The organism is Ottowia sp. oral taxon 894, assembly GCF_001262075.1.
Taxonomy (GTDB): Bacteria; Pseudomonadota; Gammaproteobacteria; order Burkholderiales; family Burkholderiaceae_C; genus Ottowia; species Ottowia massiliensis.
The window spans coordinates 2,731,212-2,787,603 of sequence record NZ_CP012073.1 but is presented as its reverse complement, the minus strand read 5'-3'; the positions used below and the strand labels follow the sequence as shown (position 1 = coordinate 2,787,603).

The 56,392-nt window shown below is 59.9% G+C and carries 56 protein-coding genes (2 of these 56 only partly in view); 24 read left to right on the top strand and 32 right to left on the bottom strand.

Features of this window, described 5'->3' with window-relative positions:
* The 4 genes from ADJ79_RS12240 to ADJ79_RS12225 form a co-directional block, all read left to right on the top strand.
* Positions 1–113 carry the 3' portion of a class I SAM-dependent DNA methyltransferase gene (locus ADJ79_RS12240; protein WP_050716208.1) on the top strand. It extends 1,732 nt beyond the left edge of the window, so 113 of the gene's 1,845 nt are visible here — the last part of the coding sequence; the start codon falls outside the window, past its left edge; its stop codon occupies positions 111–113.
* Positions 110–1,258 carry a restriction endonuclease subunit S gene (locus tag ADJ79_RS12235; RefSeq protein ID WP_050716207.1) on the top strand — a complete coding sequence of 383 codons (1,149 nt, stop codon included), beginning with the start codon at positions 110–112 and terminating at the stop codon, positions 1,256–1,258. Before ADJ79_RS12240 ends, ADJ79_RS12235 begins: the two co-directional genes overlap by 4 nt.
* The gene (dsr1, locus tag ADJ79_RS12230; RefSeq protein WP_050716206.1) at positions 1,259–5,092 is read left to right on the top strand and encodes an anti-phage defense-associated sirtuin Dsr1; all 3,834 of its coding nucleotides are present in this window, start codon (positions 1,259–1,261) and stop codon (positions 5,090–5,092) included.
* A 528-nt stretch (positions 5,093–5,620) separates the two neighbouring features.
* On the top strand, positions 5,621–5,989 hold the full coding sequence (locus tag ADJ79_RS12225) for an SCO family protein (RefSeq protein ID WP_050716205.1): 369 nt from the start codon (positions 5,621–5,623) through the stop codon (positions 5,987–5,989).
* 139 nt (positions 5,990–6,128) lie between these two features.
* Here the strand turns inward: ADJ79_RS12225 and ADJ79_RS12220 are convergent, their stop codons facing one another.
* From ADJ79_RS12220 to ADJ79_RS12205, 4 genes are all read right to left on the bottom strand, one after another.
* Entirely contained in the window at positions 6,129–7,898 is a 1,770-nt protein-coding gene (locus tag ADJ79_RS12220) for a TolC family protein (protein ID WP_050716204.1), read from the bottom strand.
* Positions 7,888–9,255 carry an HlyD family type I secretion periplasmic adaptor subunit gene (locus ADJ79_RS12215; RefSeq protein ID WP_050716203.1) on the bottom strand — a complete coding sequence of 456 codons (1,368 nt, stop codon included), beginning with the start codon at positions 9,253–9,255 and terminating at the stop codon, positions 7,888–7,890. Before ADJ79_RS12215 ends, ADJ79_RS12220 begins: the two co-directional genes overlap by 11 nt.
* Entirely contained in the window at positions 9,252–11,465 is a 2,214-nt protein-coding gene (locus tag ADJ79_RS12210; protein WP_082203305.1) for a type I secretion system permease/ATPase, read from the bottom strand. Before ADJ79_RS12210 ends, ADJ79_RS12215 begins: the two co-directional genes overlap by 4 nt.
* Before the next feature lie 246 nt (positions 11,466–11,711).
* The gene (locus ADJ79_RS12205) at positions 11,712–16,247 is read right to left on the bottom strand and encodes a calcium-binding protein (protein WP_172674075.1); all 4,536 of its coding nucleotides are present in this window, start codon (positions 16,245–16,247) and stop codon (positions 11,712–11,714) included.
* Positions 16,248–16,403: 156 nt separating this feature from the next.
* Between ADJ79_RS12205 and ADJ79_RS15060 the strand changes: the two genes are divergently transcribed.
* The gene (locus tag ADJ79_RS15060; RefSeq protein WP_172673989.1) at positions 16,404–16,703 is read left to right on the top strand and encodes a hypothetical protein; all 300 of its coding nucleotides are present in this window, start codon (positions 16,404–16,406) and stop codon (positions 16,701–16,703) included.
* Between the two features lie 153 nt (positions 16,704–16,856).
* Here the strand turns inward: ADJ79_RS15060 and ADJ79_RS14770 are convergent, their stop codons facing one another.
* From ADJ79_RS14770 to ADJ79_RS14745, 6 genes are all read right to left on the bottom strand, one after another.
* Complete coding sequence (locus ADJ79_RS14770) at positions 16,857–17,516, bottom strand: hypothetical protein (protein ID WP_156304226.1); 660 nt, start codon at positions 17,514–17,516, stop codon at positions 16,857–16,859.
* 240 nt (positions 17,517–17,756) lie between these two features.
* Positions 17,757–18,368, bottom strand: coding sequence for a hypothetical protein (locus ADJ79_RS14765; RefSeq protein WP_156304225.1), 612 nt, complete (start codon positions 18,366–18,368; stop codon positions 17,757–17,759).
* Entirely contained in the window at positions 18,365–18,874 is a 510-nt protein-coding gene (locus tag ADJ79_RS14760; protein ID WP_156304224.1) for a hypothetical protein, read from the bottom strand. The genes ADJ79_RS14765 and ADJ79_RS14760 overlap by 4 nt, the downstream gene beginning before the upstream one ends.
* A gap of 210 nt (positions 18,875–19,084) precedes the next feature.
* Entirely contained in the window at positions 19,085–19,816 is a 732-nt protein-coding gene (locus tag ADJ79_RS12200) for a calcium-binding protein (protein ID WP_256381532.1), read from the bottom strand.
* 15 nt (positions 19,817–19,831) lie between these two features.
* A complete protein-coding gene (locus ADJ79_RS14750; RefSeq protein WP_156304223.1) occupies positions 19,832–20,074 on the bottom strand; it encodes a hypothetical protein in 243 nt (80 codons plus the stop codon).
* Between the two features lie 728 nt (positions 20,075–20,802).
* Positions 20,803–21,312, bottom strand: a complete 510-nt coding sequence (locus ADJ79_RS14745; protein WP_156304222.1) for a hypothetical protein — start codon at positions 21,310–21,312, stop codon at positions 20,803–20,805.
* 40 nt (positions 21,313–21,352) lie between these two features.
* Here ADJ79_RS14745 and ADJ79_RS14740 point away from each other — a divergent pair, with 40 nt between their 5' ends.
* A complete protein-coding gene (locus ADJ79_RS14740) occupies positions 21,353–21,664 on the top strand; it encodes a hypothetical protein (protein WP_156303908.1) in 312 nt (103 codons plus the stop codon).
* Here the strand turns inward: ADJ79_RS14740 and ADJ79_RS12195 are convergent.
* The 5 genes from ADJ79_RS12195 to ADJ79_RS14725 all read right to left on the bottom strand — a co-directional run bounded on the left by ADJ79_RS12195 (position 21,600) and on the right by ADJ79_RS14725 (position 26,485).
* Complete coding sequence (locus ADJ79_RS12195) at positions 21,600–24,041, bottom strand: calcium-binding protein (protein ID WP_156304221.1); 2,442 nt, start codon at positions 24,039–24,041, stop codon at positions 21,600–21,602. The two genes, ADJ79_RS14740 and ADJ79_RS12195, sit on opposite strands and share 65 nt — an antisense overlap.
* A 13-nt stretch (positions 24,042–24,054) precedes the next feature.
* A complete protein-coding gene (locus ADJ79_RS14735) occupies positions 24,055–24,687 on the bottom strand; it encodes a hypothetical protein (RefSeq protein WP_156304220.1) in 633 nt (210 codons plus the stop codon).
* A 95-nt stretch (positions 24,688–24,782) separates the two neighbouring features.
* Positions 24,783–25,337: a hypothetical protein gene (locus ADJ79_RS12185; protein ID WP_050716198.1), complete on the bottom strand. Its 555-nt coding sequence runs from the start codon at positions 25,335–25,337 to the stop codon at positions 24,783–24,785.
* A gap of 261 nt (positions 25,338–25,598) precedes the next feature.
* On the bottom strand, positions 25,599–25,976 hold the full coding sequence (locus ADJ79_RS14730) for a hypothetical protein (protein WP_156304219.1): 378 nt from the start codon (positions 25,974–25,976) through the stop codon (positions 25,599–25,601).
* The gene (locus tag ADJ79_RS14725; protein WP_156304218.1) at positions 25,973–26,485 is read right to left on the bottom strand and encodes a hypothetical protein; all 513 of its coding nucleotides are present in this window, start codon (positions 26,483–26,485) and stop codon (positions 25,973–25,975) included. The genes ADJ79_RS14730 and ADJ79_RS14725 overlap by 4 nt, the downstream gene beginning before the upstream one ends.
* Before the next feature lie 260 nt (positions 26,486–26,745).
* Between ADJ79_RS14725 and ADJ79_RS14720 the strand changes: the two genes are divergently transcribed.
* Positions 26,746–26,886, top strand: coding sequence for a hypothetical protein (locus ADJ79_RS14720; protein WP_156304217.1), 141 nt, complete (start codon positions 26,746–26,748; stop codon positions 26,884–26,886).
* Positions 26,887–27,531: 645 nt separating this feature from the next.
* Here the strand turns inward: ADJ79_RS14720 and ADJ79_RS15625 are convergent.
* The 5 genes from ADJ79_RS15625 to ADJ79_RS14695 all read right to left on the bottom strand — a co-directional run bounded on the left by ADJ79_RS15625 (position 27,532) and on the right by ADJ79_RS14695 (position 30,418).
* The gene (locus ADJ79_RS15625; protein ID WP_305809691.1) at positions 27,532–27,849 is read right to left on the bottom strand and encodes a hypothetical protein; all 318 of its coding nucleotides are present in this window, start codon (positions 27,847–27,849) and stop codon (positions 27,532–27,534) included.
* Between the two features lie 15 nt (positions 27,850–27,864).
* Positions 27,865–28,128 carry a hypothetical protein gene (locus tag ADJ79_RS14710; protein ID WP_156304216.1) on the bottom strand — a complete coding sequence of 88 codons (264 nt, stop codon included), beginning with the start codon at positions 28,126–28,128 and terminating at the stop codon, positions 27,865–27,867.
* The gene (locus ADJ79_RS14705; protein ID WP_156304215.1) at positions 28,103–28,654 is read right to left on the bottom strand and encodes a hypothetical protein; all 552 of its coding nucleotides are present in this window, start codon (positions 28,652–28,654) and stop codon (positions 28,103–28,105) included. The genes ADJ79_RS14710 and ADJ79_RS14705 overlap by 26 nt, the downstream gene beginning before the upstream one ends.
* Positions 28,655–29,495: 841 nt before the next feature.
* The gene (locus tag ADJ79_RS14700) at positions 29,496–30,002 is read right to left on the bottom strand and encodes a hypothetical protein (RefSeq protein WP_156304214.1); all 507 of its coding nucleotides are present in this window, start codon (positions 30,000–30,002) and stop codon (positions 29,496–29,498) included.
* Between the two features lie 173 nt (positions 30,003–30,175).
* The gene (locus ADJ79_RS14695) at positions 30,176–30,418 is read right to left on the bottom strand and encodes a hypothetical protein (RefSeq protein ID WP_156304213.1); all 243 of its coding nucleotides are present in this window, start codon (positions 30,416–30,418) and stop codon (positions 30,176–30,178) included.
* A gap of 361 nt (positions 30,419–30,779) precedes the next feature.
* On the opposite strand from ADJ79_RS14695, the gene ADJ79_RS12170 reads away from it, so the two are divergent.
* The 5 genes from ADJ79_RS12170 to ADJ79_RS12150 all read left to right on the top strand — a co-directional run bounded on the left by ADJ79_RS12170 (position 30,780) and on the right by ADJ79_RS12150 (position 35,357).
* Positions 30,780–31,874 (top strand): methionine ABC transporter ATP-binding protein, encoded by a 1,095-nt coding sequence (locus tag ADJ79_RS12170; protein ID WP_050716613.1) that lies wholly within the window; start codon positions 30,780–30,782, stop codon positions 31,872–31,874.
* Positions 31,867–32,532, top strand: a complete 666-nt coding sequence (locus ADJ79_RS12165; protein WP_050716195.1) for a methionine ABC transporter permease — start codon at positions 31,867–31,869, stop codon at positions 32,530–32,532. Before ADJ79_RS12170 ends, ADJ79_RS12165 begins: the two co-directional genes overlap by 8 nt.
* Positions 32,533–32,572: 40 nt before the next feature.
* Complete coding sequence (locus ADJ79_RS12160; RefSeq protein WP_050716194.1) at positions 32,573–33,382, top strand: MetQ/NlpA family ABC transporter substrate-binding protein; 810 nt, start codon at positions 32,573–32,575, stop codon at positions 33,380–33,382.
* 165 nt (positions 33,383–33,547) lie between these two features.
* A complete protein-coding gene (locus ADJ79_RS12155; protein WP_050716193.1) occupies positions 33,548–34,354 on the top strand; it encodes a MetQ/NlpA family ABC transporter substrate-binding protein in 807 nt (268 codons plus the stop codon).
* Between the two features lie 190 nt (positions 34,355–34,544).
* A complete protein-coding gene (locus ADJ79_RS12150) occupies positions 34,545–35,357 on the top strand; it encodes a MetQ/NlpA family ABC transporter substrate-binding protein (protein ID WP_050716192.1) in 813 nt (270 codons plus the stop codon).
* A gap of 8 nt (positions 35,358–35,365) precedes the next feature.
* Here the strand turns inward: ADJ79_RS12150 and ADJ79_RS14690 are convergent, their stop codons facing one another.
* The 5 genes from ADJ79_RS14690 to mltG form a co-directional block, all read right to left on the bottom strand.
* Positions 35,366–35,623 carry a hypothetical protein gene (locus ADJ79_RS14690; RefSeq protein ID WP_156304211.1) on the bottom strand — a complete coding sequence of 86 codons (258 nt, stop codon included), beginning with the start codon at positions 35,621–35,623 and terminating at the stop codon, positions 35,366–35,368.
* Positions 35,624–35,796: 173 nt separating this feature from the next.
* Positions 35,797–36,165, bottom strand: coding sequence for a PilZ domain-containing protein (locus tag ADJ79_RS12145; RefSeq protein ID WP_050716191.1), 369 nt, complete (start codon positions 36,163–36,165; stop codon positions 35,797–35,799).
* A gap of 17 nt (positions 36,166–36,182) precedes the next feature.
* Positions 36,183–37,259 (bottom strand): DNA polymerase, encoded by a 1,077-nt coding sequence (locus tag ADJ79_RS12140; protein WP_050716190.1) that lies wholly within the window; start codon positions 37,257–37,259, stop codon positions 36,183–36,185.
* A gap of 140 nt (positions 37,260–37,399) precedes the next feature.
* Positions 37,400–38,122: a dTMP kinase gene (gene tmk, locus ADJ79_RS12135; RefSeq protein ID WP_050716189.1), complete on the bottom strand. Its 723-nt coding sequence runs from the start codon at positions 38,120–38,122 to the stop codon at positions 37,400–37,402.
* On the bottom strand, positions 38,119–39,249 hold the full coding sequence (gene mltG, locus ADJ79_RS12130; RefSeq protein WP_156304210.1) for an endolytic transglycosylase MltG: 1,131 nt from the start codon (positions 39,247–39,249) through the stop codon (positions 38,119–38,121). Before mltG ends, tmk begins: the two co-directional genes overlap by 4 nt.
* 48 nt (positions 39,250–39,297) lie before the next feature.
* On the opposite strand from mltG, the gene ADJ79_RS12125 reads away from it, so the two are divergent.
* On the top strand, positions 39,298–40,311 hold the full coding sequence (locus ADJ79_RS12125; protein ID WP_082203303.1) for a folate-binding protein YgfZ: 1,014 nt from the start codon (positions 39,298–39,300) through the stop codon (positions 40,309–40,311).
* A 210-nt stretch (positions 40,312–40,521) separates the two neighbouring features.
* Here ADJ79_RS12125 and ADJ79_RS12120 read toward each other — a convergent pair whose 3' ends face one another.
* The 6 genes from ADJ79_RS12120 to rpsP form a co-directional block, all read right to left on the bottom strand.
* Positions 40,522–41,034, bottom strand: a complete 513-nt coding sequence (locus ADJ79_RS12120; protein WP_172674074.1) for a thermonuclease family protein — start codon at positions 41,032–41,034, stop codon at positions 40,522–40,524.
* Positions 41,035–41,672: 638 nt separating this feature from the next.
* Positions 41,673–43,157, bottom strand: coding sequence for a S41 family peptidase (locus tag ADJ79_RS12115; protein ID WP_156304208.1), 1,485 nt, complete (start codon positions 43,155–43,157; stop codon positions 41,673–41,675).
* 92 nt (positions 43,158–43,249) lie between these two features.
* The gene (locus ADJ79_RS14685; RefSeq protein WP_156304207.1) at positions 43,250–43,420 is read right to left on the bottom strand and encodes a hypothetical protein; all 171 of its coding nucleotides are present in this window, start codon (positions 43,418–43,420) and stop codon (positions 43,250–43,252) included.
* A 233-nt stretch (positions 43,421–43,653) separates the two neighbouring features.
* Positions 43,654–44,484 carry an IPTL-CTERM sorting domain-containing protein gene (locus tag ADJ79_RS12105; protein WP_050716186.1) on the bottom strand — a complete coding sequence of 277 codons (831 nt, stop codon included), beginning with the start codon at positions 44,482–44,484 and terminating at the stop codon, positions 43,654–43,656.
* 256 nt (positions 44,485–44,740) lie between these two features.
* Positions 44,741–45,316, bottom strand: coding sequence for a ribosome maturation factor RimM (rimM, locus tag ADJ79_RS12100; protein WP_172674073.1), 576 nt, complete (start codon positions 45,314–45,316; stop codon positions 44,741–44,743).
* Between the two features lie 17 nt (positions 45,317–45,333).
* Complete coding sequence (gene rpsP / locus ADJ79_RS12095; protein WP_050716185.1) at positions 45,334–45,591, bottom strand: 30S ribosomal protein S16; 258 nt, start codon at positions 45,589–45,591, stop codon at positions 45,334–45,336.
* Positions 45,592–45,854: 263 nt separating this feature from the next.
* Here rpsP and ADJ79_RS12090 point away from each other — a divergent pair, with 263 nt between their 5' ends.
* The 4 genes from ADJ79_RS12090 (at position 45,855) to ADJ79_RS12075 (ending at position 48,506) form a co-directional block, all read left to right on the top strand.
* Positions 45,855–46,268 (top strand): gamma-butyrobetaine hydroxylase-like domain-containing protein, encoded by a 414-nt coding sequence (locus ADJ79_RS12090; protein WP_050716184.1) that lies wholly within the window; start codon positions 45,855–45,857, stop codon positions 46,266–46,268.
* Between the two features lie 31 nt (positions 46,269–46,299).
* Positions 46,300–47,034: a bifunctional demethylmenaquinone methyltransferase/2-methoxy-6-polyprenyl-1,4-benzoquinol methylase UbiE gene (gene ubiE, locus ADJ79_RS12085; protein ID WP_050716183.1), complete on the top strand. Its 735-nt coding sequence runs from the start codon at positions 46,300–46,302 to the stop codon at positions 47,032–47,034.
* Between the two features lie 122 nt (positions 47,035–47,156).
* Positions 47,157–47,843: a DNA repair protein RadC gene (gene radC / locus ADJ79_RS12080; protein ID WP_050716182.1), complete on the top strand. Its 687-nt coding sequence runs from the start codon at positions 47,157–47,159 to the stop codon at positions 47,841–47,843.
* Positions 47,844–47,852: 9 nt separating this feature from the next.
* Entirely contained in the window at positions 47,853–48,506 is a 654-nt protein-coding gene (locus ADJ79_RS12075) for a Smr/MutS family protein (protein ID WP_050716181.1), read from the top strand.
* 438 nt (positions 48,507–48,944) lie between these two features.
* Here the strand turns inward: ADJ79_RS12075 and ADJ79_RS12070 are convergent, their stop codons facing one another.
* A complete protein-coding gene (locus ADJ79_RS12070; protein ID WP_050716180.1) occupies positions 48,945–49,718 on the bottom strand; it encodes a DNA alkylation repair protein in 774 nt (257 codons plus the stop codon).
* A 1,183-nt stretch (positions 49,719–50,901) separates the two neighbouring features.
* Between ADJ79_RS12070 and ADJ79_RS12065 the strand changes: the two genes are divergently transcribed.
* From ADJ79_RS12065 to ADJ79_RS14675, 7 genes are all read left to right on the top strand, one after another.
* Positions 50,902–51,588: a hypothetical protein gene (locus tag ADJ79_RS12065; protein ID WP_050716179.1), complete on the top strand. Its 687-nt coding sequence runs from the start codon at positions 50,902–50,904 to the stop codon at positions 51,586–51,588.
* A 22-nt stretch (positions 51,589–51,610) separates the two neighbouring features.
* Entirely contained in the window at positions 51,611–52,150 is a 540-nt protein-coding gene (locus ADJ79_RS12060) for an ATP/GTP-binding protein (protein WP_050716178.1), read from the top strand.
* A 5-nt stretch (positions 52,151–52,155) separates the two neighbouring features.
* Positions 52,156–52,398 (top strand): hypothetical protein, encoded by a 243-nt coding sequence (locus tag ADJ79_RS12055; protein WP_050716177.1) that lies wholly within the window; start codon positions 52,156–52,158, stop codon positions 52,396–52,398.
* Positions 52,356–52,550 carry a hypothetical protein gene (locus tag ADJ79_RS14680; protein WP_156304206.1) on the top strand — a complete coding sequence of 65 codons (195 nt, stop codon included), beginning with the start codon at positions 52,356–52,358 and terminating at the stop codon, positions 52,548–52,550. The genes ADJ79_RS12055 and ADJ79_RS14680 overlap by 43 nt, the downstream gene beginning before the upstream one ends.
* 97 nt (positions 52,551–52,647) lie before the next feature.
* A complete protein-coding gene (locus ADJ79_RS12050) occupies positions 52,648–53,007 on the top strand; it encodes a hypothetical protein (protein ID WP_050716176.1) in 360 nt (119 codons plus the stop codon).
* A 549-nt stretch (positions 53,008–53,556) separates the two neighbouring features.
* Positions 53,557–55,521 (top strand): ABC-F family ATP-binding cassette domain-containing protein, encoded by a 1,965-nt coding sequence (locus ADJ79_RS12045; RefSeq protein ID WP_050716175.1) that lies wholly within the window; start codon positions 53,557–53,559, stop codon positions 55,519–55,521.
* Positions 55,522–55,563: 42 nt separating this feature from the next.
* Positions 55,564–56,392 carry the 5' portion of a hypothetical protein gene (locus ADJ79_RS14675; RefSeq protein WP_156304205.1) on the top strand. It continues 257 nt past the right edge of the window, so only the first 829 of its 1,086 coding nucleotides appear in the window; it begins with the start codon at positions 55,564–55,566; its stop codon lies beyond the right edge, outside the window.

Below are 56,392 nucleotides of genomic sequence, written 5' to 3'. Positions count from 1 at the left end.
TGGAACATGCCGATCCGAAAGACCTGATCGCCGCGATGCGCAGCCACGAGGTCGAGGTGATGCGGCTGCTGGGTGAGATCGAGGCCCTGGTCAGCGTTGAGGGCGACGAATGAAGGCGTGGCCCAAAGTTCCCCTGGGCGAGTTGCTGCGGCGCTCCGACGAGACTGCGGTACTCGACCCGGAGTCTGAGTACCACGAGGTGACGATCAAGCTTTGGGGCAAAGGAGTCGTCAGTCGGGGCAAGGTTTGTGGCAACGACGTCGTTTCGGTGCGCCGTGTCGTTCGCGCCAACCAACTGATCCTGTCCAAGATCGATGCGCGCAATGGCGCGATTGGCTTGGTGCCTCCGGAACTTGACGGTGCCATCGTCAGCAACGACTTTCCCTCATTCGATTTTCGTGCCCCAGACGAGTGCAGCGTGGCATTCATAGGCTGGTTGGTGCGCTCGTCTCCCTTCGTTGAACTGTGCAAGGCTGCCAGTGAAGGCACCACCAACCGCGTGCGCATCAAGGAAGAACGGTTCCTCGATCAGCAAATCGCGCTTCCACCGTTGGCCGAACAGCAAGCCATCGTTGCCCGCCTCGACGCGCTAGCCGAAAAAACCCGGCAGGTTGAGGCGCATCTGGATGCCGTCGAGCGCGACGCCGAACATCTGCTGGCGCTGCGGTTCCGCGATGCCGTCGCCGACGCACCGCTGCGGCCGATGGCGGAGGTGGCACCACTGGTGCGACGTGAACAGTCCATCGACCTGGAAGGCAGCTATCCGGAACTCGGCATCCGCTCGTTCGGCAAGGGCACCTTCCACAAGCCGCCGCTTTCTGGCAGTGAGGTAGGTACCAAGCGCCTGTACCGCATAGAACCGGGCGATCTGTTGTTCTCCAACGTATTCGCCTGGGAAGGTGCCATCGCCATCGCAAAGCCAGAAGACGCGGGCCGCTTCGGCTCCCACCGCTTCATCACCTGCCACGCTAATACCGAACTGACGACAGCTGAATTTTTGCGCTATTACTTCTTGACCGACGAGGGGCTGCTCAAGATTGGCGACGCATCGCCCGGAGGTGCTGGCCGCAACCGCACGCTTGGGCTCGATAAGTTGATGGCCATCGAAGTGCCCATGCCCTCGCTGGCGGTACAGCAAACCTTCGACCGCCTGCAAGCCGAAATCGCCGCCCTCAAGGCCAAGCACACCGCCATCCGCGAAGCCAATGCCGCACTGTTGCCCGCGACGCTGGAGCGGGTGTTTGCCGGGAGCCAGTGAGTGCAGTTCGTTACCGACGGCCCCGACATCCCCGATGCGCTCTTGCAGGCGCACGAGGAAGGCCGCGTGGTGTTTTTCTGTGGGGCAGGCATTTCCTACCCTGCCGGTTTGCCGGGTTTCAAGGGGCTGGTGGAACAGATTTACAAGCTGAATGGCACATCACTCAACGATATTGAGCGTGACGCCTTCGAGCGCGGACAGTTCGATGCCACGCTCGATCTGCTAGAGCGGCGCCTGCCAGGGCAGCGACTGGCTGTCCGAAGCAAACTGGCGCAAGCGCTGAAACCAAAGCTCCGTCGCAAGGGTGCCACCGATACGCAGGCGGCGTTGCTTAGGCTGGCGCGCAACCGCGAGGGCGCGCTACGGCTGGTCACCACCAACTTCGACCGCATCTTTCATGTGGCAGCCAAACGCACGAGCCAAGCGTTCCAAGCCCACGCTGCCCCGATGCTGCCGATTCCGAAAAACAGCCGCTGGAATGGGCTGGTCTATCTGCACGGCTTGCTGCCGGAAAAGGCCGACGACACCGCCCTGAATCGGCTGGTGGTCACCAGTGGTGATTTCGGCTTGGCGTATCTGACCGAGCGCTGGGCGGCCCGCTTTGTGAGCGAGTTGTTCCGCAACTACGTGGTCTGTTTTGTGGGCTACAGCATCAACGACCCGGTGCTGCGCTACATGATGGATGCGCTGGCAGCAGATCGGATGCTGGGAGAAGTCACGCCGCAAGCCTGGGCACTGGGTGATTGTGAACCGGGGCAGGAGCACCGAAAAACCATCGAATGGGAAGCGAAGGGTGTCACGCCCATTCTCTACAACGTGCCGATTGGCAGCTATGACCATTCCGCGCTGCACCAGACCCTGCACGCTTGGGCAGAGACCTACCGTGACGGTGTGCAGGGCAAAGAAGCCATCGTTGTTAAGCACGCCCTGACGCGCCCACAGGAGAGCACGCAGCAGGACGATTTCGTCGGGCGAATGCTTTGGGCTCTGTCTGATAAATCAGGCTTACCGGCAAAACGCTTCGCCGACTTCAATCCCGTTCCGTCACTGGACTGGCTGCTGGAAGCTTTCTCGGACGAACGTTTTCTGTACAGCGATCTGGCTCGATTCGGAGTGCCGCCTCACATAGAAGTCGACACCAAACTTCGATTCAGCCTGATTCGCCGGCCTGCGCCCTATGACCGGGCCCCATCGATGCTGCTCGCCTCCGGCGGCATCACTGGCAGTCAGTGGGATGACGTGATGTTCCATTTGGCCCGATGGCTGGTGCGCCACCTGGATGACCCCAGACTGGTCATCTGGATTGCAGAACGCGGTGGGCAGCTGTACGACCGTTGGCCGTGGCTGATCGAACACGAGCTGGATCGATTTGCTTCACTGGAGCGCGAGGGAAAAACATCCGAGCTCGATGAAATCCGCTTGCATGCACCCAAGGCCATTCCTGGCCCACTGATGCGCACCTTGTGGCGTCTACTGCTCAGTGGCCGTGTGAAATCGCCATGGCGTGATCCCGACTTATATCGCTGGCAAGGTCGTCTCAAGCGCGAAGGACTGACTGCCACATTGCGTCTGGAATTGCGGGAGTTGCTTGCCGTGAAGGTTGTCTTGAAGAAGCCGTTTCGCTGGGGCGACGACGATTCGAGCAGCACCGACGAACCCACGCGGATCAAGCAATTGGTGGACTGGGAACTCGCGCTGGCCGCTGATCATGTGCATTCCGCTCTGCGCGACCTTGCCGACGAGCCATGGAAATCTGCTTTTCCGTACCTGTTGGAAGATTTCCAGCAGTTGTTGCGTGATGCACTGGATCTATTGCGGGAGTTGGGCGAAGCCGACGAACGTAGCGACCGCTCGCACTGGGATCTGCCATCCATTACGCCCCACTGGCAGAACCGGGGTTTCCGCGACTGGGTTAGCCTGATCGAGTTGTTGCGCGATGCATGGCTGGCGATTCGTGCCAACGACAGTGCGCGTGCGGCACGCATCGCACAGAACTGGTTCGAGTTGCCTTACCCCACCTTCAAACGTCTGGCCTTCTTTGCCGCGAGCCACGATGATTGCATCCAGCCCGAGCAGTGGGTGGATTGGTTGCTGGCCGACGACGCGTGGTGGTTGTGGTCTACAGATACGGGGCGGGAGGTGTTCAGGCTGTTGGTCCTGCAGGGTCAACATTTGGCAGGAGTCACACAGCAAAGCCTGGAGTGGGCCATTTTGGCAGGCCCTCCGCGCGAGATGTACCGGGACGACTTGGCAGCAGAACGTTGGCAAGACTTGGTGGCCCGCTCCGTCTGGCTGCATCTGGCCAAACTCAACACATCGGGCCTCGTTTTGGGTGCGTCTGCGGCGGCACGCTTGGCGGAAATATCTACTGCCTACCCGCAATGGCAGTTGGCAACCAACGAGCGTGACGAGTTCTCACACTGGATGAGCGGCACCGGTGATCCGGATTACGAGGACAGCCGGGATGTCGACATTGCTCCCCGCAAACGGCAGGAGCTGGTGCAATGGCTCATCAAGCCGATGCCCGAGCGGCGGCCTTTCTACGAAGATACGTGGCGTGACGTTTGCCGCACGCGCTTCTTTCACAGCCTGTCCGCGTTATGTGATCTCGCACAAGATGGTGTGTGGCCCGCTGGACGATGGCGCGAGGCTCTGCAGGCCTGGGCTGAAGAAGGCATGGTATCGCGCTCTTGGCGATACGCTGCGCCGCTGGTGCAGACTATGCCCGAGGCCGTACTTCAGGAGATTGATCACGCCGTGACTTGGTGGATGGAGGCGGCCTCCAAGGCTATCAACCGTCACGAGGATATCCTGCTGAGTTTGTGTCACCGTGTGCTGGCCTTGCCGCTAGAAGCAGGCTCAGGTTCTCGGATCATCCGCAATGGCGTCGAAACCTACGACCCTGTCGGCTCTGCAATCAATCACCCCATCGGACACGCCACACAGGCACTGATCAACTTGTGGTTCAAGCAGAACCCGAACGACAACGATCTGCTTCCTGCTAAATTGAAGCAGGTTTTCACGACATTGTGCGACGTGCAGGTAGATCGATTCCGCCACGCTCGGGTGCTGATGGGTTCTCGACTGATCGCATTTTTCCGTGTGGATCGCCCTTGGACCGAACAGCACCTGCTGCCGTTGTTCGGCTGGAGCAATCGCGTTGAAGCCAAGGCCGTGTGGGAAGGCTTTCTCTGGTCGCCGCGCTTGTACCAGCCATTGCTGACAGCGTTCAGGTCACAGTTTCTGGACAGTGCAAAGCACTATGCCGATCTTGGCGAGCACCGCCAGCAATTCGCGACCTTCCTCACCTACGCAGCATTGGGCCCCACCGAGGGATACTCCGTAGAGGAATTTCGATCTGCAATTGGCGCGCTTCCACAAGAAGGGTTGGAGGAATCGGCACAGGCGCTCTCCCAGGCACTGGAAGGCGCTGCTGATCAGCGCGAGGACTATTGGAAAAACCGCGCCCAACCGTTCTGGCAACAGATCTGGCCAAAATCCCGCGACTTGGCGACCCGACGAATCGCCGAGTCTTTGACTCGTATGGTGATTGCCGCCCGAGGTGAATTCCCGACTGCTTTGGCTGCAGTGCAGGACTGGCTGCAACCGATCGAACACCCGCACTATGTCGTACATCTGCTGCACGAATCAGGTTTGTGTAGCCAATATCCAGCGGATGCACTGGGCCTGCTGAATGCCGTGATTGTCGATCAGCAGTGGGGGCCTCGGGAGTTGGGGCAATGCCTGGATCAAATCGTTCAGGCCGCGCCAAACCTTGCGCAAGATGCTCGGTACTTGCGACTACGCGAGTATTCCCGAAGACGCGGCATGTGATGTTGTTTGCAGCTCCCCGCAGCAACCCGCACCAGTGCTCACAAGCTCGGGAGGCCAGTCGGCACCTAGTCAACCATCCGCCACCAATACCCAAAAATCCCCAATCTTCTCGGTTGGGATTTTTTTGCCCGCTTCCCCAGTGTTGGCGCGGTTTCCGGGCCTGGCCTCGCAAACGTTCTCGAGGCCATTTCCTTTGTTGGCGAGGGTTTAAAAGTCTGGCTGGAACACGCAGGTGATCAAGCGCAGTGAACGGCATAGTTTTAAGACGCTGCCCAAGTGCTGGATTGTGGAGAGTACCTCTGCCTGGCTGAGTCAATCGAGAAGATAGAGCAAGGACTACGAGGTCACTGTCGCTTGAAGATCGCTTGCGTTCGGCGCACGGTCAGGCTTCTGAGCTGATTGAGAACAAGCTCTCAAAGCGGCGGCGTGCGCGGGCCAATACGGCGGTGCTGACATATACACGGCGTCCGCCCGCAACAGGGCCTCGGTGGCGGTCATCACGTCATCAATCAACAGCACACAGCGGCCTTGCAGGGCGGGCAGGCGCGCCAGAAACTGGGCGCCGAAGCCGGCCGGCTGCAAGGCATCTTCATCACGCTGGACCCCGCGCGCGACACGCCCGAAGTGCTCAAAGCCTACGTGACCAGCTTTGACGAAAGCTTCATCGCCCTGACCCCGCGCAGCCCCCAGGAGCTGGCCGCGCTGGCGCGCGAGTTCAAGATTTTTTACCGCCAGACGCCCGGCCCCATTGAAAACAGCTACACGCTCGATCACACCGCCGCCAGCTACATGTATGACCCGCAAGGCCGCCTGCGCCTGTATCAAACCTGCGGCATCGGCGCTGACGCCATGGCGGCCAACGCGCGCGCATTGCTGCACGCGAAAAACGCAGATTGAGAATCTGCTCAAAGACGCAGAAACAGCCCGGATTCCAGTTCGCCCCAGAACCTGCTCATGATCTGCCTGCGAGGGGCGAAAGTGCGAAATTGAAATGAGCTGCAAGGCACAAACGACAGAAGGATCTTGAACCGGCTCTTCAGTGAATGGCCGCCTCTTGCAGCCACAGGCTCAGGCGGGCGCGGTTCCATTCGGTCAGGGTCTGGGACAGCTCGAGCTGGGCTTGCTGGAGCTGGGTCAGGCTCTGGTTGAGCTGGGTGATGTCGGCGGCGCCTGCGGCGTACTGGCGGTGCGTGGACTGGGCGGCTTGCATGGACAGCCGCCACAGCCGCCTGGCCAGGCGCAGGTTTTGCCAGGCGGCGCGGGTCTGGGTATGCAGTTGCGCCAGGGTTTGCAGGGTTTGCTCCTGGGCTGCCTGGTATTCGATGTATTTCTGCTCGGCCTGCGCTTGGGCGGCGCGGACTTTGTAAGTGCTGGCAAAGCCGTCGAACAGGGGCACGGTCAGGCTCAGGCCCAGCACGTTTTCATGCGTGCGGCTGGCGGTGATGGCGTTGTTGGGGCGGCCATTGCGGTAGTGGGCCAGGTTCAGATCCAGCGTGGGCAGCCCTTCGGATTGCGCGGCGCGCAAAGCTTCTTGTGCGGCTTGCCACTGCGCCCGCGCGGCAAGAATGGCGGGGTGGCGCTGGCGGGCCTGTTCCAGCCAGTCCGGCAGGGGCGGCAGGGCCGGGGAAGATGCATGGTCCAAGTCAGCCGGCTGGTCCGGGTCATGCGCGGCGGGCGCGCCTGCTTCGGGCGCTGCGGTTTGGTCATCAGCATCGGCGTCAGCGGAAAGGCCGATGTCGTCTGCGCTGTCTGCGCCGCCTTCTTCGCTGCCAGCCGGAAAAACGTCTTGCAGCCGCAAAGGCTGCGCGGCAGGCAGGCCAGTGAGGTAGGCCAGGCGGGCGGCGGCTTCGGCGTATTCGCCTTGGGCGCGGCTCAGTTCAAGCTGAATGCGCGCTTGCGCGGCCTGCGCTTGCACGGTGTCATGGGCGCTGCCTGCGCCGCCTTCCTGGCGGCGGCGCGCGGCTTGCACGGTGCGGCTGGCCAGCGGAGCCAGGCTTTGCTGGGTGTGCAGGCGCGTTTGGGCGGCCTGGGCGCGGCCCCAGGTTTGCAGCAGTTCAGTCAGCGTTTGGTGAACGGTGGCGTCTTGCGTGTAGAGGGCCGCTTGCAGTTGGGCCTGCGCGGCGGCTGTGCGGGCACTGCGCGCGCCCCAGTCCCACAAGCGCCAGGCGATAACGGCGTTTTTGGAAGTGGCCCAGGTGGTGTGGCTGGGAACGTCGGAGGGGCCATAGCTGACGCGGCTGCGCTGGCGGGCCAGCCCCGCGCTCACCTGGGGCCAGCGTCCGCTTTGCGCCTGCCCCACTTGCGCGGCCTGCTGGGCAATGGCGGGCCAGGTGGCGCGCACTTGCGGGTTGTGACACAGGGCCAGATGCATGGCGGCAGGCAGGGTGAGCAGCGGCGGCTGGCCCGCCGGCGCGTCTGGCTGCCCGCTCAGCAGGGTTTGCAGCGCCCACTGGCTGTGCTGCGGGCTGGCGGCCGCGCGGGCCGGTGCGGCGGCGGAGCCGGGGCCGCCGCCTGGCGGGCCGCAGTCCAGCCCGCTTGTGGGGGGCGCGGGCGGCAGCGCCATCAGATCGGGCGGGGGCAGCGCATCCAGCGGTTTGTTCAATGGCTGCTCCAGCCGCGCCGGGCGGGTGCGCGCCGGGTCTTGCCAGGGCGTGAGACGGTCACGCCAGCCAGAGGCGTCAGCGGCCTGCGGCCATTCAGGCCCGGTCTGCGCGGCGGCAGGCGGCGGCGCCAGCGCGGCCAGCAGCACGACAAGCGATGCGCCATGCAACGCGCCAGGCAGCCAGCGCAAACGTTCAGCGCTCATTCAGAGCCTCGTGGGTGTGGCGCAGCAGCGGGCTGAGCACGTATTCGATGATGCGGCGCTCGCCCGTTCTGATTTCCACGCTGACCGACATGCCGGGCGTGATGGGCGTGGGCTGGCCATTGACGTTCAGCTCGGCGCGCTCCAGCTGCACTTTCACGCTGTAGATCAGGCCGCGCTTTTCGTCGGCGATGGCGTCTTGCGAAACGTGGGAGACACTGCCGGGCAGCGTGCCGTATTTGGTGTACTCAAAGGCATCCACCTTCACGGCGGCGCTTTGCCCGGCGTGCACGAAGCCTTTGTCCTTGTTTTCCATGAAGGCCTCCACCTCCACCGGCCCGCCGCTGGGCACGATGTGCAAGATGGGCTGTGCCGCCTGCGCCACGCCGCCCAGCGTGTGTATGGCCAGCTGCTGCACGGTGCCATCAATGGGCGCCTTGAGCGTGTGCAGGCGGCTGGCGCTGGCGGCGCGCAAGGCGTCTTGCGCGGCAGCAGCAGCGGTGCGGCGGGCCTGGGCAATTTCGTCCAGCGCCTGGCGCGTGACCTCGGCGGCCAGGCCTGCCTGCTGGTTGCGCGCCTCTTGCAGCTGCGCCTGCAATTGCAGGCGGGCCTGCTCCTTGTCCTGCCAGGCATCGCGCGAGACATCGCCCGTGGCGGCCAGTGCCTTGTAGCTGGCGGCCTGCCGCTCGGCCAGCGGCAGCGCCTGGCCGTAGTGGGCGATGTCATCCGCCAGCTTTTTGCGCCGCGCGGCGTAGTCCTGCCACTGGCCCAGCACATGGGCGCTGGCGGCTTGCCAGCGGCTGGCGTCCAGCGTGGCGCCGCTGTCGCGGTTGAGCTGCGCCAGCGGCGGCAAGGCAGGCGGGCGGCCGTGGCGCAGGGCTTGCAGCAGCGCCTGGTTGCGCGCGAGGGTGAGGACGGATTCGTTGCGCTCGCCCAGGGCGCGGTCGCGCTCGGCGTCCAGCGCGCTGGTGTCCAGCTGCAGCAGCACATCGCCCGCGCGCACGCGCTGGCCTTCACGCACGTTCAGGGCGATCACGCTGCCAGTTTCCACAGCGGCGATCACCTTGCTGCGCTCGCTGGGAATGACCTTGCCCTGGGCGGTGACGACGATGTCCATGCGCCCGATCAGCGCCCAGGCAAAGGCCGTCAGCACCAGCAGCATGAGCAGCCAGGCGATCAGGCGCGCCGTGCCCGAAGGCGGCGTTTCCTGCACGGCCAGCGCGGCGGGCAAAAATTGCGCTTCGTCTTCGCGCAGCATGCGGCCTTGCAGCTGATCGCGGCGCTGCCAGTGCCAGGCAAAGGCGCGGGCGTAGCGGCCCCAAAGCTCGCGCCAGGCCTGCCAGCGGTGGCGCAAGCTCATGCGCGCCCTCCCTGCTGCAAGCGGTACAGGTGGCTGTAGATGCCTTGCGGATTGGCCAGCAGCGCGGCGTGGCGGCCTTCTTCGGCAATCTGGCCGCGCTCCAGCACGATGATGCGGTCGGCATCGCGCACGGCCGAGAGGCGGTGGGCAATGATGAGCACCGTGCGCCCCTGGCAGATGCGCCGCATGTTGTCCTGAATGATCTTTTCCGACTCGTAATCCAGCGCGCTGGTGGCCTCGTCAAAAATGAGAATGCGCGGGTCGCCCAGCAGTGCGCGGGCAATGGCGATGCGCTGGCGCTGCCCGCCCGACAGGCCCGCGCCGTGCTCGCCCACCAGCGTGTCGTAACCCTCGGGCAACTCGCAAATGAAATCGTGCGCGCCGGCCAGCCGGGCTGCTTGCATGATGGCCTCGATAGGCGTGGCCGGATTGACCAGCGCAATGTTGTCGCGCACCGAGCGGCCAAACAGCACGTTTTCCTGCAACACCACGCCAATCTGGCGGCGCAGGCTGGCGGTATCGACGATGGCAATGTCCTGCCCGTCAATCAGCACGCGCCCCCGGTCGGGCACATAAAGGCGCTGCACCAGCCGGGTGAGCGTGCTCTTGCCGGAGCCGGAGCGCCCCACGATGCCAATCACCTCCCCCGGCGCAATGCGCAGTTGCAGGCTGCGGATGACATCCGGCGCGTCAGGCCGGTAGCGGAAAGACACCTGATCGAACTCGATCGCGCCCGCCAGCCGGGGCAGGCGCGTCTTGCCGCCTTCAATTTCGGTGCGCGCGTTCAGAATGTCGCCCAGACGGCTCATGGAAATGCTCACCTGCTGAAAGTCGTTCCACAACTGCGCCATGCGCAAAATGGGGCCTGACACCTGCCCGGCCAGCATGTTGAAGGCAATCAGCTCCCCCACCGTCAGCCGGTTCTCAATCACCAGCGACGCACCCAGCCACATGATGCCCAGCGTCACCAGCTTGCTCACCAGCATCACCGCATTGCCCGCCACCGTGGATACATTCGTGGCCGACAGCCCCGCCGCCACATAACCGGCCAGCTGCCTATCCCACTTCTGCTGCCAGCGCGGCTCCACGGCCATGGCCTTGACGGTATCAATGCCGCTGATCGTCTCCACCAGAAAAGACTGGTTTTCCGCGCCCCGGTTGAACTTCTCGTTCAGCCGCGCCCGCAGCACCGGCGTAAACAGCAGCGACAGCAGCACATACACCGGAATGGAAGCGGCCACGATCAGCGTCAGCTCCTGGCTATAGAAAAGCATCACCGCCACGAACACCACCGAAAACACCAAATCCAGCGCCAGCGTCATCGCATTGCCGGTGAGAAAACTGCGAATGCTCTCCAGCTCCCGGATGCGCGCCACCGAATCGCCCACGCGCCGCGCCTGAAAGTAGCCCAGCGGCAGCGCCATCAGGTGCCTGAACAGCCGCGCGCCCAGCTCCACATCAATCTTGCTGCTCGTGTGCGCAAAAACATAGGTGCGTATGCCCGTGAGCAGCGCCTCGAACACCGTGGCCGCCAGCAGCCCGGCGGCAATCACATTCAGCGTCTGCATGGCGTGATTGACCAGCACCTTGTCCATCACCACCTGAAAAAACATGGGCGTGACCAGCCCAATGAGTTGCAGCACGAAAGACACCAGCAGCACCTCTCCCAGCAGCCGCCGGTACTTGATGACTGCGGGAATGAACCATGTGAAATCAAAGCGCGCCAGCTCACCCGCATAACTGGCCCGGCTCGTCAGAAACACCAGCTCCCCGCTCCACAGCCCCATGAACGCGGCATGCCCCAGCGCCTGCGGCGCCTCGCCCGGGCGCTGGATGAGAAAGCGCCACTGCTGCGGCTCCTGCTGCGATTCCTGCCGCCCGCCCGCATCCACCTTCGCCAGGATGAAAAAGCGCCCCTCCTTGTCGATCGCGATGCAAGGCAGCGGCGCCTTGTGCAAGCGCTGCGGCGGCTGGCGCACCGCCTTGGCGGCAAAGCCCAGGCTCTTGGCCGCATGCAGCAGCATGGTGACATCGAACGCCGCGCCGCCATATTCATGCCGCAACCTGGCCTCATCGGCAGGCAGCCCATGAAACTGCGCCATGACCAGCAGCGCCAGCAAGCCCGAATCAGGCGGCGGCGCGCAAGCATCCGCCGAAGAAGCCGGAGGGGCTGAAGGGGCCTGAGGGGCCGTGCAGGCTGTGGGTTGCATGGCGCGTTTCAGATTGCCTGCCCGGCGCGTACCGGCCCGGCGCGGCGCACAGGCGTGCCAGCGCCCTCTGCACGCGGCACGGCATGGCGTGCAAGAAGCCTCATTTCAGCTATCGGATCAATAGCATAATGTCCCCGTGGAATGGGCGCTGATGGCATTTTGACAGGGGTCAATTTCGCTCCTGTTTTTGGGTCAATGGGCAGGCCGCAGGCAGGGCTTGCCCGCCGCTTCGGCCTGCCCCCCGCTTCACGCGCTGGCTGCCAGCAGGGGCCGGAAACCGCCGGGCTGCGCTTCAAGGCTGGCCGGGCCGGTTTGCGCGCTGGCTGCCGCCGGCGGCGCAAAGCTGGCCAGCGCGCCTGCCAGGCGCTGGGCTTGGGCTGTGGCGCTGAAGTCTTCCGCCATGAGCATGCGCCGCGCCCATGCGGACGGCACGTAGGCCGCTGGCTGCGGCGCGCCCTCGGCCTGCTGCCCGCCTTCTTGCCCAAACTCGCTCATGGCCTGCGCCAGCGCGTCGGCTTCAACCCACGGCCCTTTGTGGTTGTGGATGAGTTCATCTTCAACCCACGGCCCTTTGTGGTTGTGGATGAGTTCACCTTCAGCCCACGGCCCTTTGTGGTTGTGGATGAGTTCATCTTCAGCCCACGGCCCTTTGTGGTTATGGATGAATTCATCTTCAGCCCACGGCCCTTTGTGGTTGTGAATAAACGCGCCTTCGACAAAGCCCGTGGCGGGCGCGGCGGAACGCATGAGGCTGGGCGCGGCGGCCAAGGGCGTGTCTTGGGCCTGCTGCCCGAATTCGCTCATGGCCTGCACCAAGGCGTCGGCTTCGGCCCACGGTCCTTTGTGGTTGTGGATGAGTTCACCTTCAACCCACGGCCCTTTGTGGTTGTGAATAAGCGCGCCTTCCTGGCCGAACGGGCTGCTGGCCTGCTGCGGGGTTTGGCCTGGTTCGATGATGCCGGGGCGGATGGCGGGCGCGGCGCTGGCGCTGCGGATGAGGACGTCTGGCGCCGCCGCCCGTCTCGCCGCTGTCAGGCTGCCGTTTTTGCGGTTTTGCCGTTCGCTTTGTTCCAGCCGTTGCACCAGTTGCGCGGCGCTGAGGGTGACACCGTCGGCAAAGCGCACTTGTTCGATGGCGTGGCCGCCTGCGGCCAGCTGGCCGCGCAGGGTGAGGGTTTGGCCTTCAAAGCCGAGGATGAGGTCCTGGCCCTGGCGGGTGAGCTTCCAGTTGGCTGTGGAGGCGATGTGCTGCAGGCGCACGGTGTCGATGTCCTGGGCTGTGGCAGCGCTGCTGTCTTCTTCGATGGTGTCGCTGCCTTGGGCGCGGCCCCAGATGTAGGTGTCGCTGCCTGCGCCGCCAATGAGATGGTCGTCGCCCTGGTGGCCGGCAAGGAAGTCGTTGCCTGTGCCGCCCCAGAGGCGGTCGTCGCCCAGGCCACCGTGGATTTCGTCGTTGCCTTCTCCCCCGTAGAGCCAGTCGTCGCCGCCTTCGCCGTAGAGGTGGTCGTCTCCGGCTTCGCCGCTGAGGGTGTCTTGGCCCTGGCCGCCGTAGAGCCAGTCGCCGCCTTGGCCGCCGAAGATGCGGTCGTTGCCGCCTTCGCCGTAGAGGTGGTCTTCATCCGCGCCGCCATGAAGCTGGTCGTCGCCTTCCGCTCCGTAGAGCCAGTCTGCGCCTTGGCCGCCGCTGGCGATGTCGTCACCCGCGCTGCCGTGTAGACGGTCTGCGCCTGCGCCGCCAGCCAGGGTGGGCGTTGCGGGTTCAGGCTGCGGCACGGGATTGCCTTGGGCGTCAAGCACAAGGCCAGGCGTTGGCGTCGGCGTTGGCGTCGGAGTTGGTGTCGGTGTCGGTGTCGGAGTTGGCGTCGGAGTCGGAGTTGGCGTCGGCGTTGGTGTCGGATCGGGATTGGGTACAGGTTGCGGATCAGGATTCGGCTTCGGATCAGGATTCGGCTTCGGATCGGGGTTCGGCTTCGGATCAGGGTTCGGCTTCGGATCAGGGTTCGGCTTCGGATCAGGGTTCGGTTTCGGATCGGGGTTCGGTTTCGGATCGGGCTGCGCCGGTGTGTATTCAGGCAGTTGCAGTCCCAAGAACGCACTGCTGCCCCGGAAGAAGTCGCGCACGTGTACGTGGCCCGCGCTGCCTTGTCCTCCCGCGCTTGCACGTATGACCAGGTCCGCCCCTTGCCGCGTGAGGCGGGCTTTGCCGTCGCTGCTTTGCCATTGGTCTTTGCCTGTGGCCTTTACGCTTTCTCGCGTGAGGGCCGTGCCGTCAAACAGGAGGCTGCCTTGGCCGTCTTTGTCGGCAATGACGGTGCTGCCGCCTTGTTGCAGCATGCCGCTGTAGAGGTGGTAGGTGTCCTGGCCGCTTTGGTCGGTGATGGTGTCATTGCCTGCGCTGAGGTGGTAGGTGTCGTTTCCGCTTTCGTCGGTGAGGCGGTCGTCTCCCGCTCCGCCTGCAAAGGTGTCGTCTCCCGCTCCGCCGTCCAGCCAGCTGCCGTCGCTGCCTGCGGCCAGCCGGTCGTCTCCTGCTCCGCCGTGCAGTTCGTCATGGCCGCTGCCGCCAATGAGGGTGTCATCGCCGTCTTCTCCGTAGAGCTGGTCTTGCTGGCCGTCGTCGTCGCTGGCGTCCAGGCTGTCGTGGCCTGCGCCGCCATAGAGCCTGTCATGGCCCGCGCCGGCATAAAGCTGGTCGTCTCCGCTGGCCGCGTGGGCAGGCATGTCTTGCGCGTCGTCTCCGTAGAGGGTGTCGTCGCCTTCGCCTCCGTAGAGGATGTCGTTGCCCGCCTGTCCGGCGATCCAGTCGTGGCCTGCGCCGCCGTCCAGGATGTCGTCGGCTCCGCCTTCGGCTACGCGCTGCTGCTGCATGAAGCTGATGCCCGCGCCCAGGGTGAAGCGGTAACCCGTTCCGTGCGGCTCGGCTTGCCAGTCCCATTCATGGATGCGGCCATTGGGGATCACAACGGGGTTCATGGCGTAGGCGCCGTCTGTGCGGGCCTGCTGAAACTCTTGCGTGGCCGCATTCCAGCTGTAGCTGCGCGTGCCTGCGCCTGCGTAGGACTGCGCTATGACGCGGCTTGCCACGCTGTATTGCGCATCTCCCAGGATGAGGTCATCGCCTGCGCCGCCTTTGATGTCATCGCTGCCCGCGCCGCCAAAGAGCACATCTTTTGCGCTGCTGCCGTAAATGTGGTCGCTGCCCGCTTCGCCGCTGATCCAGTCGCCTCTTTGGTGGCTTTGGCCGTTGTGCCGCTGCCATTGATCATCGTCACTGGCGCCCCATAGCCAGTCGTCGCCTGCGCCGCCGTAGATCATGTCGGTGTTTGGGCCGCCGTAGACGGTGTCGTCATCAACCATCCCCGGCCGCGTGAAGGCCTGGCCCGCGCGGATGTACTCGCGCCCTTCTCCTCCAATTACCACGTCGCTGCCGCTGCCAGCCATGACGTAGTTGCCATTGCCGTCTCCTGTGCTGATGTGGTCGGCATGGTTGGAGCCGATAAAAGAATTGGACTGGCTGTTGCCTGCAAGGGAGACGCCTTTGTCGGCCTGGCCTGCGTTGATGTGGATGTAGCCGCTGGTTCCCGATTGGTCGAGACCCAAGCCGGATTGGGTTCCGCCCGGGCCGGGCTGGGGGTCAGGCGCTTTGTCCGTCATGCTCAAGCCCAGCTGGCCATTGGTCCAGTTGCGGATGCGCGCAATGATGTGGCCCGATTTTTTGTTTTTCACCAGCAGGTAAGTGTTCGCTCCGCTGCCTGTGAGGCTGTAGAGGATGCCTTGCTCTTCATTGACCCAGACTTTGTCTGCCTTGCGCTGGCCGCCTTGCAGCGTGTGGCCATCAAATTCCAGGTGGCCGTCCCCGTCGCTGTCGTAGATGGTGTTTCTGCATACTTCCGACGCGCGCATCACGTAGGTGTCATGGCCCGCGCCGCCTGCCAGTTCATTGACGCCGCTGCCGCCTTCCAGCCGGTCCGCGCCTTCTCCCCCTATGAGGATGTCACCCTTGGCGCCGCCTACAAAGTGGTCGTCTCCCGCATTGCCCACGAACAGGCTCTTTTTGTCCGGCTCGGCTGCTTGCACGCTGGCGCCTTGCCCGCCTTGCACCACGTGCCAGACTTGCGCGGCCATGTTCATGCTGAATAGCACGTTGCGCCCCAGCAGCGGCTCCAGCCACTGGCTGACGTAGTGCTGCGCCTTGTCTTGCGCCCCAGGCAGCCCGGCGCCAACCGCCGTAACGTAGTGCAGCACCTGGTTTTCTACCGTGAAAAACTCCTGGCCCGCGTAGCTGCTGCCTTGCCAGTAATACCACTCCATGGCTTGCGCCCATAGCGCCTTTTGCGCTTCTTGCGACAGACCGTCTGTAATTTTGTACAGATCATTGGTGAAGTGGCTCAGCTGGCTGTCTGCGCTGCCGATGCCTTTTTGCAGTGTGTCAGCCACCAGCCCCGTTACGAAGTCGCGCGTGGAGTAGTTGGGGTCGCTGGCGTAAAAGGCCGTGTCCAGCAGCATGGGGGTGAAGTCGGGACGGTCTTTCATGTATTGCCGCAGCCGGTCTTCATACAGCAAGGCCGCGTGCAGGTTCATGCTGTGCAGCGATAGGCTCTCTGACAGCGGCCTGTCTCCTATGCTGATTTCGCGGTCTTCGCCCATGACGGTGGGCGTGACTGCACGCAGATATTGAAGAAACTCGCCGCTTACGTGATGGTTGATGACTTTTTTCTCGCGCTCTCCATATTCTGAAGGAATAATCAGATCGCGCAAATTTTTGATTTCTTTCAATACTGCCATGCTTTGCACAATGGCAGCATGGGCCGTCAGTGTAGCCGCTGTTAGGGTTATTGTGGCGGGATTATTGACTGCAGCTTCAAATGGCGCTTCCGCAAAAGTTGTTGCAGGGCGATTGAACCAAACAGCCATGTTCGAGGCCAGCCCGCCACCCAAGCTGTGACCTGTGAAGCTGATTTTCTGGGGATCCTTGCCGTTTTCTGCGGCCCAATTGACCACGGCCAAAAAATATTGCGCAGCCAGCATTTGCTGGATGTGATACGGCCCCAGTTTTCTGACAAGCGCCATGCCTACGTCTGTGACGAGATCGGCTATCGTGTTGTAAATGCGGTCATCCAGCAAGAAATCGGTGCCCTTGTAGGCAATGACTATTTCTCCCGTGGCTTCGTTCAGATAAGCTCCGGCCGTGAAACTCACCGGATTCCATTCGTTCAGGTTGTCACCGGGCGCAAAACCTAGATCAGATAGATTTTTCCAACCCGGAGGAACAGGAAGTTTGTTGCTAGCATTATCATCTGAACCTCCACCTCCACGTTGATTATTATAAACATGCGCAGAAAAAGCTGCGTATTCATTAGTTGTCGCCATGACGTCTCCTTTCACTATTAAAAATCAATCCGAATGTGTCGTACCATTATCAAGACCAGCATAAAAATTCGCTAGCGCCTGATAGTCTTCCAACTTGATAGTTTTTCCAAATTTCCAACGATCTCCAGTTATTGGGCACCATTGCATATCTTTTTGTTGTATAGTCAGTAATGACAATTGAGTGTATATGCATGGATAAACATTTTCTTCCTCTCTTGCCCGCTCTGGAATGGATAAAAATGGTATTCTCACAAAATCAGCACCATTCCAAACAAATCCAACCATAAAATTCTTTGGATATCTATAATATTGATTCTTTGTTATGCCAGCAGGTTTCCCAAAAACATAAACTTTTCCATCTACGACATCTACTCTTTGCGGTCGCAGGCGAGAATACCAAACCCGCTTGCCGCCAAGTTCCGGCAGATTAATGGTAACCCAACTTTGCAGCGTTCCATAATGTGAGTGATAGCTCCGCTTCTGGTGTATCGTGATAATCCTTCCATCAGACAATCTCACTTCCTCGTACCAGCTCGGATACCGCTCACGGTAAAGCGCCCAGCCGCTCCAGGCCAGCACGCTGGCAGCCGCCGCCAGCAAGGCCATTCCCATCATTGATTTCAGTTTCACGCTACCCATCCAAATCAAAAAAATACCGGAACCGCTTTCCGCAAGGAGATTCATGCGCCGCGCGTCGCTGGCTATAGGCGCCTTTCAAGAACTATTTCTCCCCGTGGTTTCATTCAAACAAACTCCAGCCGCGAAACTCACAGCGCCAGCAGACCGCCAAGGTTGCTTCACGTGTCATGGTCATTTCTGATCTCCTACATGGGCTGGCCTTTGCCCAGCCGACTATCGATTTATTCAAAAAAAGCTCGGCACCGCCTTGCAAGAAACCGGCGCTATTGAAGGTGGAGATGTGTTCTATGGAGAGGCTGCCTCCAAAATGCGCGCAAAGGCCGAGGCCAGATGCCCACCCAGGCTGTGGCCATTGATGGAAATTGAATTGGCGCCTGTCAGTCTGCCCGTCCCTTGCGCGGGCGAACCGGTTGTGACCCATGACCAGGGCAAAGGAATTGGCACGCCAATCGGAGTCGGAACATTGACATTGGCATTGACAAGCTGTGTGACCGTCTCCGTGGCTGGCGTGGTTTCGCGCAGCCACCAGTTGATCATGTCAATGATCTGGCTACGGGCCGATGAACTCAAGGCCAAGTCGATGTCCGCGCCTACTATATCCTTGCCGTTCAGTTCTGTTCCCCTCGTGGAAAGAAAGACTTTGCCTTCATAGGGCGTGCCTTGGCGGCCTTTCCAGACAATAGCGTCAAAACCGGATTCGTGATATTCTGAAGCGTACCTATTGTCGATTACCTCAAAATTATCAGCAATGAATCTTGCCAATTGGGGCGTCATGCGCGTTGGGAGCGCCCCTTTTGCATCTCCCCATTGATCTCGACTTATAGCACCTATTGGCAAATCTATATAGGAAGCATCTGCGAGTAACGCATTAATATAGGCTAATTGAATGTAACTCATTGCGAGTCTCCTTTCTCTAAAAGAACCTCAACATTAGTGGCGCGGACAATATCAGGCAACTCTTTGGGAGTACAGTAGGAACCACCAGAATCACCATTGAAAGATATTTTTTTTAGTAAGATGCCACCCTCTCTGGAACATTGGATAAAAGAAAGAAAAATTTTGCCACTATCTATATCTTGATATTTGCCGCTCGAGCAAAAAGTTGGAACTATATACCCTTTAAGCTTGACGCTTTTTATTTCTAGTTTTGCACGCCGAACATTTATCCAATCAGGCTCAAGCTTTACCATCACTTTACGATGACATATATATTCAAACTGAATCGCCCCAATAATATGATCAAAAAACAATATGCACAATATGCCAACAAAAACCCCTGCATGCAGAAGAAAAAATTTATTAGGAGATAGTGACCACCCGAAAATCTTGATCAACCGGTTGCTGATGAACGCGGCAATCACGATAAGTCCAGCCAGAATGGCATAAAAAACAATGGCAATCATGTATCGAAGTCCTCTTTAAAGAGTATTTATATTGGCAAACTTGTTCTAATGTTCTGAACAACGAGCTTTGTTCACGCCAAAGCCTCTGCCGCTTCATGTCATGTGGAGAACCGGCGCCATTGCGATCTGCTCTCAACGGAATGCTTTATACACCCGGTTTTTGCTTCTACCGATCCTTATTTCATGAAAAGCATGAACGATTTCCGCTTTTCAGGCCCAGCTTCCGATAAAAGGCGATATTGGAGCGATGAACGGCATATTCGGTTGATGGCAAAAAAACGTCTGCGGCCAGTTGTCATCGTCAGCTACGCGCTGCTGCTGCATGAAGCTGATGCCCGCGCCCAGGGTGAAGCGGTAACCCGTTCCATGCGGCTCGGCTTGCCAGTCCCATTCGTGGATGCGGCCATTGGGGACCACAACGGGGTTCATGGCGTAGGCGCCGTCTGTGCGGGCCTGCTGAAACTCTTGCGTGGCCGCATTCCAGCTGTAGCTGCGCGTGCCTGCGCCTGCGTAGGACTGCGCTATGACGCGGCTTGCCACGCTGTATTGCGCATCTCCCAGGATGAGGTCATCGCCTGCGCCGCCTTTGATGTCATCGCTGCCCGCGCCGCCAAAGAGCACATCTTTTGCGCTGCTGCCGTAAATGTGGTCGCTGCCCGCTTCGCCGCTGATCCAGTCGCCTCTTTGGTGGCTTTGGCCGTTGTGCCGCTGCCATTGATCATCGTCACTGTCGCCCCACAGCCAGTCGTCTCCTATGCCGCCGTAAATCATGTCGGTGTTTGGGCCTTCATATTCCAGATGGTCTTTGCCGTCGTTGTCATAGATGGTGTCAACACCCGTGTCAGTCTTGCCCAAAACATAGGTGTCTTCTCCCGCCCCGCCTTTCAGCCAGTCATTGCCCGCGCCGCTTTCCATACGGTCGTCTCCATTGCCGCCATACAGGCGGCCTCTGCTGTTTTACCGCCAGACTGCGGCGTCAAAACCTGTGTCCGCTGAAAGCGGAAAGTCATTTGTATTAATGCTATTGACAACTGAAAAATGTTTGCCCATGTAGTCGGCAATTATTGGCGTCATGCGTTTATTAATACCTTTATGTGTTTTCATATCCTCACCAATAAGTCCATTTCGATCTTTCTCTTTGATGGCATAAGTTGCATCCGCAAGCAATGCGTTGATATAACTGCGATGGATGGAGATCATGATGAGCCTTTCACTCTACGATGAAAATCTGATTGTTGGCGTATTCTCCTTGATAATAAAAACATTTCGAATGGATAAACATTGGACTGCTGCCATTTATGCCGACCCAGGTATATGTGGCGAGCCATCCTCCTCCGGAAGTTCCATATGCGCGAAAAGTGGCCAAAGTCTCTTTTGTTTGCGCATCGGTCAATGATATGAAGTCTTCTTCTATCGGAAGCGCGGAATGTGACACAGGCCTGCCTTCAGTCCGGTTTATTATTACTTTTTTCCTTTTGCCTTTGATAAATCAGCACTCGAAATACCATATCTTTTACACAGATACTCATATTGAATAGCCCCAATAATCTCATCCGCCAGCATCAGCGGAAAAGCGCCAATCACAATAGCCAAACGTGTGAAAAACACCACAACAGGCGACCATTTCAGTCGGCAAGTCAGTCATTTACTCAGCGCGATCAAAATCCTGACGAAGACTATAAGCGCACCCAAAAATAATAATCCAGCCATGAGTCATCTTTCGTCTTGTTATCGTTCACAAGAATCAGGGCAACCAGAATTGACAATCCAAAATTCGTCAGCAATGAATTTCGATAATTGGAGCGTCATACTATTTGAGAGAATTCCTTTTTTATTTTTCAATTATTCTCGATCAATAATGCCTATTGGTAAATCTATATAGACTGCATCTGCAAGTAATGCATTGATATAGGCGGATTGAATGTAGCTCATTGCGAATTTCCTTTCTCTATAAGAGCATCAACGTTAATGGCATGAAAAATACCCGGCATCTCTTTGGCAACACAGGAAGCACCACCAGAACTACCATTAAAGGATATTTTCTTGAGGAGAATACCTCCCCCTCTGGAGCATTGTGTAAAAGAAAAAAATACTTTCCCGCTATCTATATCCTGATATTTGTAGTCCGTGCAGGAAGTTGGAACGAGATATCCCCAGAGTTTAGTCTCTTTTGTCTCAAATTTTGCACGTCGCACTTTTATCCAGTCGGGATCAAGTTTCACCGTCGCTTTGTGATGACATACATATTCAAATTGAATTACTCCAATAATATGATCGAAAAATAATATGAAAAATATGCCAAAAAAGACTCCCACGCGCAAAAGAAATAATTTATTGGGTGACAGCGACCACCCGAAAATCTTGACCAGCCGGTTGCTGATGAACACGGCAATCAAGATGAATCCACCCAAAATGGCGTATACAATCATTCCTATCATGCACCGATTCCTTATTTAGATAATATACATATTGGCAAACTTGTTCTGGTTGACGAGCTTTGCTCACGCCAAAGACTCTGCCGCTTCACGTCATGTGGACAACCAGCAACATTGCGATTTGCTCTCAACGGGACGCTTTATACACCCGGTTTTTGCTTATGCCGGCCCTTATTTCATGAAAAGCATGAACGATTTCCGCTTTTCAGGCCCAGCCTCCGATAAAAGGCGACATTGGGGCGATGAACGGCATATTCGGTTGATGGCAAAAAAACGTCTGCGGCCAGTTGTCATCGTCGGCTCCGCCTTCGGCTACGCGCTGCTGCTGCATGAAGCTGATGCCCGCGCCCAGTGAAGCGGTAACCCGTTCCGTGCGGCTCGGCTTGCCAGTCCCATTCGTGGATGCGGCCATTGGGGACCACAACGGGGTTCATGGCGTAGGCGCCGTCTGTGCGGGCCTGCTGAAACTCTTGCGTGGCCGCATTCCAGCTGTAGCTGCGCGTGCCTGCGCCTGCGTAGGACTGCGCTATGACGCGGCTTGCCACGCTGTATTGCGCGTCTCCCAGGATGAGGTCATCGCCTGCGCCGCCTTTGATGTCATCGCTGCCCGCGCCGCCAAAGAGCACATCTTTTGCGCTGCTGCCGTAAATGTGGTCGCTGCCCGCTTCGCCGCTGATCCAGTCGCCTCTTTGGTGGCTTTGGCCGTTGTGCCGCTGCCATTGATCATCGTCACTGGCGCCCCATAGCCAGTCGTCGCCTGCGCCGCCGTAGATCATGTCGGTGTTTGGGCCGCCGTAGACGGTGTCGTCATCAACCATCCCCGGCCGCGTGAAGGCCTGGCCCGCGCGGATGTACTCGCGCCCTTCTCCTCCAATTACCACGTCGCTGCCGCTGCCAGCCATGACGTAGTTGCCATTGCCGTCTCCTGTGCTGATGTGGTCGGCATGGTTGGAGCCGATAAAAGAATTGGACTGGCTGTTGCCTGCAAGGGAGACGCCTTTGTCGGCCTGGCCTGCGTTGATGTGGATGTAGCCGCTGGTTCCCGATTGGTCGAGACCCAAGCCGGATTGGGTTCCGCCCGGGCCGGGCTGGGGGTCAGGCGCTTTGTCCGTCATGCTCAAGCCCAGCTGGCCATTGGTCCAGTTGCGGATGCGCGCAATGATGTGGCCCGATTTTTTGTTTTTCACCAGCAGGTAAGTGTTCGCTCCGCTGCCTGTGAGGCTGTAGAGGATGCCTTGCTCTTCATTGACCCAGACTTTGTCTGCCTTGCGCTGGCCGCCTTGCAGCGTGTGGCCATCGACCATGAGGCGGCCTTGGCCGTCGCTGTCAAAAACAGTATCCGTGCCTTGGTCTTTGCTGCCGAACAGATAGGTGTCGTTGCCTGCGCCTCCTTCCAGATAATCATTGCCGCCACGTCCGTCCAGCGTGTCATTTCCATCGCCACCGTAAATACGGTCCTCGGCTGAACCGCCTCGCAGCTGAGTGGTATCACTATCGTCACTGCCGAAAATAATGTGGCGCTTTTCAGCCACGCCCAGATCCCATCCATTGACAGTCAATTGCTTGCCTGAGGCTACATCGCTAATGACGGCATCTCCCCATTGCCAGGAAGGCACATGGGGCAATCTGGGGGGTTTTTCATAAATCTGGAAAAGCTTCAAAGCATTGGCGCGGTCTTCCAGATAATTCTTCGTCATATGGCCTTTGTGTGGCCCTTCTGCCAGCTCGAGAGCGCCGTCCTTATTGACAGCATCATAATCAAGCGCTGGCAAAACAGCATATCGCATCTGTTTGAGGGCATAGCGCGCGGCCAATCCTTCTGAAGTATTTTGCAAAGCCAGCTCCAGCAGGCTGTCAACGGCAGTCACTGAATCTCCATAGCCTGTCCAACCCATCGCCTCGCCAATGGCCTGCGCATTGAGCAGATGATTAATGCCGCCACCAGTAGACAAGGCGGGTTGGGGCAGATAACCCAACGCATCAGGTGTTTTTCTGAGGCTGGCCATCTTGGTTTCCCCCAGGTTCAGAAAAGTCACCAGCAGCGAATCCTTGAATTCCTGAGGCAGTGTGTTCCAGTGACTGCCGTAAGCCTGATTCTGGACAAACCACGCTTCCGCTTCCTTGATATAGAGGGCATAGAATTTGACAACGGCATCAGATGATGGATCAATCAGATCCTCAACCATCTTGGCGTAATCCGAATAGTAGTCATCAAGCTCCAGTGCCTTGGCTTCAGCCGGGTATTTCTTCAGCAAGCGAACGGCCGTGCTGATTCTGAAATTTCCCCAGCCCACATCAATCAGGCTGGGATGTTTCAGCTTTTCTGATGTGGATGGTATGCGGTCCGGATCTTCGGCAAACGCCGCTTCGACTTCCGCTATTTCTTTTACCCAGAATTCATGCGTTCTGGCCGACCCCGAAGGAATGGCAGCCAGATAGGCGGCAAGAGATGTAAGATTTGCCGCATTTGCGGCATAGGCCAGCAGCTCCGTGGCGATCGACCCATAATTGTCATATTGGGCAATCTTGTCAGCTGTCCACTGCGTTGTTTCGTTGCTCAGATAATCCTTTCGCTCCTCCGCCAGGATGCCAGCTATGCTGCCGGAAGAAACACCTATTAACTCAGCTATTCTTGCTATAGGCACTTTTAATGATTTAATCCATTCGAACGATTGACCGGGATAAGCCTGGTCTGCGTGGACTCTTGAAAAGAATACAGTCGAATTTGCCATGATAAGCTCCTTTCTATTGGCTCCTGCACCTCATGATGAACCACTTTGGTTCAATCTTCCTTAAAACACACTCGCCCCGCTCCCATTTGGGATATCTCAGCGAGGGCAATACACGCATTCCAAGATATTTCTCGGGACCGTTGCCCCCCCATGGCGGAACAATTCTTCCATTTTCAATCTTGGGATCAACAGGGATATAATAATAATTTTTCCAATGCACTCCACTGAATAGCGCAGGGGCATTATATTGATCACGTCCCCGCATCTCGATGATGATGCTTGTCCTGTGCCAACATTCTTTCCATGATTTCTTTTGATCCATCTCCCTCAATCGATTACTGGCCTCAATGGAATAAGGGTTATCAAGCCAACAATGTATGCTGCCTCCAATAGCATCTATGCCTGCCATTTTTTTCAATTGGTCGGTACGAGGCGTTTTCCAGCTGCTCCGGTTCACCTCTTCTGCCGCGAGATAGGTATCTGCCAGTTCCTGAAACTCGCTGCGATGCTGGTAAAAATGATCGATCATTTCCTGATCGGAAATGAGCTGGCTGGTTCGGTATTCCCAAAGCAGCACATACGCTCCCATGCCCAGCAGACAATAAACCATAAATTCAGGGATTGAAATTCGTCGTCGTGACTGCATGATTTTCTATCAACATGAAATGTTCGTGGTTATATATTGATCTGTTTTTACATCGCTCCGGATGAATCATATGTTCATCTGGCTATAAATATGAACTAAACAAAAGCCGCAAAGTCTTCGCACGCCTGCTGCGGCGCAATGGCGCCCGCTGGCTGAATGCGCAGTTTGCCTTCCAAGGCCCGATACGCCGGGTCAGCTTGCAATTGGGCCAGGGTTTCATGAAATTTGACGCGGCCCTTATCGCTGTCGCTGACGTCGCTGGCTGGCAGGCTTTCGATGTTGGAGCCATGAATAAAGCGCCGCACGGCATCCAGCACTCCCTCCAGCGAGCCTTTGGCAATGTGGCTGCCCGATGAAACGATTTGGTTCAGGGCTTCAATGCTCAAATCAGGCGCGAGTTTTTCCAGCGCATGGCCCAGCGCAAGCATGTCCGTGAGGCGGTACATGTAATGGTTGGTCAGGCCCGTGCCTTCTTCCTGAAATAGGCCCACGCGCTGGCCCATCTGGGTAAACCACCAGTTATTGGTGGTGAAATTAATGCCATTCTCGGCAAAATAGTTGCTCTGGCTGCTGGAAACCGCTGACATGGGCTGGCCTTTGCCCAGCAGGTTGTCAATTTTGTTGAAGAAAAGCTCGGCAGTGATTCGCAAGAAACCGGCGCTATTGAAGGTGGAGATGTGTTCTATGGAGAGGCTGCCGCCAAAAATGCGCGCAAAGGCCGAGGCCAGATGCCCGCCCAGGCTGTGACCATTGATGGAAATTGAATTGACGCCTGTCAGTCTGCCCGTCCCTTGGGCGGGAAGGCCGGGAACAACCAGGGATAGGGGCGAAGGAATGGGTACGCCAGTCGGAGTGGGTATGTTGACCAGTTGCCTGACGGTTTCCGTGGTCGGCGTGGTCTCGCGTAACCATCAGTTGACCATGTCAATAATCTGGCTGTGAGCCGATGAACTCAAGGCCAAATCGAGGTCTGCGCCAAACATATCCTCTCCCGGCTGAGTTCCCCGGGTCGAAACAAAAACTTTTCCTTCATAAGGCGTGCCTTTGCGACCTTTCCAGACAATGGCATCAAATCCAGAGCCAAGTCCAGGGAAATCATTATTGTATTCATTGCTGATGACTTCGAAATTGTCGGCTATGAATTTTGCCAATGGAAGCGTCATGCGTTTTGAAAGTGCCCCTTTTTTGGGATCTTCCCATTGATCTCGGCTTATAGCACCTACTGGCAAATCTATATAGGCCGCATCTGCAAGTAATGCATTGATATAGGCGGATTGAATGTAGCTCATTGTGAATCTCCTTTCTCTAAAAGAATCCTTAAATTAATTTTATCACTTATGCTATCCAAATTTTTTGGATAGCATGAATCGCCAATTGAAAAATCGCCGCCCAATATTTTTTCGATGAAAAAACCTCCTTCTCTACTACAAGATACATAAGAAAAAAAAGTTTTCCCGTTATCTTTGTCCTGGAATTCACTCACAGCGCAAGAAATTGGGACTGCTGAAAAACTCACAGATTGAACATATGCAGTTTTTGAATGGGCCCGCTGAACTTCCTGCCATCCAGGCTCTAATTTTGTTATTGTTCGCTGATGACATATATATTCAAATTGAAAAATACCAATAACAAGGTCGCCAAACAATATCATTAGAAAACCCACCACAATTCCTATCTGTAGAAAAAATAACTGATTACGAGACAGCACCCATCCACGGCCTTTAACCAGCCAGTTGCTGATGCGCACGGCAATCCAAATCAGTCCGCCTAGAAAGACATAAACAATGATTCCACTCACTTACTAGATCCTTTTATAGATAATACTACTAATTGAAAAGATTATTCTGAACAACGAGCTTCGCTCACACTAAAGCCTCTGCCGCTTCACGTCATGTGGAGAACCAGCGCCATTGCGATTTGCTCTCAACGGGATGCTTTATACACCCGGTTTTTGCTTCTACCGATCCTTATTTCATGAAAAGCGTGAACGACTTCCGCTTTTCAAGCCCAGCTTCCGATAAAAGGCGACATTGAGGCGATGAACGGCATATTCGGTTGATGGCAAAAAAACGTCTGCGGCCAGTTGTCATCGTCGGCTACGCGCTGCTGCTGCATGAAGCTGATGCCCGCGCCCAAGCGGATGAAATGTTGCTCATTGCATTTTTCCTTTCTCGAGAAGAGTTGCGGCATCAAGCCTAATGAAGATATAACGCAAATCTTTTGGATGACATCCCTCAAATCTATATCAAATATTTTTCCAAATAGAACACTCCCTTTCCTTCCGCAAGCGGTATAGGAAAGATATTTTTGTATCCATGTCATAACATTTAATTTCTTCGCGAACAATATAAATTACGTATTTCTTTTGCCGAATAAAATAATCTTCTTTTCACACCCTCTGTATATTCACCCAATCAGATGCAATTTTTTTGCCATCACTTTGCGATGACGCACGCATTCAACCCGAATCATAAAATAATGTAATCAAGAAACCATACAAAATAAATACAATCACAAAAACTCCTGCACGCAAAAGAAATAATTTAATAGGAGACAGTGACCTTCTGAAAATTTCGACTAGCCGGTTGCTGATGAGCAAGGCAATCCGAAAAAATACAATCAAAATGAAGTAGGCAAGTAATCCCGCCATGCTCAGAGTTCCTTTTTCAAGCGTATTAGGAAACTGTTTTTAAAACCATGCATTCAGGTCGAAGGCTCTGCCCGCTTCAGCGCGCGACTGAACATCATCATGCGGGAGATCGGCGTCATTGAGATTGGTTCTCCACGGAACAATTTACACACCCGTTTGCCGTCTCTGCATACCCCTAAAGCCCGTGAAATGATTCACACTTTACGCTCCAGCATTCGATAAAAAAACAGCATCGGGATGATAAACGACATATTCAAGTCATCACAAATAACGCCGCACTTCCACAGCTCATCGTCACTGCCGCCCCACAGCCAGTCGTCTCCTATGCCGCCGTAGATCATGTCGGTGTTTGGGCCTTCATATTCCAGATGGCCTTTGCCGTCGCTGTCATAGATGGTGTCAACACCCGTGTCAGTTTTGCCAAAAACATAGGTGTCTTCTCCTGCCCCGCCTTCCAGCCAGTCGTTGCCCGCGCCGCTTTCCATACGGTCGTCCCCATTGCCGCCATACAGGCGGTCTCTGCTGTTTTACCGCCAGACTGTGGCGTCAAAACCTGTGTCCGCTGAAAGCGGAAAGTCATTTGCATTAATTCTATTGACAACTGAAAAATGTTTGCCAATGTAGCCGGCAATTATTGGCGTCATGTGCTTCCTAAACTCATCATATTCAGCGATGTCCCTTCCATTCATCCCTGCGGGAAAGCTTTTTCTAAAAGCATAAGCAGCATCTGCAAGCAGCGCATTGATAAACGTGTGGAAAGAAGTGTCATAATGATCCTTTCTGGTAGTCAAGGGAAGGAATGATGGCGATCTTATTTCTTGAAAAAATGGCTTCTTGCTCAGAGAATGTCTGACAACCAATTATCTGATAATCAAAATACGTTTCAAGTATGGGATGTCCGTTACCCAAGCCAATAAACGTATGTCTGGCCAACCACCCTCCTGATGGAAGATAGTTAGAAAATTCCGCGAGCTTTTCATTCGTTTTCGCATCGAGTATGGTAGTCTTATATTCCATTGTGGGCATGGCCATATTTTTTACACGAATGCCGCCAACCACATTCCGTGTCACAGATTTTCCGTAAGCTTTGGAAAGATCCGTATTTCTTAGGCCATGAGATTTGCACAGGCGATCAATTTGATATTTGCCAATGTGTTCATCAATGACCATCAGATGAGCAACACCAACAACAATAGCTACGCGCGTGAAAAACACCACAGCAGGCGGGCATTTCAGTCTATAGGTCAGCCATTTGCTCAGCGTAATCGAAAACCTGAAAAAGATGATGAATACGGCCAAGGTAATGATTCCGAGCATGCCAAGCCCCTTTTAATCAACTGACGCACACAGATGAAAGTTCATCTTGCTACCTTTCAAACAGGATATATTGCATCCGCAAGCAATGCGTTGATATAGCTGCGATGGATGGAGATCATGATGAGCCTTTCACTCTACGATGGAGATCTGATTGTTGGCGTATTCTCTTTGATAATAAAAACATCTCGAATGGGTAAACATTGGACTGCTGCCATTTATGCCGCCCCAGATATATGTGGTGATCCATCCTCCTCCGGAAGTTCCATATGCGCGAAAAGTGGCCAAAGTCTCTTTTGTTTGCGCATCGGTCAATGATATGAAGTCTTCTTCTATCGGAAGCGCGGTATGTGGCACAAACCCGCCTTCAGTCCGGTTTATTATTACTTTTTTCCTTTTGCCTTTGATAAGTCAGCGCTCGAAATACCATATCTTTTGCATAGATACTCATATTGAATAGCCCCAATAATCTCATCCGCCAGCATCAGCGGAAAAGCGCCAATTACAATAGCCAAACGCGTGAAAAACACCGCAGCAGGCGACCATTTCAGTCGGCAAGTCAGCCATTTACTCAGCGCGATCAAAATCCTAACGAAGACTACAAACGCACCCAAAAGTAATAATTCAGCTATGAGTCATCTTTCGTCTTGTTATCGTTCACAAGAATCAGGGCAACCAGAATTGACAATCCAAAATTCGTCAGCAATGAATTTCGCCAATTGAGGTGTCATGCGCCTAGATAAGATTTTATATATGCCTACATCTATATTTATTTCCCCCTCTTGGCAAATCACCATATGAAGCATCAGCAAGCAATGCATTAGTATAGGCAGAAAAATGTTGCTTATTGTGAATCTCCTTTCTGTAAAAGATCTTTAATATCAACCATCAGAGAGATATTTTCCGTATCCTTTGGAAAACAAATACCTCCAGTATTATTACCCAGTGATGCTGCATCCGCAATGAAGCTAGGATCATTTTCACAAAAAGTATAAGAAAAAAATACTTTTTCTGTATCCATGTCATAGTATTCAACGTCCGTGCAGAAGGTTGGAATAAAATATCCATATTGTTTTCTTCTCTTCTCTGTTACACTGGCACGTCGCACACTTTGCCAGTTAGGCTCGAGTTTTACGTTAATCTTTCGATGACATAGATATTCAAACTGAATCGCGCCCACAATATCCCTAGAAAATAATATAAAAAATATACCAAAAAAGACTCCCACGCGCAAAAGAAATAATTTATTGGGTGACAGCGACCACCCGAAAATCTTGACCAGCCGGTTGCTGATGAACACGGCAATCAAGATGAATCCACCCAAAATGGCGTATGCAATCATTCCTATCATGCACTGATTCCTTATTTAGAGAATATACATATCGACAGACTGTTTCTGAACAACGAGCTTTGCTCACACCAAAGACTCTGCCGCTTCACGTCATGTGGAGAACCGGCGCCATTGCGATCTGCTCTCAACGGGACGCTTTATACACCCTGTTTTTGCTTCTGCTGGCCCTTATTTCATGAAAAGCGTGAACGATTTCCGCTTTTCAGGCCCAATATCCGATAGGGGGCGACATTGAGATGATGAACGGCATATCCGGCTGATGACGAAGAATTGGCATTGATGCCGGATCGGGCTGCGCCGGTGTATTCAGGCAGTCGCAGTCCCCAAAACGCGCCGCCGCCCTGGGAGAGGTCTGGTTTCAGTCTCTTTCCATGTGCCGCGTCAGAAAAATTTGCGTATTTCTTCCAATGGCGCATGCGGTCTGATAAACGTCTTGTTTTTGATGATCCGCCCGCATGCCTGGCGGCAAAGCTTTCAGTTATGCGGTTCTTGTCTTTGAACCAGCGTTTGCCTGCGCGTCATTGGCTCACGCGCTGGCCGTCAGGCGCGGCGCGGCGGCCAGCCAGCGAGTACAGTCACAAGTTTTTTGTTCTGCCCGTGCATATGGACACAACTTTTTATTCGTTTGAAAACGCAAGGCCGTGCGCCATGATCGCGGCCCTGGTGGTTGAATGACCCATGTCTGACGCTGACTTTTCTTTTTTGCATTCCTTTCGCGATGCCCAGCCTGCCGCGCCCGCCTTGCCAGCGGGCGCTTTTGATGGGGCGGGCGCGCCCATGATTGCGCTGGATGACATTACGCTGGATTACCCCGGCCCCGGCGGGCAGACCGTGCGGGCGCTGCACGGGGTGAGCCTGCGCATCCAGCCTGGGGAGGTGTTCGGCATCATTGGCCGCAGCGGGGCGGGCAAAAGCTCGCTGGTGCGCTGCATCAATTTGCTCAACCGGCCCACGCAGGGGCGGGTGGCCGTGGCGGGCACGGATTTGATGGCGCTGCCGCCAGCCAGCCTGCGCGCGGCGCGGCGCGAGATTGGCATGGTGTTCCAGCATTTCAATTTGCTGTCTTCGCGCACGGTGTTTGACAACGCGGCGCTGCCGCTGGAGCTGGCGGGCATGGGCCGCAGCGAAATCCGCGAGCGCGTGACGCCGCTGCTGCAGCTGGTGGGGCTTTCGGCGCTGGCTGACCGCTATCCGGCGCAGATCAGCGGCGGGCAAAAGCAGCGCGTGGGCATTGCGCGCGCGCTGGCCAGCCGCCCGAAGGTGCTGCTGTCAGACGAGGCGACTTCGGCGCTCGATCCCGAAACCACGCGCTCCATCCTGGCGCTGCTGCAGCAAATCAACCGCGAGCTGGGGCTGACGGTGGTGCTGATCACGCACCAGATGCAAGTCATCCGCCAAATCGCGCACCGCGTGGCAGTGATGGATGCGGGCCGCGTGGTGGAGCAAGGCGCCGTGCTGGACGTGTTCACGCGCCCGCAGCAGCCCATCACGCGCAGCCTGATTGACGAGGTGATGCCGCAGACGCTGCCCGCCAGTGTGCGCGAGCACATGGCTGCGCTGCACGCGGCGCTGCCCGCAGGGCACGCAGGAAGGCTGCTGCGGCTGATTTACGCGGGCGAGAGCGCCGAGCAGCCGCTGCTTTCGCGCCTGATTCGCGAGCACGGCCTGGATGTGAGCATCCTGCACGGGCAGATGGATGAAATCCAGGGCCAGACTTTTGGCTCGCTGGCCATTTACGCCAGCGGCCCCGCAGGCAGCGTGCAGGCGGTGGCCGCCGCGCTGGCAGCCAGCGGCGTGCAAGTGCAGGATGTGACCGATGAAATGAGAGCGGCAAGAGCAAGCGACGAGATGAGAGGCCCGGGCCATGTTTGAACACTTCACCGCCGCCATGCTGGAGCTGTTTGCCACTTCGCTGTGGGAGACGGTGCTGATGGTGGCCATTTCGGGCCTGGCTGGCGCGCTGCTGGGCGTGCCGCTGGGCGTGTTTCTGCGGCTGACGGATCGCGGCGGCGTGCTGGAAAACCGGGCGGTCAATGCCGTCACGGGCGCCATCGTGAACGCGGTGCGCTCCACGCCTTTCATCATCTTGCTGGTGGCCATCATCCCGTTCACGCGCTTTGTCGTCGGCTCGTCCATCGGCACGGCGGCGGCCATCGTGCCACTGACCATCTCAGCCATTCCCTTCGTGGCGCGGCTGGTGGAGACGGCGCTGCGCGAGGTGGATTCGGGCCTGGTGGAAGCCGCGCAGGCCATGGGCGCCAGCACGCGGCAAATTGTCTTCAAAGTGCTGCTGCCCGAAGCGCTGCCGGGCATCGTGGCGGGGCTGACCATCATGCTGGTGAGCCTGACGGGCTATTCGGCCATGGCGGGCGCCATTGGCGGCGGCGGCCTGGGCGATCTGGGCATCCGCTACGGCTACCAGCGCTTTTTGCCAGACGTGATGCTGGCCGTGGTGGTCATCCTCATCGTCTTTGTGCAGCTGCTGCAAAGCCTGGGCGACTGGGCGGTGCGCAAGCTCAGCCACAAATAACGCGCTGGCTTTCCATCCCATTGATTCAAAAGGAAAACACATGAAAACACGCACTTTTCTCCGCACCCTGCTGGCTGCGGCTTCAACCGCCGCGCTGCTGGCTCACGCGCCGCTGGCGCTGGCTGGCGGTCAAACCACGCTCAAGGTGGGCGTGACCGCCGGCCCGCACGCCGAAATCATGGAGCAGGTGAAAAAGCAGGCCGCCGCGCAAGGGCTGGACATTCAGGTCGTCGAGTTCAGCGACTACGTGCAGCCCAACGCCGCGCTGGCCTCGGGCGACTTGCAGGCCAACAGCTACCAGCACCAGCCCTATCTGGACCAGCAAGTGGCCGACCGGGGCTACAAGATCGTGAGCGTGGCCAAGACGGTGGCCTTTCCGATGGGCGTTTATTCCAAAAAGCACGCCAGCCTGAAAGACCTGCCCGAAGGCGCGCGCATCGGCATTCCCAATGACCCTTCCAACGGCGGCCGCACGCTGCTGCTGCTGGAGGGGCAGGGCCTAATCAAGCTCAAGCCCGGCGCGGGCCTGCGCGCCTCGCCGCTGGACGTGGTGGAAAACCCGAAGAAGTTCAAGTTCGTGGAGCTGGACGCCGCGCAGCTTGCGCGCTCGCTGGCTGACCTGGACGCCGCCTCGGTGCCCACCAACTACGCCCTGCCCGCCGGGCTGGATCCGAAAAAGCAGGCGCTGGCGCTGGAAAAGGCCGACACGCCCTACACCGGCGTGCTGGCCGTGCGCGAGCAAGACAAAAACCAGCCCTGGGTGCAGGCGCTCATCAAGTCTTACCAAAGCGCGCCGGTGCGCGACTTCATCAACGAGCACTTCAAGGGCGCACTGCTGCCCGCGTTTTGAAGGCACTGAATTTGCTCTTTAATCCATAGCAATACGTCCCCGCAAAATGGGCGACAACGCCCTTTTTGAAGGCCCTGAATTTGCTCTTCTTTTTGAAGAGTCTGGCGCCTCTCCCCTCCTCTCTCCCCTCCTTCTTCCACCCTGCCCTTCAAAGGAAACCCCGCCATGATCAAGCTGCAAAAACGCGCTTTCATCCGCACCCTGCTGGCCGCCGCCTGCGCCTGCGCCTTCGCTGGCGCGGCCCAGGCCGAGAACGTCAAGCTCAAAGTCGGCGTCACGCCCGGCTCCCACGCGCTGGTGATGGAGCAAGTCAAGCCCCTGGCCGCCAAGGAAGGCATCGACCTGCAAGTGATCGAATTCAACGACTACGTGCAGCCCAACGCCGCGCTGGCGGCGGGCGATCTGGACCTGAACTCCATGCAGCACAAGCCTTACCTTGACCAGCAAATCAAAGACCGTGGCTACAAGTTCGCCATCATCGGCACCACGCTGACCGAGCCGATCGGCATCTACTCCAAAAAAGTGAAATCGCTGGCCGAGCTGCAAGAAGGCGCGCGCTTTGGCATTCCCAGCGACCCCTCCAACGGCGGCCGCGTGCTGCTGCTCTTGCAGGAAAAGGGCCTCATCAAAATCAAGCCCGGCACGGGCCTGACGCCCTCGCCGCTGGACGTGGTGGACAACCCCAAAAAGCTCAAGTTCGTGGAGCTGGACGCCCCCCAGCTGCCCCGCTCCCTGCCTGACCTGGACGCCGCCGGCATCAACACCAACTTCGCGCTCGAAGCGGGCCTGAACCCCAAAACAGACGCCATCACGCAAGAAGGCCCCAACGGCCCCTACGCCAACATCCTCGTCGTACGCGCAGAAGACCAGGCCAAACCCTGGGTGGCCAAGCTGCTCAAGGCCTACCAGAACGACACCATCCGCAAATACATCGACGAAAAATTCAAAGGCGCCGTCATCCCCAGCTTCTGAGCGCCTGCCCAGAAGCTGACCGTGAGGGGCAAAAGCGTGAATTGAAATGGGCGGCAAAGACAGACCGCCCGAATCCGCGCCTTGCGCATCCACGGACTTGAACAGGCCCCAACGCCCCCGCACAGGGCATGGCCGCGCCGCCATGCCCTGTGCCCCTGCTGCCCCTTGCCTGCCCACAGAAAGCTCTCCCATGCCCAAACTCACCGTCTTGCGCGCCCTCTCGCGCGCGCTCTCGCCCGCCCTGCTGGCCCTGGCCGCCGCGTGCCTGCCCCCTGCCCTGGCGGCTGAAGAAATCAAGGTCGGCGTCACTGCCGGCCCGCACGCGCAAATCATGGAAGCCGTGAAAAAAGCCGCCGCCCAGGACGGCCTGCAAATCAAAATCATCGAATTCGGCGACTACGTGCAGCCCAACGCCGCGCTGGCCTCCGGCGACCTGCACGCCAACAGCTACCAGCACAAACCCTATCTGGAGCAGCAAATCAAAGACCGTGGCTACAAGCTCGTCAGCGTGGCCGACACCGTCACCTTCCCCATCGGCCTGTATTCCAAAAAAGTGAAATCGCTGGACGAGCTGAAAGAAGGCGCGCGCTTTGGCATCCCCAACGACCCCACCAACGGCGGCCGCGTGCTCCTGCTGCTGCAAGAAAAGGGCCTCATCAAGCTCAAACCCGATGCCGGCCTGAAAGCCACCCCGCTTGACATCACTGAAAACCCGAAAAAACTCAAATTCGTGGAACTGGACGCCGCCCAGCTGCCCCGCTCGCTCGACGACCTGGACGCCTCCGCCATCAACACCAACTTCGCCCTCTCCGCCGGGCTGAACCCCAAGCGCGACGCCATCGCGCAGGAAAGCCCCAAAGGCCCCTACGTGAACATCCTCGTCGTGCGCGAGCAAGACCGCAACCAGCCCTGGGTGCGGCAGCTCATCAGCGCCTACCACAGCAACGCCGTGCGCCAATACATCGACCAGGCATTCAAAGGCTCCGTCACCGCCGGCTTCTGAGCGCCTGCTCAAAGCGCGGTTTTGCTTGGCGGCAGCCGCGTTTCCCCTTCCGGCAGGCGGAAAGCAAAGCGGGCTTTCCGCCAAAACACCGCGCCCGCTGACAATCCCTTCCTTGCAGGCGCTCTCCTTGCGAGAGAAAACAAAACGCTCAGACAAGCGAACTGGGCCGGTTCGCGCACGCCCTTTGAAACCGGCCTTTTCCGGCAAGCCAGACGCCCGCGCTGGCAAAGCATGAAAGCAGCCAGAAGGCCTTGCATGCCCTTCATGCCTTCTCGGGAAAATTGCTCCTATATCAATAGTAAGAGGTCCTAGTGGAACCTGCGCAGAGCGGCATTTTCACCCCTTCAAATTTGCTCCGTTTTTGATACGGTTTGGCAGCAGGCCGTCCAGGCCGCGCCTGCTGCGGGGGAGGGAGCGCCTGGCTAGCCACTGCGGCCTGTCAGACCGTCTGTGTAGGCCGGTCGGAGTGCAGGGTGCCGCCCAGCGCCACTTCGATCTTGCTGCGCAGGTCGGCGGCCTTGTCGTCTTTGGGAAAGCGGATGCCAATGCCCTGCGTGCGGTTGGCCGAGGAGCGCGCGGGCGTGATCCAGGCCACTTTGCCGGCGATGGGGTAGCGCTGCGTGTCGTGCGGCAGGGTGATGAGCACGTAGATGTCATCGCCCAGGTGGTATTCGCGCGTGCTGGGAATGAAGATGCCGCCTTCGGCAAAGATGGAGATGTAGGCGGCGTAGAGAGCGGCTTTTTCCTTGATGGCCAGCTGGATGACGCTGGGGCGGGACGTGTGGAGGGAAGCGGGGGCGGTGCTCATGAGATGTGAATGGCGTATCAGTTTGTTGCCTTGACCGAGTTTAGGGCCTGCCGGGCGCTGCTGGCAAGGTATTCGAGGGTGAGGCCCGCGTTGAGCGGGTGTTCGGCGCTGCGGGCGGCTTGCGCGAGCTGGCCCCACCACTTGGCCAGCGCGGGCAGGGGCAAGGGGCGCGCGGGCAGGTCGGCGGCGGCGAAAAAGCGCGGGCGCGCGCCGGTTTGCGCGGCCATGAGATCGGCGCAAAGCTTTTGCAAGCGGGCCACGATCTCGGCCGTGGGCAGGCTGGCCAGGGCGCTGGCGTCGCCTTGGGCCAGCGCTTTGGGCAGGCGCGCCCATGCGGCGGCGGCTTGCTGGCCGTCGTCGAAGGCGGGCTTGGCTTTTCTGGCCGTGGTCCGGGCTTCAGCCTGGCTTTCGGCGCTGCGGGCCAGTTGCAATGCTGCGGCGGGGCGCCCGCCGGCGGCTTGCAAGAGAGCGGCTGCGGCGGCTTCTTGTACGCCGCAGGCGGCCAGCCACGGCAGGGCTTCGGCGGCATCGGGCCAGCGCAGGGTGTGGGTCAGGCAGCGGCTGCGGATGGTGGGCAGCAGCAGGTGGGCGGCCTCGGTGGCGAGCACAAAGCGCATGTCGCCCGGCGGCTCTTCCAGCGTTTTGAGCAGGGCGTTGGCGGTGACGGCGTTCATGCGCTCGGCCGGGTAGATGAGCATGGCCTTGCCGCGCCCGCGCGCGCTGGTGCGCTGGGCGAATTCAATGGCGTCGCGCATGGCGTCCACACGGATTTCCTTGCTGGGCTTGCGCTTTTTCTCGTCGATTTCGGCCTGCGCTTTTTCGGGCAGGGGCCAGCCGCGCTCCAGCATGTGCGTCTCGGGCATGAGCATGACGAAATCAGCGTGGGCATGCACGTGCAGGCTATGGCAGCCGGGGCACTGCCCGCAAGCGCCCTGGGGCGTGGGCGCGTCGCACAGCCAGGCGGCGGCCAGCGCCAGCGCCAGCTCGAACTGCCCCAGGCCGGAGGGGCCTTGCAGCAGCCAGGCGTGGCCGGGGCGGGCTAGCAGTTCAGCGGCCTGGCGGGCAATCCACGGGGGCAGATGGACAGAAGGCATGGGCAGTCAGTTCAGAAAAAGGAGCGGATTTGAGGGGGCGCAAAGCGGCTTTCGCGCAGTCTCTACTAGGACCTATTGCTATTGGAAAAGGAGCGAAAACCAAAGCGCCAAATCCTTGCCGCAAGGCGCAAAAGGCGGGGTCAGCCCGCTGGCCCGATCCACCCGCGCTCTTGCAGGGCGGCCAGGGCGGCGCGGCGCACGGCGGGCGCGGGCTGGGCGGCGTCAATGCGGACAAAGCGGCGGGCGTCTTCGGCCATGCGGCGGGCGTAGGCGCTGCGCACGACTTCAAAAAAGGCCAGGGGCTGGGCTTCAAAGCGGTCGGGCAGGCGCGCGCCTTGCAGGCGGCGGGCGGCTTGCGGCGGGGGCAGGTCAAACCAGAGGGTGAGGTCGGGCCGGGGCGCCTGCCCGCAATCGGCCGGTTCGGCGCCCCTTTCGTTGTTTGCTTTGTGGCTTGCCCCGTTGTTCATCTCGCCGTGGATGAGGTCATGGCCCAGCGCGATTTGCTCCAGCTGCGCCAGCGCCTGCCATGAAACGCCCCGGCCGCCGCCCTGATAGGCGAAGGTGGCGTCGGTGAAGCGGTCGCACAGCACGGTGCGGCCTTGCGCCAGCGCGGGGGCGATGACGGCGCGCACATGGTCGCGCCGGGCGGCAAACATGAGCAGCGCCTCGGTCATGCCGTCCATCTCTTGCCCTTGCTCGAGCGCCAGGCCGCGCAGGCGCTCGGCCAGCGGCGTGCCGCCCGGCTCGCGCGTGCGCACCAGCGCGTGGCCTGCGGCCTGCAAGGCTTCGGCCAGGGCTTGGGCGTGGGTGGATTTGCCCGCGCCGTCGATGCCTTCCAGCGTGATGAACAGCCCTTGTTTCATGGCGCGGCGTTTGCCGGAATGGATGCAGGCGCGGCTGCGGGCGGGCGGGCCGCCGCGTCCTTGCCCTTGTCTTTACCGTTTCCATCGCTGTTGCGGGAGCCTGGGCGCTGGTATTGATGGACCGCGCGGTTGTGCTCGCCCAGCGTCTGGCTGAAGTGGCTGCTGCCGTCGCCGCGCGCCACGAAATACAGCGCCTGCGTGCTGGCCGGCTGCACGGCGGCCATGAGGGCGGCGCGCCCCGGCATGGCGATGGGCGTGGGCGGCAGGCCCTCGCGGGTGTAGGTGTTGTAGGGGGTGTCGGTGAGCAAGTCGCGCTTTTTCAGATCGCCGTCAAAGGCTTCGCCCAGGCCGTAGATGACGGTGGGGTCGGTTTGCAGCTTCATGCCCGCTTTGAGGCGGTTGATGAACACGCCGGCCACTTGCGCGCGGTCGTCGGCATGGCCGGTTTCTTTTTCAACGATGCTGGCCAGAATGAGCGCCTCGTCTGCCGATTGCAGCGGCAGGCCCGGCGCGCGCGCGGCCCAGGCGGCTTGCAGGCGCTCGTCCATCAGCTTCAGCGCCTGGCGCAGCACGTCCAGATCGCTGCTGCCGCGTGCGTAGTGGTAGGTGTCGGGGAAAAAGCGCCCTTCCGCCGCCACGCCGGGCTGGCCCAGCGCAGCCATGATGGCCTCGGGCGTCATGGCGCGCGTGTCGCCCTTCAGGTGCGCGGCCTTGGCCAGCGCGGCGCGCATCTGGCGGAAAGTCCAGCCTTCAACGAAGGTGATGCTTTGCACGATGCGCTCGCCGCGCAGCAGCTTGCCCAGCAGCTGTTCGGGCGTCATGCCTTGCGTGATGGCGTAGTCGCCCGGCTTGATCACGCCGCGCGGCTCTTGCGGACGCTGCCACTGCCGCCACAGCAGCGCCGCGCGGAAAAAGCCGTGCAGCAAAGGCGCCGGGGCGCGCACGCCCGCCGCCTGCGCCTGCTGCGCCGCCACTTTCAGCGAAGCGCCGGGCGGCACGCTCATCTCCACCCGGGGCGCAGCCAGCGCCAGCGGCTGCTGCGCCCACCAGGCCAGCGCGCCTGCTGCCGATGCGGCCAGCGCGGCCAGCAGCAGCAGCCATTTCAGCAGTTTTTTCAATGCCCGCACTGGCCCTACCCGAATCCTGAATCAAAACGGGCCATGATAATTCAGCGCATGACCGCCCCTGCCCCCCAGATTCCCTCTGCGCCGCCCGCCCGCCTGGCCCCGTTTTTCGCTTTTTCCGCCGAAGGCGCTTGCCCCCTGCCCATGCTCGGCGTGCTGCGCGCCAGCGGCGAAGACGCCGCCAAATTCCTGCAAGCGCAACTCACGCAAGACGTGCTTGAAATGCGCCCCGGCGGCCCCGCCCGCCTGGCTGCCTTCTGCACCCCGAAGGGGCGCATGAGCGCCAGCTTCATCATCACCCGCCCCGCCGAAAACGAATTCCTGCTGGTCTGCTCGCGCGAACTCATCGCGGGCCTGGTCAAGCGCCTGTCGCTGTTCGTGATGCGCGCCAAGGTGAAGATCACCGACGCCAGCAGCGCCATCGCCTGCCACGGCCTGATTGGCGCGGCCGCCATCGCCGCCGCCCAAACAACGATTCAGGCTGCCGCGCCTGCCGATGCGGCTTCGCCCGAAGGCCAGACGGCAAGCGGCCTGCCGCCCTTGCCCCAGCTGGCCGAGCTGCCCCCTGCGTGCGGCCTGCCCCGCGCCCTCTGGCTGGCCCCCGCTGGCGCGAGCGCCCCGGCTGCCTCAGCCCTGTCTGAAAACGACTGGCTGGCCGCCGAAGTGCTGGCGGGCGTGGCCCGCATCACCAGCGCCACGGCAGGCGCTTTCGTGCCGCAAATGCTCAATTACGAAAGCGTGGGCGGCGTGCACTTTCACAAAGGCTGCTACCCGGGGCAGGAAGTGGTGGCCCGCAGCCAGTTTCGCGGCGTCATCAAGCGCCGCGCCTTCGTCGCCCATTGCGCCGCCGCCGTGCAGACAGGGCAGGAAATCTTCGTCGGCAGCGACGATCAGCCCGCCGGCCTGATCGCCCTGGCCGCTGCCGCGCCTGGCGGCGGCAGCCTCGTCATCACGGGCCTGCAAATCGCCGCCGCCCTGGGCAGCGAGCCGCTGCACGCCGGCAGCCCCGGCGGCCCCCGGCTTGAGGGCCTGCACATTCCCTATGAGCTGGCGCACGATATTTGATTGAGGGAAGGGAGCCAGCCCCAGCCAGCCCATGAGCAGCCGCAGGCGCACCTGAACGGATAAAACCGCGCCTTCGGGTTGGCCCCGCCAGCCAGAACGCATTAAAAGAGGAGCAAATCCAAAGGGGTTGGAATGCCTCTCTGCGCAGTTTCCACTAGGACGCAGCGCTATGGATTAAGGAGCGAAATTGCTAAACGCCCGGTTTTGGTTTTATTGACGTTCGGCCCGCGTGCAAGGTCCATGGAGGCGTCTGAAATCGGCAGGGCGCTCGGGTTCAGCGGCGTGAGCGAAAACACCCTGGCGCGCTTGGCGGGCGGCGGCTTCTTGCTCGGCATAGGGGCCTCGGCCTCGTCCATAAGACCAGGCCCAGCCTTGGCGCGCCATGCGGGCGGCCACGTCTTCACCGCCTTTGTCGCGCAGGCGCACGGTGGCAAGCGAGCGGCCCCAGCCATCGCGCGCATGGGTTTGCACGCTCACGCGCTGGTTCAGCGCCAGGGCGATGAGCGCCTGCCGTGCTTGCGCGCCACCGCTTTGGCAGCTTTCGGGCGCATCTACGCCTTGCAGGCGCAGCTTTCGAGCGCGTCCGCCCGCATCGGGGCGCACCCAGAGCGTGTCGCCATCCGTCACCCACGTGACCGTGCCTTGCCAGACATCGGCTCGGGCGCAAGTGGCAGCCAGCAGCAGAAAGGCAGCGGCAAGAAAGCGAGGGAGAGAAAAAGGCAAGAGGAAAGGGCGCGGCAAAAGCATCATGGCGTGAAGCGGGCAATGAAAACATGCGCTGCGAACAACGCCCCCGCATTGTCTGAGGCCATGAGGCGCTTGCGCCCTTTGACTCATATCCGCGCCGCCCCTTTTGAAACGCTCTTCAAGAGCCTGTTCGCAATCTGTCCGTGGGCGCAAACAGCGCGGACTCGGGTGGGCTGCGGCGTTGCAAACGCCTCGCCGGGCTGCAAGACCCGCCTGCGGTTTGCGCCTGACAGTTCATCCCGGTTCCCGATCTTGTGCTCCTCACGGCCAGATCATGAACAGGTTCTAACCACTCGCCACGCTCCGCCACGCAGACAGTGGCCTTCAGACTGGCTCCTTCTGCATCAGAAACAGAAGCAAATTTGAGGGGGATCAAAATGCCGTTTCCGCTGGTTTTACCAGGACATCTTGCTATTGATACAGAAGCAAGAAAACGCCCTGCCCTCTTTGCCCTGTGCAGTCCGGCCTCGTGCATCGCTCCCTTCGTTTAGTGCGGAATCCACAGTCATCGCGGCAAGTGCGTCAGCGGCAGGTAAAAAAAAGCGGGCGCATGCTGCGCCCGCGTGTCACTTTTCAGGCGGCCCGGAATCTGCGGCGGGCCGCCGTTTGCTGCTTCAGCGCCGCAAATCGGCTGGCAGCAGGCGCACGCCAGGCAGCTCGGGCCGCTGGAAGTCCATGTCGATGCCGCCTGCCGCAGCTTGCGGCAGCGGCTCTTGTGCGGCTTCGGCAGATTTGGCCGGGCAGCTTCCGGTCTGAATGTGGTGCAGCGCGGCGGCCAGCAGGCCCTCTGCCGCGTCGCCCCGCTCATGGCTCAGGTCATCCGCCACGGCGCAGGTGGGCGCAAAGCCGTCGGTGTAGCCGCCATAGCCCACTTCGTTGGCCATTTCGACTTCGATGGCGGCGATGGCCTTGCCGCAGTTCTTGCGTTCAATGAAGCCATAGGGCTTGCCACAGGTGGTGGAGCCGATGAGCACCACTTCCACGCCAGCGCCGCGCAGGCCGTTGATGGTGGCTTCGCTGGCCGAACACGTCCAGCCCGTGGCCAGCACGTACACGCGCGGCAGGCTCAGCTGCGGCAGGGCGCTGCCAACAGCGTGAGTGCCGCCATCCGAATTGGCACCCACTTGGGTGGTGAAGGGCACCACGCCCTGACGCGTGGCTTCCTGGCGCTTGTCGTTGTATTTCATGCGCACGAATGCCTTGCCTTGCACGCGGCTGCCGCCCAGCATGGAAGCCAGCGACCAGGCCTGATACATCCACCCGCCGCCGTTGTAGCGCAGATCCAGCACCACGTCGCTGATGCCTTGCCGCTGCAAGGCCGCGAGGGTGTCGATGAGGCGGTCCTGCCCGTTGTCAATCTCATAGGTGTTGAACTGCACGTAGCCCACCTGGCGGCCGCCCGCCTGCACCACTTTGGATAGCGGCAGCGGATCTTCCACAACGTTTGCGGCGCGCAGCGTGATTTCGCGCTCGGCAGACGTTGGCGTATCGCGCACGGTGAAAGTCACGCTCGCTCCTGTGGGCGGCCTGTACCAGGAAAGGTAAGTGGCCGCCAGCACGTTCACCAGCTGCGCCCCACGCTTGAGGCCCGCGCGCTCGGCAGGCGAATCTTTGAGCACGTAGGCCACGCGCCGGGGCTGGCTCTCCGTCCAGTACACGCCGTAAGAAGGGCCGGAAGGAGAGCGCTTTTCGTTATCTTGCAGCGTGCGGATGTAGCTGAAGCGGTCCTTGGGCTTGCCGCTGTGGTCAAGCGTTGCGATTCGCAGGCTGTTGAAATAGTCTTCCACCGTGCCGGTGACGTTGGCAGCGCTGTCACGGATTTCGCTGTACCACAGATAAATCTCGTCCATGTGCGAGCGGATGAACCGGCGCTCGCCGTCGGCCGTGCATACGTTGGCCAAGGTTTCGGAGGGCGGAAATTGCTGCGTGCCAGGCGTCGGCGTTGTCGTGGGGGTTGGCGTCGGCGTAGGCCTTGGCGTTGGTGTTGGCCTTGGTGTAGGCGTGGATGTAGGGCCTGGCGCGGGGGCGTCGCCATCGCCGCCGCCACAGGCGGCCAGCGCCAAAGCCAGCACCAGCGGGCTTGCGAATCGCAATTGCATCTTTTTCTCCTTGAGTGCAAAAAAACGACTTTAACGGCAGATTTGCCGCTTTTCATGCCAAATGCATTGATTTCACCAAGATTTGCAAATCATCAATCATCGTTACGAGGCGCCCTCACACTCGCCGCGCCAAGCCAGGCGTGCAGGCCATGCCAAGCAGCCCAGGCATAAGGCGGCATCGCCATCACCGCGCTTAGCTGCAAAATCGCCAAATAAGTGAAATCGCTCAGACACGTGATGACAAGAAAGGTCTGCGCGCGCATGCTGGTCAGTCGTTCTCATGCGCCAGACTGCGCGGAGCTGATCCGTTGCGCTACGGCTCTGTAGAGGATTTCACCGATCAGCATCAACCACGACACCAGCAGCTCCACGCTAAAAACCCGCTCCCGGCCGCTGGCGCAAAAGCTCGCGCTCTCTGCCCCAAAGCCCGGTTCCGGGCAAAAAAATGCCCCGGCCAAAGGCGCGGGGCACAAGCAGAAAAACAGAGACGCAGACTTCACGCGCGCTTTTTGCGCCGCCGCCAGGCTGCCGCACCGCCCAGCAGGCCGCCGAGCAGGCCCAGACTCCAGCCCTCCAGCGTGGGAACAGGGGTGGCGGTAGCGGCTGGTGTGGAAATCCGGTCGCATTGAGACTGCGTAGCAGACTGCACGCCCAGCCATATTGCGCCGCCCCCCGTGTCGTAAACAGCAAAAGCCAGTTCGTTTTCACCGGCTTTCCATTGCTCATCAGCCGTGGCGCCGCCGCCAAGAGTGATTGCGCCGCTGGGCAGCGAGGCGTGTATGCGCTTGCCATTCAGATAGATACCGCGCACATGGTCATCCGCCCGCACGGCGCCGGCTGGCAATTGCAGCTTGTAAGTCGCGGGGTTTACGCTGGCATCCAGTCTGAAGCGGTAACGGAGGTAGTACAGGTGGTTGGCAGGCAACTGCGGTTGGGCAGCGGGCGGATAACTGCCGACGTAAATGCCGGGATAGTTCAGATACTGAGGCAACCCCAAGGTTTGGTAACGATCCATTTCATGCCCGGTGAAAAAGGCCCAGCTCATTGAAGACGGCAAGGGGTCAGGCCCAGGTGTCACTCCGGCAAAAGAGGTTGTTACCCGCTCCCAGCGCGGCTGGTTGCCACGGTCGGGATCCGTAGGGCTGCTGTTTTTGGCCAGAGTGTTGAGCTGGTTTTCCACTGTGTCCGCATTGGCGGGCCGGTTGGCGTCGCAATAAAAAGTGGGCGGCGTGCCAGGGGGCGTGATGGCGCTGGCTGGCGCTGCGACGAACAGACCGGCTAGCGCGCCCAGCGCCAGGGCGGTCTGGCATGGAATTCGGTGTTTCATGTCAATCTCCTGAAGCAAATAAAAAACAAGAGGGAATCTTACCTACGTTTACCTATGTTGATCGAGCCGCAAACGCAAGTCGCGCCGCCGTTTCCCCAAAATGTTTCTCAAAACCTGTTCATGATTTGGCCGTGAGGGCGCAAGTGTGTGGATCGGAATAAGCGGCAAAGCGCAAACAGCTCTTGCGACCCAGCGAGAATTTGCAGCGCCCACGAGCGCCCCAAGCCGCTTCCACGGACAGATTGCAAACAGGCTCTCAATAGTCCGGCTGCCAATCCACGGTGATGCGGCCTGCTGCCAGGTCCACCTCGTCCACATAGGCGGAGACGAAAGGAATCAGGCGCTCTTGCGGTTTGCCGTCTGCGCCCTCAAAGGCCAGCGCCAGCGTGGTTTGCGGCCCGGCAGGCAGCAGCTCGCGCACCTGGCCCAGCGGCACGCCTTCGCGGTTGAAAACGGCCAGCCCGATCAGATCAACCCAGTAGTACTCGCCCTCGGCAGGCGTGGGAAAGGATGAGCGGGCAATGAAAATGCGCGCGCCCTTGAGCAAATCGGCGGCATCGCGGTCATCCACGCCCTGCGCGCTGGCCACCACGGCATCGCCATGCGCCTTGACTTGCCGCACGGGCAGGCGCTGCGGGCCGTCGAAATGGCGCGCGCCGCGCGCGGGCGGCAGCAAAAACCAGCGTTTGGATGAAAAAAGCGCCTCTGGCGAGGCGCTGTAGGGCTGGACCTTGAACCAGCCTTTGATGCCCCAGGCGTCCTGCACGCGGCCCACTTCCACCGCGTCATCAGGCAGCTCGGCTGCTTGCAGGGGCCAGGTGGCGCCAGGCACGGCTTGCAGGCCTGTGCTCAGGCGGCGGGCTGGGCCTTGGCAGCCTGGCGGGCCAGGCGCTCGACGGTGGGAGAAGCCTGCGCGCCCACGCTCTTCCAGTACGTCAGGCGGTCTTGCGCTAGACGCAAGCCCTCTTCGCCTTCAACGGCGCGGGGGTTGTAAAAGCCAATGCGCTCGATGAAGCGGCCATCGCGGCGCACGCGCTTGTCAGCCACGACGATGCTGTAGAAGGGGCGGGCCTTGGAGCCACCACGGGAAAGACGGATAACGACCATTGAAAATTTGCCTTGAAAAGGTGTTGCGGCGCGCGGCCCGTAGGGTCATTGGGCCAGGCTCCGCGAAGGGACTTCTCCGGCCCGCGAGACACACGACATGACCACCCGGCCAGCGGCGAACCGAAAAACGGCGGATTATATGAGGCGCGCTTCTCCTTCGCGCGGGCTGCTGCCATCGCGGCGCAGTCACAATCCGGGCTTTTGCTTTTGCCCTTCGCTTCAGGCTTTCGCGCCTCTCCCCCTTCTTTTCTTTCACATCCGCCATGCAGCGCGACTACGCTCCCGCACCGCCTCCGCAAGACATCACCGTCCACACCGCCTCCCGCGTGCTGGAGTTGCGCTACGCCAGCGGCCAGACGCTGCGCATCCCCTTTGAGCTGCTGCGCGTGTATTCGCCTTCGGCGCAAGTCAAGGGCCACGGGCCGGGGCAGGAAGTGCTGCAAACCGGCAAGCGCGACGTGCTCGTCACCGGCATGGCCCCCGTGGGCCACTACGCCATCCAGCCCACGTTTTCAGACGGGCACGACAGCGGCATCTACACCTGGGACTACCTCTACTTTCTTGGCTCGCGCCAGCAGGCGCTGTGGCAGGAATACGAGCAGCGCCTGGCCGCCGCTGGCGCGCACCGCGACGACGCCATGCCCGAAACAGCGGGCCGCAGCTGCGGCAGCCACTGAAATTCCTCTTCACTCAAACAGAAAGCCCCTCATGGCCAGCACCCATTTCGGTTACGAATCCGTTGATGAAGCCGACAAGGCCCGCCGCGTGCGCGGCGTCTTTGACTCCGTCGCCAGCAAATACGACCTCATGAACGACCTCATGTCCGGCGGCCTGCACCGGCTCTGGAAGGCTTACGCCGTCATGGTGGCCAATGTGCAGCCCGGCCAGCGCGTGCTCGATATTGCAGGCGGCACGGGCGATCTGGCGCGCGCCTTCGCCAAAAAGGCGGGTGATGGCGGGCAAGTCGTGCTCACCGACATCAACGAAGCCATGCTCCGCACGGGGCGCGACCGCCTGCTCGACACCGGCCTGGCCCTGCCCACCGTGGCGTGCGACGCCGAAGCGCTGCCTTTTGCCAGCGGCCAGTTCGACCTCGTCAGCGTCGCTTTCGGGCTGCGCAACATGACGCACAAAGACCGCGCCCTGCGCGAAATGGCCCGCGTGCTCAAACCCGGCGGACGGCTGCTCGTGCTGGAGTTCTCGCAAGTGGCCCCGCCGCTGCGCAAGCTCTATGACCTGTACTCCTTCAACGTGCTGCCCCGCCTGGGCAAGCTCGTCACGGGCGACGAAGCCAGCTACCGCTACCTGGCCGAATCCATCCGCATGCACCCCGCGCAAGAAGAACTCAAATCGCTCATGAAGGAATGCGGCTTCGGCCACGTGGACTACCACAACATGACCGGCGGCGTGGTGGCCCTGCACGTGGGCGTCAAGTGCGAATAAGCCTGTCTTTTTGCTCCTGAACTCATAGCATGAGGTCCTGGTCGAAACTGCGCGAAAGCCATTTTTGACCCCCTTGAATTTGCTCCGCTTTTTAATGCTGGAGCCGGGAGCTATTCGCCGCCATGTCGCTCAAAAGCCTGCCCCCTGACGCCCGCCCGCGCGAAAAGCTCCTGGCGCGCGGCCCCGCCGCCCTGGGCGACGCCGAGCTGCTCGCCATCTTGCTGCGCACCGGCACCGCCGGGCGCGGCGTGCTGCAAATGGCGCAGGAAGTGCTCAGCGCCTTTGGCGGCCTGCACGGCCTGCTTCAGGCCAGCGGCGAAGACCTGCGGCGCATCAAGGGCCTGGGCGGCAGCGCCAAGCGCGCCGAACTGCTGGCCGTGCTGGAGCTGGCCCGCCGCGCCCTGGCCGGGCAGTTGCGCCAGCGCCCCGTGTTGCAAAACCCCGCCACCGTGCGCGACTACCTCCAGCTGCACCTGGCCAGCCGCCCGCAAGAAATCTTCGCCGTGCTGTTTCTTGATGCGCAACTGCACCTCATCGCCTTTGAAGAAATGTTCCAGGGCACGCTCACGCGCAGCAGCGTCTATCCGCGCGAAGTCGTGCGCCGCGCCCTGCACCACAACGCCGACGCGCTCATCCTCGCCCACAACCACCCCAGCGGCCACGTGCAGCCTTCGGCGGCAGACGAAGCCATCACCCGCGAACTCACGGCCGCCCTGGGCCTGATCGACGTGCGCGTGATCGACCACTGGATCGTCGGCCCCGGCGGCGCGGCCTGCTCCCTGGCCGAGCGCGGCTTTTTTCTGGCCTGAAAGCCCGGCATGAAAGCCCGCAGCCTGAAAGAGCTGAAAAAACTGCGCCAGCAATTTGCCGCCGCCCAGGCACAGGCAGCGAAAGAAGCGCAAGCAGCCCAAACGCGCCAGCAGGCCCAGGCCCGCCAGCGGCAAAGCGACCACGCCCTTTTCTTGCGCGCCATCGGCGCCGTGCAGCCGCTCAAAGCCAGCGCCCGGCATGAAACAGCCGGCCAGGCCGCGCGCCCCGCCCCGCTGCCCCGCCAGCGCCAGCAAGACGAGCGCGCCGCCCTGCGCGAAACCCTGTCCGACGAATTCGACGCCAGCACCCTGCTGCACGTGGACGAACACCTGAGCTACTTGCGAGCCGGCATCGGCCCCGACGTGCCCGCCCGCCTGCGCCGTGGCCAATGGGCCGTGCAGCGCCAGATCGACCTGCACGGCCTGCGCGTGGACCAGGCCCGCCAGGCGCTGGCCGCCTTCATCGCCGCCGCCTGCCGCAGCGGCGTGCGCTGCGTGCGCGTGGTGCATGGCAAAGGCCACGGCTCGCCCGGCAAAACCTCCGTGCTGCGCGCAAAGGTGCCCGGCTGGCTCATTCAAAAGCATGAAGTGCTCGCCTTCGTGCAGGCCCGCCCGCCTGACGGCGGCGCAGGCGCGCTGCTGGTGCTGCTGCGCGCGGCGTGATAGACGCCGCCCGCGCAACCCGCGCGCAGGCGCAGGCGCAGGCCATGATGAATCCACTCCGCCATTTCGCTCCTTTATCAATAGCATGAGGTCCTAGTGGAAATTGCGCTGAACGGTATTTTCAGCCCATCAAATTTGCTCCTGTTTCTGACATTCGTCCTGTAGCCGCCCGCCAGCGCTGTCCCCCGGGGCGCTAGCTGGGCTGCACTAGGGCCCTGTTGAGAATTACCAAGACTGAATCACACGCTTGTCCGTGCTTCTTCACCCTGCTTCGCCAGGCTTGCCCAGGCAGTGCGGGGCCATCAGTGCCCACTGCTTGTCGCTCATGCTCTTTTTTCCATGGCGGGATTGCTGCACAAGAGCAGGATTCTCAAAAGGCCCAAGGACATAGGGCTGGCCCAGAAAATGAGCGCAGCGGATCGCGCTATGAACAGGCTCCTACTTCAGACTGCGCGTGGCGCGCTGGCAGATGCGGCGGGTGGCAGCGGCGTCGCTCGACTCCAGCCACTGGGCGCAAAGGGCGCGCACCCAGGCGGGCTGGTCTTTGGCTGCATCGTTGAGCCAGTTGCTGACGGAATCCTGCACGTAGGCGCTGGGGTCGGCGCGCAGGGGCGCAAGCAAAGGCAGAGCGCGGGCCGGGTCGGCCTTGAGTGCGGCAATGTGCGCGCACCACACGCCGCGCGGGCGCAGGGCTTCGCTGGCAAAGCGGCGCAGGCGCTCGGAAGGGCTGGCAGTCCATTTGGCCAGCAGGGCAATGGCCGCGTCCAGCTCGCGGGCGAGGTGGGGGCGCTGCGCCAGCCAGGCCCATTCGCGCACGCCAAAGTGCAGGTCATCGGCCAGGGAGCGTGTGGCTTGCAGGCGCTCGCGCAGCGGCAGCTCTTGCGCACCGATGGCAAAGCAGGCCCAGCCGCGCACGGTGTCGCTGGCGTGCGCCTGGCAGGCAGAGACGGCGCCGGGGCCTAGCGCTTGCAGCAGCAACGCGCCCATGCGCGCCATGCGCGCGGCAATGCCCAGCTGGCAGGCGGCGCGCGCCTGTTCATCAATGGCGGCGGGCAAGCCGGGAAAGGCGGCGCGCAACAGGCGGGCCTGGTCGATGGCCAGAATTTCAGGCAGCGTGGCACTGGCGATGTGGCCTTCATTGAGGGCTGCGAGCGTTTCCGGCGGCAGATCGGCGGCGCGGCGTGCGCCTTTGCGGGGAGCGGGAGCAGTCATGGCTGGGTCAGAAAGTGTTCAGGCAGCTAGCTTATCCAGCGGGCTGACCAAGTGTTGGCGCTTGTCTGGCATGCGTGGAGCGGCACAAGAGGCGATCCAGCGGCTGTGCTCGTCAAAAACCGCCTGGCCAACATGCACCTCCTATGGAGCGGAATCAATGCGCTGGACGCGGTGGCCGCTGCTATCGGCTTGGCGTTCGATAAGGGCCTGCGCTCCAAGGCAACCAGCAGACCGGTGACAGGGGCGCAGCTCACGCCCGCTTGTTCGGCCAGTTGGTGCAGGACAGCCCTTCTGGCGGCGTGCATTTAACAGAAAAACAGCATGAAGCCCCCCTTCGGAGAGGCCGCACGCCCAGCCGTGTGGCGCGGCCGCTCTTCAGCACGGCGGCCAGCGCAAACACTTGCAGGACAAGCTCTTAAAGGGCATTCCTGCCATGCCCCAGCCTCTCGCCGCAGTCGGATCAGCACCATGCGGCACAGCCAGCAATGAAGCGCTGCCCGCAGTCCGGCCTGCTGAATCACACCAGAAACAAGAGCGAATTAAAGGGTATCGAAATGCCATTCTGCGCAGATTCCACTAGGACACCATGCTATGGATAGCAGAGCAAAAACGCAGTGCTTGCACCCTGTCCATTCGTTGCCTGCGCCCTGCTCCTCGTGCTGGCCGGAGTGTGAACGGCTCGCAAGAAACGAAAGCCAGCCAGCGCGCAGCAAACCCGCGCGCCATTTTTCGCGGATGCCCATGAACAAAAGGCACAAAAGGCGGCTTCGCAAGCGGTCAGCGCGCTTGCTGATCGCGTTTTCTGGCTGCGTTTCCCGGCCACGGGCAGGCTCCAGACTGCGCCGTTTTTCACGGAATCGGGCAGCAAGCGCGCCACTTCCCTACCCAAGGGCCACTCTTTGAGGCATCATGCAAATACGCTTTTTCATGGTTTGAATTTCGTGCCCGTGCAAAGCCGCCGAGCCTGTTCGCCGCCTGGCCGCAAGAGACGAAAAAGCGAACTGCAATGAAGTGGCACGCCCAAGCCCCAAACAAGCCTGCTTTTGCGCTTTTCCGCCTGGCGGAAATGGGCCTTGCGCCATAAACCGCCCGCGCCCGCTTCTTCGCGCCACGGACGGAATATGAACAGGTTCCGGAAAGACAAAAAACGCATCAACCGCCTTGATGCCCCCGCATCATCACCATGACCGATTCCATTCCTGCCGACACGCCCACCCTGCGGCTGGGCGTCTACAAGCTGCCCGCAGCCGAGACGGCACTGGTACAGACCCTGCTGCGCCTTTACGCCTCCAGCGGCGCGTGCCGCTGGATTTACGCCAGCGCCCCGCCCTACGATGCCCTGCTGGCTGATGGCTCCACGCCCGAAGGCCAGAGCCATGAACTGGATGGCATGGCCACCGTCGTGCTGCGCCTGACGCGCAAGAGCGAAAACACCTCGCACGAACTGCTGGAGCGCCCCATTCGCCCCGACCGCTTCCAGCAATGGCTACAGAGCGTAGAGCGCGATTTGCGGCGGACCGCTGCGCCGCCCGGCTCCGCCAGCGGCGTACGCTTTCGCCTGCTGCGCTGGCCGCCCGCCGCCATGCTGCACGACGACGCCGAGAACATTCGCTTGGCGACCCTGCTGTCGCGCCGCTATCTCAGCGCGCGGGAGCTGGCCGCCATCAGCCGCCAGCCTGAAGCGGCCTGCCTCGAATTCATCCAGGCGCTGCAATCCGCCCGGCTCCTCAGGGCCGAGGACAGCGCGGCGGCCCCCAGTCTGGTCCAGCCCGCCTCCAACGCGCCGCAGGCGCAACCCCAAACGCAAGCGCCCAAACGCTTCTTCAATATAGGTTTGATACAAAATATTAGGAAACGTCTTAATTTTTGATTGAAGGCAAAGAAGTGTTTCCATGAATGAATACAAAATTCTCTTCACTGGCACGATGGGTGCGGGCAAAACCACAGCCATTGGCGCAGTCAGCGAAACCCCGCCCGTCATCACCGACGTGCACAACAACGACGCCTCTCACGCCAAGGAGCGCACCACCGTCGGGCTGGATTTCGGGCAGCTGACGCTGGAAAACGGCGACCGCCTGCGCCTGTTCGGCACGCCCGGCCAGTCACGCTTTGACTTTCTCTGGAAAATCCTCTCGCAAAACGCCATTGGCATGATCTTGCTGGCTGACAACTCCCGCCCTGACCCGCTGGCCGACTTGCGCGTGTACCTGGAAGGCTTTGCCAATGAGCTGTCTGCCATGCCTTGCGTCATCGGCGTCGGGCGGCTGGACACCCACCCCGCCCCCAGCCTAGATGATTACGCCGAAGAACTTGCCCGCCGCCATCTCGTGCTGCCCGTGCTGCCCGTGGACGTGCGCCGCCGCCAGGACGTGACGCTGCTCATCGACACCCTGCTGTCCCAGCTCGAAGCCGACTTGATGGAAGAACACTGAAGAAAATGACCAACCGCATTCAACTTCCGCTCACCGTCCGCGTGCTGGCGGCCAAGCAGGCCGCCGCCTTTCTGGAAGACATCAGCGGCATGAACGCCGTGGTCGTCGCCACCGAAGACGGTTTCGACATTGCCTCCGCCATGAAAACAGGCGACGCCGCCCGCATCGCCGCCTTGGCCAGAGCTCCATTTCCGCCATCAGCGCCGTGGTTTCGCAAGAAGCCAGCCTGGGCGCAGACAAGTGCGTGACCATCGACACGCACGATGGCTTCGCCGTGGTCTACAGCGCGCCGCGCAAGGACGCACGCCTGGTCATCATCGCCATTGCCAGCGGCCAGGCCATCCTGGGCCAGGTTGCTTACCGCGCCAGCCAGTTCGCCAAAGACCTGGCGGATGCCTGACCCTCACTTTCCAAAGCAGACCCTGTGGCGAGCGCTGCGTGACGCCCTGGGCCGTTTCTTCCATCACGCACCCCCTGAAAAACAGAAGGAGATCAACATGGCCACCATCAAACAAAGCCTGGACGAGCTGATGAAGCTGGACGGCATTCTCTGCATCGCCGTCGTGGACTCCGGCAGCGGCATGCTGCTGGGTTCCGCCGGCGGCGGTATCAACATTGAGGTCGCCGCCGCCGCCAACACCGAAGTCGTGCGCGCCAAACTCAAGGCCATGCGCGCCCTGGGACTGAACGACAAGATCGAGGACATCCTCATCACCCTGGGCAAGCAATATCACATCCTGCGCCCCCTCTCTGCCAAGGAAGGCGTCTTCCTCTACGGCGTATTCGACCGCCAGCACGCCAACCTGGCGCTGGCCCGCCTCAAGGCGCAGGAAGTGGAAAAAGACCTGACGTTCTGAAAGCCAGCCCGCGATCTGGCTGCGAGGCCAACAGGGCTGAGAAAACTTCGGTTGCGCAACAGCCCACGCGCCCTTTGCACGCCCGCAGTCAGACTGTGCACGGGTGTTCCACGCGAGGGCAGCGCAGAAAGCAAAAAGGCTTTGCGCCCGCCCTGTCGCCTTTCTGTTTGCGTTCATAGCAGCTACGGGATGTGGGCGGATACCGCAAAGCCGCTTTCCTGAAGCACAGCCTCAGCTTTCCGCTCCTTGCTTGGCCTTAAAAAGAAATCACGGCACGAAGCGCGCCAGCTTGCAGCGCCTCCTGTGTTCTGCCAAGCTGGCCTGATGTGTGCGTTGAGAAACGCGCCATCCCCTGCAGGCGCCGGACGCATGCGCCGTAGGCGTTATCCGATCGGGAACCGCCCTGTCAAATTCAAGGAGTTCAGGCGTGGAGCCGTGCGGCGACTGTTGTCAAGCGGGGCAGAAGGCGCTGACTACCATCAGCGCCTTCTTTTTTTCGCGCGCAGGCAGGCTCTGCGCGTTCTGCTTTCGGCTTGTTTTTTTTCACACGTGATTTCTCTTCAAAACCTGACTTTGCGCCGTGGCGCCAAAGTGCTGCTCGACGGAGCCAGCGCCACCATTCACCCCGGCGAAAAAGTGGCCCTGGTGGGCCGCAACGGCGCGGGCAAATCCACCCTGTTTGCGCTGCTGGGCGGCGCGCTGCATGAAGACGGGGGCGACTTTTCCATGCCCGCCCACTGGCGCATCGCGCAAGTGGCGCAGCACATGCCCGAAACCGGCGAAGCGGCCACTGCCTTTGTGCTGGCGGGCGATGAACGCCTGACACGCCTGCGCGCCCAGCTGGCGCAAGCCGAAGCGGCGGGCGAAGGCATGGCCATCGCCCAGCTGCATGCCGATTTGCAAGACGCCGGCGCGCACGACGCCACGGCGCGCGCGCAGGCGCTCATCCTCGGGCTGGGCTTCAAACCCGGCCAATTGCAGCAGCCCGTCAACAGCTTTTCGGGCGGCTGGCGCATGCGGCTGCAACTGGCGCGCGCGCTCATGGCCCCGTCTGACTTGCTGCTGCTGGACGAGCCCACCAACCACCTGGACCTGGACGCGCTGGTGTGGCTGGAAGGATGGCTGGCGCGCTACGCCGGCACGCTCATCGTCATCAGCCACGACCGCGACTTTCTGGACGCCGTCACGCAAGCCACGCTGCACATCGAACACGGCCAGCTCACCCGCTACGGCGGCAGCTACAGCACCTTTGAAGAACTGCGCGCCCAGCAACTGGCCCTGCAACAAGCCGCCTGGGCCAAACAGCAGGAAAAGCGCGCGCACCTGCAAAAGTTCATCGACCGCTTCAAGGCCAAAGCCACCAAGGCGCGGCAGGCGCAAAGCCGCGTCAAGGCGCTGGAGCGCATGGAAAAAATCGCCCCCGTGCTGGCCGAAAGCGAATTGCAATTCAGCTTTCGCGAACCGCCCGCGCTGCCCAACCCCATGCTCGCCATCAAGGAAGCCGCCTTCGGCTACCGCAGCGATGCGGGCGACAAACTCATCTTGCAAGGCGTCAGCCGCACCGTGCTGGCAGGCCAGCGCATCGGCATCCTGGGCGCCAACGGGCAAGGCAAATCCACCTTCGTCAAAACCATCGCGCACCAGCTGCCCCTGCTGGCAGGGCGCGTCACCGAAGGCAAGGGCCTGGCCATCGGCTACTTCGCCCAGCAAGAGCTGGACGTGCTGCACCCGCAAAGCACGCCGCTGGAACACATGGTGCGCCTGGCGCGCGAAACCGGCCGCGAAAACGCCGAAGAAGCGCGCGAACAGCCGCTGCGCAACTTTCTGGGCGGCTTCAACTTCGCGGGCGACATGGCCGCGCAGCCCGTCGGCCAGTTCTCCGGCGGCGAAAAAGCGCGGCTGGTGCTGGCCATGCTGGTGTGGCAGCGCCCCAACCTGCTGCTGCTGGACGAACCCACCAACCACCTGGACCTGGCCACGCGCGAAGCCCTGGCCGTGGCCCTGAACAGCTTTGAAGGCACGCTCATGCTCGTCAGCCACGACCGCGCGCTCTTGCGCAGCGTGTGCGACGAGTTCTGGCTGGTCGCGCGCGGCCATGTGCAGCCGTTTGAAGGCGACTTGCGCGACTACCAGCGCTACCTGCTGGACGAAGCCAAACGCCAGCGCGAAGCTGCCGCCCAGGAAGCATCCGCCGCCGCCCCCAAAACCGGCCCGCTAACTGCCAACAGCGCCAACCCCGCCGAACAGCGCCGCCAGCAAGCCCGCCTGCGCGCCCAGCTGGCCGAAAAAACCAAACCGCTCAAACGCCAGCTGGCCGCCGCCGACGCGCGCATGGCCGCCATTGCCACACGCCGCACCGAACTCGAAACCCAACTGGCCACCCCGCAGCCGCCCGCCGCCATTGCCGACGCAGGCCGCGAACTCAAAGCCCTTGAAAATGAAATGGCCGCGCTGGAAGAGCAATGGCTTGAGCTTTCCACGCAAATTGAAGAAATTGAAAATGGGCAGGCGTGAATAATGCTTGCGTGATGGTTGATTTTTGAAAGGAGAGTTGAAATGAGAGATTCAGGAAAAACGGAAAGCTGGTTGCTCCAGAAGATAAAAGAGAATCCATTTCAGTTTTTGTGGCCATTGGGTCTCGCGTTCGGCGGAGCCATCCTGATTGGATTCTTCTTTCAGATGAGCTTCATGCCTGACATGAATTTCTCTGAAGCATCGGGCATTTTCATCGCGGCTACATTAATCGGTTTGGTGATTATTTTCCCTATTTTTTTGCCAATGGTGCCTGCGGTTTTGATACAGACATCCGAATTCGCGAGGAATAGATATAAGAATAACCGCCTCTTCATCTGGAATACATTATTATCATTCGAAACCCCTATGGCAATTGCTTATTGGTCAATTGACTATTTTTACATATGGATTGGATTTTGCATTATATGTTTTTTAATTTCTTGCGAAAGAGCAAGAAAAATATTCACTCGTGAAGTAAAAAATCTCCTGAGGAAAAATAAATCTGACCGAAAGAAAGTCAAATCCCTTTTTTTATTTCGAAAGACGATTTTTATCTTTGTTGATGCATTTATATGGTCCCTTTTTCCATTTATGTTATCCATATTATTTTTTAGATATGGAGGATTTGCGCAAAACATTGGGATGGATACTTTAATTCCATTTGCTGTCTGGGTTGCATTTACCTGCATGTTTACATACATTCTAATTATCTGCTTAGACGCGGATGATTTGCAACTCCAGTTATTTATTTTTATTTTGTATATCATATTATCTCTCGCGTTGACGGGAAGTGTAAAGCGACTCCCATCTGCAATCATCAGATCGCTAAGTTTAGGCGAAATGCAAAATGTCAGCGTTCTTCTGAAAGATG

Excerpts from the sequence above, each read along its gene's own strand:
- tmk (WP_050716189.1), bottom strand. The coding sequence starts at position 38,122 with ATGAAACAAGGGCTGTTCATCACGCTGGAAGGCATCGACGGCGCGGGC.
- ADJ79_RS14735 (WP_156304220.1), bottom strand. The coding sequence starts at position 24,687 with ATGCAGTCACGACGACGAATTTCAATCCCTGAATTTATGGTTTATTGT.
- ADJ79_RS12210 (WP_082203305.1), bottom strand. The coding sequence starts at position 11,465 with ATGCAACCCACAGCCTGCACGGCCCCTCAGGCCCCTTCAGCCCCTCCG.
- ADJ79_RS12160 (WP_050716194.1), top strand. The coding sequence starts at position 32,573 with ATGAAAACACGCACTTTTCTCCGCACCCTGCTGGCTGCGGCTTCAACC.
- ADJ79_RS12195 (WP_156304221.1), bottom strand. The coding sequence starts at position 24,041 with ATGGCAAATTCGACTGTATTCTTTTCAAGAGTCCACGCAGACCAGGCT.
- ADJ79_RS12090 (WP_050716184.1), top strand. The coding sequence starts at position 45,855 with ATGCAGCGCGACTACGCTCCCGCACCGCCTCCGCAAGACATCACCGTC.
- ADJ79_RS12050 (WP_050716176.1), top strand. The coding sequence starts at position 52,648 with ATGGCCACCATCAAACAAAGCCTGGACGAGCTGATGAAGCTGGACGGC.
- ADJ79_RS12070 (WP_050716180.1), bottom strand. The coding sequence starts at position 49,718 with ATGACTGCTCCCGCTCCCCGCAAAGGCGCACGCCGCGCCGCCGATCTG.
- ADJ79_RS12065 (WP_050716179.1), top strand. The coding sequence starts at position 50,902 with ATGACCGATTCCATTCCTGCCGACACGCCCACCCTGCGGCTGGGCGTC.
- ADJ79_RS12075 (WP_050716181.1), top strand. The coding sequence starts at position 47,853 with ATGAAAGCCCGCAGCCTGAAAGAGCTGAAAAAACTGCGCCAGCAATTT.
- ADJ79_RS14750 (WP_156304223.1), bottom strand. The coding sequence starts at position 20,074 with ATGATCTCCATCCATCGCAGTTATATCAACGCATTGCTTGCGGATGCA.
- ADJ79_RS14720 (WP_156304217.1), top strand. The coding sequence starts at position 26,746 with ATGGCAAAAAAACGTCTGCGGCCAGTTGTCATCGTCGGCTACGCGCTG.
- ADJ79_RS12205 (WP_172674075.1), bottom strand. The coding sequence starts at position 16,247 with ATGGCAGTATTGAAAGAAATCAAAAATTTGCGCGATCTGATTATTCCT.
- ADJ79_RS12215 (WP_050716203.1), bottom strand. The coding sequence starts at position 9,255 with ATGAGCTTGCGCCACCGCTGGCAGGCCTGGCGCGAGCTTTGGGGCCGC.
- ADJ79_RS12220 (WP_050716204.1), bottom strand. The coding sequence starts at position 7,898 with ATGAGCGCTGAACGTTTGCGCTGGCTGCCTGGCGCGTTGCATGGCGCA.
- ADJ79_RS14705 (WP_156304215.1), bottom strand. The coding sequence starts at position 28,654 with ATGCTCGGAATCATTACCTTGGCCGTATTCATCATCTTTTTCAGGTTT.
- ADJ79_RS12165 (WP_050716195.1), top strand. The coding sequence starts at position 31,867 with ATGTTTGAACACTTCACCGCCGCCATGCTGGAGCTGTTTGCCACTTCG.
- ADJ79_RS12105 (WP_050716186.1), bottom strand. The coding sequence starts at position 44,484 with ATGAAACACCGAATTCCATGCCAGACCGCCCTGGCGCTGGGCGCGCTA.
- ADJ79_RS12235 (WP_050716207.1), top strand. The coding sequence starts at position 110 with ATGAAGGCGTGGCCCAAAGTTCCCCTGGGCGAGTTGCTGCGGCGCTCC.
- ADJ79_RS14770 (WP_156304226.1), bottom strand. The coding sequence starts at position 17,516 with ATGAATCTCCTTGCGGAAAGCGGTTCCGGTATTTTTTTGATTTGGATG.
- ADJ79_RS12140 (WP_050716190.1), bottom strand. The coding sequence starts at position 37,259 with ATGCCTTCTGTCCATCTGCCCCCGTGGATTGCCCGCCAGGCCGCTGAA.
- ubiE (WP_050716183.1), top strand. The coding sequence starts at position 46,300 with ATGGCCAGCACCCATTTCGGTTACGAATCCGTTGATGAAGCCGACAAG.
- ADJ79_RS12155 (WP_050716193.1), top strand. The coding sequence starts at position 33,548 with ATGATCAAGCTGCAAAAACGCGCTTTCATCCGCACCCTGCTGGCCGCC.
- ADJ79_RS12145 (WP_050716191.1), bottom strand. The coding sequence starts at position 36,165 with ATGAGCACCGCCCCCGCTTCCCTCCACACGTCCCGCCCCAGCGTCATC.
- ADJ79_RS14695 (WP_156304213.1), bottom strand. The coding sequence starts at position 30,418 with ATGCGCCATTGGAAGAAATACGCAAATTTTTCTGACGCGGCACATGGA.
- ADJ79_RS14760 (WP_156304224.1), bottom strand. The coding sequence starts at position 18,874 with ATGATTGCCATTGTTTTTTATGCCATTCTGGCTGGACTTATCGTGATT.
- ADJ79_RS12125 (WP_082203303.1), top strand. The coding sequence starts at position 39,298 with ATGACCGCCCCTGCCCCCCAGATTCCCTCTGCGCCGCCCGCCCGCCTG.
- ADJ79_RS14765 (WP_156304225.1), bottom strand. The coding sequence starts at position 18,368 with ATGAGTTACATTCAATTAGCCTATATTAATGCGTTACTCGCAGATGCT.
- ADJ79_RS14690 (WP_156304211.1), bottom strand. The coding sequence starts at position 35,623 with ATGAAGGGCATGCAAGGCCTTCTGGCTGCTTTCATGCTTTGCCAGCGC.
- ADJ79_RS12055 (WP_050716177.1), top strand. The coding sequence starts at position 52,156 with ATGACCAACCGCATTCAACTTCCGCTCACCGTCCGCGTGCTGGCGGCC.
- radC (WP_050716182.1), top strand. The coding sequence starts at position 47,157 with ATGTCGCTCAAAAGCCTGCCCCCTGACGCCCGCCCGCGCGAAAAGCTC.
- ADJ79_RS12115 (WP_156304208.1), bottom strand. The coding sequence starts at position 43,157 with ATGCAATTGCGATTCGCAAGCCCGCTGGTGCTGGCTTTGGCGCTGGCC.
- ADJ79_RS14700 (WP_156304214.1), bottom strand. The coding sequence starts at position 30,002 with ATGATAGGAATGATTGCATACGCCATTTTGGGTGGATTCATCTTGATT.
- rpsP (WP_050716185.1), bottom strand. The coding sequence starts at position 45,591 with ATGGTCGTTATCCGTCTTTCCCGTGGTGGCTCCAAGGCCCGCCCCTTC.
- ADJ79_RS14745 (WP_156304222.1), bottom strand. The coding sequence starts at position 21,312 with ATGATAGGAATGATTGTATACGCCATTTTGGGTGGATTCATCTTGATT.
- ADJ79_RS12060 (WP_050716178.1), top strand. The coding sequence starts at position 51,611 with ATGAATGAATACAAAATTCTCTTCACTGGCACGATGGGTGCGGGCAAA.
- ADJ79_RS14730 (WP_156304219.1), bottom strand. The coding sequence starts at position 25,976 with ATGAGCTACATTCAATCCGCCTATATCAATGCATTACTTGCAGATGCG.
- ADJ79_RS12170 (WP_050716613.1), top strand. The coding sequence starts at position 30,780 with ATGATTGCGCTGGATGACATTACGCTGGATTACCCCGGCCCCGGCGGG.
- ADJ79_RS14685 (WP_156304207.1), bottom strand. The coding sequence starts at position 43,420 with ATGCGCGCGCAGACCTTTCTTGTCATCACGTGTCTGAGCGATTTCACT.
- ADJ79_RS12150 (WP_050716192.1), top strand. The coding sequence starts at position 34,545 with ATGCCCAAACTCACCGTCTTGCGCGCCCTCTCGCGCGCGCTCTCGCCC.